We start from the raw sequence: 56,653 nt of genomic DNA, 5'->3' as shown, positions 1-56,653 counted from the left end.
TGGCTGACGCGCTCGGCCTGTTCGGTATCCAGCAGATAGCGCCGTTGCAGATTGCGAATGGTACGGCTGCGAATATCCTGTTCAACCGGCAGATGCAGCATGCCATAGACCAGCCCTTCGCGTAGCGCGCCACCGGCCAGCATCATGCTTTCAATACCCAGCTCCTGGAAAATCGCCAGCAGGATCGACAGCCCACTTGGAAACACCAGTGCGCGTTCCAGCGTCAAGCCTTCGATTTCCAGCTCTTCCAGCTTGCCACACTGAATGGCGCGTTGTTTCAACTGGCGCAGCTTGGGCAGGGTGATACGTTCATCCATGCCTTGCGCCACCATGATTTCCTGCAACGCCTGTACGGTGCCGGAAGCGCCGACGCAGATTTGCCAGCCGTGCTGACGCAGGTGCGGCGCTATCGGACGCACCATTTCGCGCGCGGCCTGTTCGGCGCGTTCGAAATTATCCAGCCCCAGATTGCGATCGCTGAAGAAACGCTCCAGCCAGGTGACGCAGCCCATAGACAGGCTGTATAGCTGGGCGGCCTGAGCGCCGGTGCCGGTGACCAACTCGGTACTGCCACCGCCGATATCGACCACCAAACGCTGGTCCGGCCCGCCGGTGGTATGGGCAACGCCATGATAAATCAGGCGCGCTTCTTCCTCACCGCTGATCACCTGGATCGGGCAACCGAGAATGTGCTCGGCGGTCTGCAGGAATTCATCGGCATTTGACGCCAGACGCAGCGTGGCCGTAGCGACCACACGGATCTGGGCGCGAGGGATGTCCTGCAAGCGTTCGGAGAACAGCTTCAGACATTGCCAACCGCGCTGCATGGCGTCATGCGACAGGTGATTGTTCTGATCCAGCCCGGCCGCCAGACGCACTTTACGCTTGATGCGCGCCAGGGTCTGAATGCTGCCGGCCACTTCCCGTACCACCAGCATGTGGAAGCTGTTGGAGCCGAGGTCGATAGCGGCATAGAGCGTGCTGGAACTGAGCATGGTTATCAGCCTGGACGTTTACGGTTATTGCGTGGCGCGCTGCCACCGCGGCGTGGTGCGGAATTACGGCGTGGGCCGTTGCCGCCGCGTGGACGCGCAAGGCGTTTCGGCGCAGGCAAGTCAGTCAGCAACGCGTCGCTGTTGTACTTGCTCACCGGAATGCTGTGGCCGGTATAGGTTTCGATCGCCGGCAGGTTGAGCGCGTACTCTTCGCAGGCCAGGCTGATGGAATGGCCGCTTTCGCCGGCACGGCCGGTACGACCGATGCGGTGAACATAGTCTTCGCAGTCGTCAGGCAGATCGTAGTTGAATACGTGCGTAACCAACGGGATGTGCAGGCCGCGGGCGGCGACGTCGGTGGCGACCAGAATATCGAGGTTGCCCTTGGTGAAGTCTTCCAGGATACGCAGGCGTTTTTTCTGCGCCACATCGCCGGTCAGCAGGCCTACGCGGTGCCCGTCGGCCGCCAAATGGCCCCAGACGTCTTCACAGCGATGCTTGGTGTTGGCGAAGATGATGCAGCGGTCCGGCCACTCTTCTTCGATCAGCGTCTGCAGCAGGCGCATCTTTTCTTCGTTGGACGGGTAGAAAAGCTCTTCTTTAATGCGGTGGCCGGTTTTCTGTTCCGGTTCCACTTCTACATATTCAGCGTTGTTCATCTGCTCGAAAGCCAGTTCGCGTACGCGATAGGACAGGGTGGCAGAGAACAGCATGTTCAGGCGTTGATCGACCGCAGGCATGCGGCGGAACAGCCAGCGAATGTCTTTGATAAAGCCCAGATCGTACATGCGATCGGCTTCATCCAGCACTACGACCTGGATCGCGCCCAGATCGATGTAGTTCTGTTTGGCGTAATCGATTAAACGACCGGTAGTACCCACCAGGATATCCACGCCGCTTTCCAGCACTTTCAGCTGTTTGTCGTAGCCGTCGCCGCCGTAAGCCAGGCCAAGTTTCAGGCCGGTGGATTGGGACAGGGCTTCCGCATCGGAGTGGATCTGCACCGCCAGTTCACGCGTTGGCGCCATGATCAAGGCACGCGGCTGGTTGGTCTGGCGATCCTGTTTCGCCGGGTTAGAAAGCAAATAGTGAAAAGTAGACGCTAAAAATGCCAACGTCTTTCCGGTACCGGTTTGCGCCTGACCTGCAACGTCACGCCCGGAGAGCGTGAGCGGCAATGCTAACGCCTGGATAGGCGTGCAATGGTGAAACCCTTTTTTTTCAAGGGCTTCAAGGACTAACGGGTGCAGGGCGAAGTCGGAAAACTTCTGTTCGGTCAAGTGTGTTTTGCTCATAGTGTGGTAGAATATCAGCTAACTATTGCTTTACGAAAGCACATCCGTTGAAATAAACGCGGTGAAATAAAATCACCTTGGGTTGGTTAATGCTACACCAACAAGGTAGACATACATCCTGTGGAGTAGAACATGAGCGATAAAATTATTCACCTGACTGACAGCAGCTTCGACACCGACGTGCTACAAGCTGAAGGGCCAATCCTGGTCGATTTCTGGGCTGAATGGTGTGGGCCGTGCAAGATGATTGCTCCGATTCTGGATGAAATTGCCGTTGAGTTCGAAGGCAAGTTGACCATCACCAAGCTGAATATCGACCAAAACCCGGCAACCGCACCGAAGTACGGTATCCGCGGTATCCCGACGCTGTTGTTGTTCAAAAACGGTGAAGTGGCAGCGACCAAGGTGGGCGCACTGTCCAAAGGTCAGCTCAAAGATTTCCTTAACGCGAATCTGTAATCGGGCGTAACGTCCTATATCCTATGGGTTTAAAGCAACAGCCAATAACGCTGTCGCTTCAGAGACAATGGGGATATTCAGGCGTCTGGCGGGGATTTAAATTCACCGCTAGACGCCTGCCAATAAGCGTGTTAAGTTTAGCCACACTGCATATAGAACTTGCCCGAAGTTTTAAATCTAAAGAGTTTGAATCTAAAGCTATACTCTGTGCTGAACCGCTGGTGTTGAAAGTAAAATGAACTCAACCCGTGTTTTAGCAATCAAACGGTTTTGCAAAATCAATTTTAAGGTACCTTCGATCTTAAGCCGTCAATGCGCGCGTCTCCTGTAAGCCATTTCTTACCTTGACAGCTAGCGCCCGGTGGTCGAACGTCCAGTAAACAGGCACGTATCACGCTGCCATACCATTCACGATAGAAGTTCGAGACACACCCCGAGTTTAAGAACCCACCACTATGAATCTTACCGAATTAAAGAATACGCCGGTTTCTGAGCTGATTACTCTCGGCGAAAATATGGGGCTGGAAAACCTTGCCCGTATGCGCAAGCAGGACATTATCTTCTCCATCCTTAAGCAGCATGCGAAAAGTGGAGAAGATATCTTCGGCGATGGCGTGTTGGAGATATTGCAGGATGGATTTGGTTTCCTCCGCTCTGGAGACAGTTCCTACCTTGCAGGCCCCGACGACATCTACGTATCCCCTAGCCAAATCCGCCGTTTCAACCTCCGTACAGGTGACTCCGTTTCCGGTAAGATTCGTCCGCCAAAAGAAGGCGAGCGCTATTTTGCCCTGTTGAAAGTTAACGAAGTCAACTACGACAAACCGGAAAACGCCCGCAGCAAGATCCTGTTCGAGAACTTAACCCCACTGCATGCCAACTCCCGTCTGCGGATGGAACGCGGCAACGGTTCAACCGAAGACCTGACAGCCCGCGTGCTGGACCTGGCTTCTCCGATTGGCCGTGGTCAGCGTGGTCTGATTGTTGCTCCACCGAAAGCCGGTAAAACCATGCTGCTGCAGAACATTGCGCAGAGCATCGCTTACAACCATCCAGACTGTGTGCTGATGGTGCTGCTGATCGACGAGCGTCCGGAAGAAGTGACCGAGATGCAGCGTCTGGTGAAGGGTGAAGTCATCGCCTCTACCTTTGACGAGCCGGCTTCCCGTCACGTCCAGGTTGCGGAAATGGTGATCGAAAAGGCCAAGCGCCTGGTTGAGCACAAGAAAGACGTTATCATCCTTCTTGACTCCATCACCCGTTTGGCGCGTGCCTACAACACCGTGGTCCCGGCTTCCGGTAAAGTGCTGACCGGTGGTGTGGATGCCAACGCCCTGCATCGTCCTAAGCGTTTCTTCGGTGCGGCACGTAACGTTGAGGAGGGCGGTAGCCTGACCATCATCGCTACCGCGCTGGTAGATACCGGTTCCAAAATGGACGAGGTTATCTACGAAGAGTTCAAAGGTACCGGCAACATGGAATTGCATCTGGCGCGTAAAATCGCTGAGAAGCGCGTATTCCCTGCGATCGACTACAACCGCTCCGGTACCCGTAAAGAAGAGTTACTCACCACGTCTGAAGAACTGCAAAAAATGTGGATCCTGCGTAAAATCATTCACCCGATGGGCGAGATTGATGCGATGGAGTTCCTCATTAACAAGTTGGCCATGACCAAGACCAACGATGAATTCTTCGATATGATGAAGCGCTCATAATGACGATGCGCTCATAATTGAGTAAAAAATTCAGAGAACGCCACGCCTAGTCGTGGCGTTTTTTGCATTTGGCGGATACGATAAGTAACAGAAATGGAAATGTAAGTTTTTTGTGACTTACTGAGAATTCATCTTATTTGCGGTCGGCGTTTTGCCGTTCGCGCTTTGTTGCTGTCGAAACGGCGGGCACACACATTGGCGTAAGAATGAATGGCTGTTGTCATAGGAAATGACTGAAAGGTAGCGGGATCCCATGGCGCAACCTGTCGCCCGTGTTAAGCTGCCTTATCTTCTACAGAGATCTGTTAACTGTGAACTTACTCACTATGAGTACTGAAATTCTATTTGTTTTCCTGTTTTCTTTGGCGTTTCTCTTTGTTGCCCGTAAAGCAGCAAAACGTATTGGCCTGGTTGATAAACCTAATTACCGTAAACGTCATCAGGGGTTAATTCCTCTTGTCGGCGGTATTTCCGTTTATGCCGGGCTGTGCTTTGCCTTCCTTATCTCTGACCAAACGATTGCGCACGGTAAACTTTACCTCACCTGTGCGGGTATATTGGTGTTCGTTGGTGCTCTCGACGATCGTTTCGATATCAGCGTGAAAATTCGCGCGTTGGTTCAGGCATTGGTTGGCATTGCGATGATGGCCTTCGCCGGGCTCTATCTGCGCAGTTTCGGCCATGTGCTGGGCGACTGGGAAATGCAGTTGGGGCCCTTCGGCTATTTGGTCACGCTGTTTGCCGTTTGGGCGGCGATTAATGCCTTTAACATGGTGGACGGCATTGACGGTCTGCTGGGTGGGCTTTCGTGCGTTTCTTTCGGCGCGCTGGGTGTTTTGCTGTACCTGAGCGGCCATGCCGATTTGGCGTTCTGGTGCTTCGCGATGATTGCCACCATCGTTCCCTATATCCTGCTTAACCTCGGCATTCTTGGCCGCCGGTATAAGGTCTTTATGGGGGATGCAGGCAGTACGCTGATCGGCTTCACCGCCATCTGGTTGTTGCTGCAAAGTTCGCAGGGTAAAGTCCACTCCATCAATCCGGTTACCGCCCTGTGGATTATCGCTATTCCGCTGATGGACATGATTGCGATCATGTACCGTCGCTTACGCAAGGGGATGAGCCCCTTCTCCCCCGATCGTCAACACATCCACCATTTGATTATGCGCGCAGGTTTTACGCCGCGGCAGGCTTTCGTACTGATTACCCTGGCGGCAGCGCTGCTGGCGGCAATTGGCGTGCTTGGCGAACGTCTTACTTTTGTTCCTGAATGGGTGATGTTGGCATTATTCTTGCTTGCCTTCTTCTTGTACGGTTATTGCATCAAACGCGCCTGGCGTGTTGCACGTTACATTAAGCGTATCAAGCGCCGTTTACGGCGTTCGACCGACAATAAGCAAGTATCTTAACCAGAGGCTTTTGGGCAGTGATGAATCCAGAAACAACGTCTGACAAGAATATCCCGGCAGTGGATAACGAACTCGATATCCGTGGCCTGTGTCGTACCCTGTGGCGCGGCAAGCAATGGATTATCGGCACTGCGGCATTGTTCGCGGTGGTTGCGCTGGTCGTCTCCTACCTGGTGAAGCAGGAATGGAGCGCCGCGGCGATTACCGACCGGCCAACGGTGAATGCGCTGGGCGGCTATTATTCCCAGCAACAATTCCTGCGTAATCTGGATGTGCGCACTCTGCCGGCGGTCTCGGCTGAGCAGCCGGGCATTGCTGACGAAGCCTATAATGAATTCATTATGCAGCTGGCGGCGTACGATACGCGTCGCGATTTCTGGCTGCAGAGCGATTATTACAAACAGCGTCAGGAAGGTGATGCGCGCGCCGATGCGGCATTGCTCGATGAACTGATTAACAACGTTCAGTTCACGCCGCGTGATGACAAAAAAGTGCCCAATGACGGCGTGAAGCTGACGGCGGAAACTGCGGCGGACGCCAATCACCTGTTGCGCCAGTACGTGGCATTCGCCAGCCATCGCGCAGCCCAGCACCTGAATGAAGAAATCCAGGGCGCATGGGCTGCCCGCACGACTTCGATGAAGGCGCAGGTGAAGCGTCAGGAGGCGGTGGCGGACGCGGTTTACAAGCGCGAGCTGAACACTATTGAGCAGGCGCTGAAAATTGCCGATACGCAGGGCATCAGCCGGACTCAAACCGATACGCCGGCCGAACAATTGCCGGATTCCGATCTGTTCCTGCTGGGGAAACCTATGCTGCAGGCGCGTCTGGAAGGGCTGCAGGCTTCAGGGCCGACTTACGATCTGGATTACGATCAAAATCGTGCGATGCTGTCGACATTGAATGTTGGCCCGACGCTGGATGAGAAATTTCAGACTTACCGCTATTTGCGGACCCCGGAAGAACCGGTAAAACGTGACAGCCCGCGGCGGGTATTCTGGTTGATCATGTGGGGCGCGATGGGCGCTTTGGTTGGCGCAGGTATTGCCCTGGTGCGCCGCCCGCGTAATTAAAAATAATATAATAATTCGCTTATGGGCGTGCGAACGCCCAATTCGCAGGTATGCCTGCGGTTAACCGACCAAAAGAGATTCGCTGTGAAAGTGTTGACTGTTTTCGGCACCAGACCTGAAGCCATCAAAATGGCACCGCTGGTACATGCCCTGGCTCAGGATGAAGCCTTTGAATCAAGAGTCTGCGTAACGGCACAGCATCGTGAGATGTTGGATCAAGTATTGCGGTTATTTGAAATCGTGCCGGATTACGATCTGAATATCATGAAGCCCGGCCAGGGACTGAGTGAGATTACCTGCCGTATTTTGGAAGGCCTGAAAGGCGTTCTGGAAGATTTCAAACCGGATGTCGTGCTGGTCCACGGTGACACAACCACCACACTGGCGACCAGCCTGGCGGCTTTTTATCAGCGTATCCCGGTCGGACACGTGGAGGCGGGTTTGCGCACCGGCGATCTGTACTCGCCGTGGCCGGAAGAGGCCAACCGCAAGCTGACCGGCCATCTGGCGATGTATCATTTTGCACCGACGGAAAATTCACGCCAGAATCTGCTGCGCGAACTGTTACCGGACGATCATATTTTCGTTACCGGCAACACGGTTATCGACGCGCTGTTCTGGGTGCGCGATCGGGTAATGGGCGATGCCGCATTGCATGACAGCCTGGCGCAGCGCTACCCGTTCCTGGATGCCAGCAAGAAATTGATCCTGGTGACCGGCCACCGCCGCGAAAGCTTCGGCGGCGGGTTTGAGCGGATTTGCAGCGCGCTGGCGGAAATTGCCCGCACCCATCCTGACGTACAGGTGGTGTACCCGGTGCATCTCAATCCGAACGTCAGCGAGCCGGTCAACCGCATTCTGAAAGGGATCGATAACATCATCCTGATCGATCCGCAGGATTACTTGCCCTTTGTGTATTTGATGGCTAACGCTTATATGATCCTGACCGACTCCGGCGGTATCCAGGAAGAGGCGCCGTCGTTGGGCAAACCTGTGCTGGTCATGCGTGACACTACCGAACGGCCGGAAGCGGTGGATGCGGGCACGGTCCGCCTGGTCGGTACCAACGTGGCTAAAATTGTCGATGCGGTTACCCGGCTGTTGACGGACGAAAAGGAATATCACGCCATGAGTCGGGCGCATAACCCTTACGGTGACGGGCATGCCTGCCAGCGTATTCTCGCAGCTTTGAAGAATCATCAGGTGACACTATGAGTTTTAACACTATTTCGGTTATCGGCCTGGGGTACATCGGTCTGCCAACGGCGGCGGCGTTTGCCTCTCGCAAGAAAAAAGTGGTGGGCGTAGATGTTAACCAGCATGCGGTAGATACCATTAACCGCGGTGCGATTCATATCGTTGAGCCCGATCTGGATAAAGTGGTTAAAGAGGCCGTCGATGGCGGTTACCTGCAAGCGGTGACCAAACCTTTGGCCGCGGATGCTTTTCTGATTGCGGTACCGACGCCGTTTAAAGGCGATCATGAGCCAGACCTGGCTTATGTCGAGGCCGCCGCCAAATCACTGGCGCCGGTACTGAAAAAGGGTGACCTGGTTATCCTGGAATCCACCTCGCCGGTGGGGGCGACCGAACAGATGGCGCAGTGGCTGGCCGAGGCGCGCAGCGATCTCAGCTTCCCGCAGCAGGCGGGTGAAGCCGCCGATGTCAATATCGCTTATTGCCCGGAGCGTGTGCTGCCGGGGCAGGTGATGGTTGAGCTGATTCAAAACGATCGCGTTATTGGCGGCATGACGCCAAAATGCTCCGCTCGCGCCAGCGAGCTGTACAAGATTTTCCTTGAAGGCGAATGCGTGGTGACCAATTCACGCACCGCCGAGATGTGCAAACTGACCGAAAACAGCTTCCGCGACGTGAATATCGCCTTTGCGAATGAGCTGTCGCTGATTTGCGCCGAACAGGGCATCAACGTCTGGGAACTCATCCGCCTGGCGAATCGCCATCCGCGGGTGAATATCCTGCAGCCGGGTCCTGGCGTCGGTGGCCACTGCATTGCGGTCGATCCGTGGTTTATCGTGTCGCAAAATCCGCAGCAGGCGCGCCTGATCCATACCGCGCGTCTGGTGAATGACGGGAAACCGCTGTGGGTGGTTGATCGTGTGAAAGCCGCCGTTGCCGACTGCCTGGCGGCCAGCGACAAGCGCGCTTCAGAAGTGAAAATTGCCTGTTTCGGTTTGGCTTTCAAGCCGAATATCGACGATTTGCGCGAAAGCCCGGCGGTGGAAGTGGCGCATCTGATTGCAGACTGGCACGTAGGCGAAACGCTGGTGGTGGAGCCCAATGTTGATCATCTGCCGAAATCCCTGGCCGGCCATGTGACGTTGAAAGCGTTGGCCGATGCCTTGCAGCAGGCGGATGTGATCGTAATGCTGGTCGACCATAAGCAATTCAAAGCGATCAGGCCGGAAGAAATTACGCAATCCTGGGTAGTGGATACCAAAGGGGTATGGCGTTGAAACGTATTTTAGTCACTGGGGGGGCCGGCTTTATTGGCTCCGCAGTCGTGAGGCATATCATCGACGCTACGCAAGACAGCGTCATGGTGGTAGATAAACTCACCTACGCGGGCAATCTTGAGTCGCTTGCGGTGATTGCCGACAACGAACGTTATTCGTTTGAACAGGTGGATATCTGCGATCGCGCGGCGTTGGATCGGGTGCTTGCCCAGTATCAGCCGGATGTGATCATGCACCTGGCGGCGGAAAGCCATGTTGACCGTTCGATCGACGGCCCGGCGGCATTTATTGAAACCAACGTGGTGGGGACCTACACCCTGCTGGAGGCGGCTCGGCATTATTGGCATCCGCTGGATGCGGAGAGAAAGCAGAATTTCCGTTTCCACCACATTTCCACCGACGAAGTGTATGGCGACCTGCACGGTACGGACGATCTGTTCACTGAAACCACGCCTTACTCACCAAGCAGCCCATATTCGGCTTCTAAAGCCTCCAGCGATCATCTGGTGCGCGCCTGGTTGCGTACCTACGGCCTGCCGACCATCGTCACCAACTGTTCCAATAACTACGGTCCGTATCACTTCCCGGAGAAGCTGATCCCGCTGGTGATCCTCAATGCCGTTGCCGGCAAGCCATTGCCGGTGTACGGCGACGGTGCGCAGGTGCGCGACTGGCTGTATGTTGAAGACCACGCGCGCGCGTTGTACCAGGTTGTTACCGAAGGCGTGGTAGGCGAAACCTACAATATCGGCGGCCACAACGAGCGCAAGAATATCGAGGTGGTACACACCATCTGCGATTTGCTGGAAGAACTGGCACCGAACAAGCCGCAGGGCATTGAGAAATACCGCGACCTGATTACTTACGTCAAGGATCGCCCTGGCCATGATATGCGTTATGCGATAGATGCCGGAAAGATTGACCGGGAACTGGGTTGGCGGCCGCAGGAGACCTTTGAAAGCGGCATCCGCAAAACGGTTTCCTGGTATCTGAACAACGAAACCTGGTGGCGGCGCGTTCAGGACGGTTCCTATGCGGGTGAACGTTTAGGTTTATCCGACTAAATTTAGCGAGGCCGCTGCCGTTTGGCGGCTCTGTGGAGTCTGGAGTGAGTATGAAAGGTATTATTCTGGCGGGCGGCTCCGGCACACGCCTGCACCCGATTACCCGTGGCGTATCTAAGCAACTGCTGCCTATATATGACAAGCCGATGATTTACTACCCGCTGTCGGTGCTGATGCTGGCGGGTATCCGCGACATTCTGATCATCTCCACCCCGGAAGACTTACCCTCATTCAGACGTTTGCTGGGCTCCGGAGAAGAGTTCGGCATTACCCTCAGTTATGCCGAACAACCTAGCCCAGATGGCTTGGCACAGGCATTTTTAATTGGTGAAGAATTCCTGGCCGGCGAGCCGAGCTGCCTGGTGCTGGGTGATAATATCTACTTTGGCCAAGGTTTTAGCCCGAAACTGAAAACTGTCGCCGCCCGTACGCAAGGCGCTACCGTGTTCGGTTATCAGGTGATGGATCCCGAGCGCTTCGGTGTGGTGGAATTTGACGATAATTTCCGCGCACTGTCGATCGAGGAAAAACCGCAGCAACCTAAATCCAATTGGGCGGTGACCGGCCTGTATTTCTACGATAATCAGGTGGTGGAGTTTGCCAAACAGGTCAAACCTTCCGAGCGTGGCGAGTTGGAAATCACCAGCATTAACCAGATGTACCTGGAGCGTGGTGAGCTGACCGTCGAGCTGCTGGGCCGTGGTTTCGCCTGGCTGGATACCGGCACCCACGACAGCCTGCTGGAAGCCAGCAGCTTTGTGCAGACGGTGGAAAAACGTCAGGGCTTTAAAATTGCCTGCCTGGAAGAGATAGCATGGCGCAATGGCTGGCTGGACGATGATGGCGTGAAACGCGCCGCGCAATCCTTGCTCAAAACCGGTTACGGTAAGTACCTGCTGGATTTATTGCATGCACGTCCGCGCCAGTATTGAGCCCTTAGCCTGGGAAACCGAGTTTTTTGCCCTTAACAGCGCAAAGCTTAATTTTGCCACGGCAGCCCCCATACTCGCTGAAACCGATTTGAACGCCTACACGTTGGTGCAGGCCAAAATTCCTGCCCATCAAACGGCCTGGGCGGATGGATTGGCCAGGTTGGGGTTTCAACTGGTTGAAGGTGAAGTCGATCTGGTACTGAACATCGGCACGGAATGTGCTTCATCTCAGACCGTGCCGCCAGGGGCTATTCGCCCGGCAGTGCCGGGCGATATCCCGGCGCTGCGTGACGCGGCGGCCAAGGTGTTCACTGCCAGCCGTTTTCGCGCGCCCTGGTATGGCGTTCATGACAGTGGCCGTTTCTATGCCATGTGGATAGAAAAAGCGGTATTGGGGACTTTTGACCACCAGTGCCTGCTGGCGCTGGACGAGGCCGGGCAGCCTGAAGGGTTTGTCAGCCTGCGTGATATCGGTGGCCAGGAGGCGCGAATCGGCCTTTTAGCGGCGTTCCCCGGTGCATCCGGCAAAGGGATTGGCTCCCGATTGATGGCGGCGGCAATGGCAGAGTGCCGGTCGCTGCAGCGCCTGCGGGTCGCCACCCAGATAGGTAATATCGCCGCGTTACGGCTCTATCAACGACAGGGTGCCGCTATCGAAAGCACCTCGTATTGGTTATACAGAGGAAAACATGATCCCATTTAACGCACCACCGGTTGTTGGCACCGAACTTGAGTATATGCAGGCTGCAATGAGCAGTGGCAAACTGTGTGGCGATGGAGGTTTTACCCGTCGTTGCCAGCAGTGGATGGAGCAGCGTTTTGGCTGTCCGAAGGTGCTGTTGACGCCTTCCTGCACCGCCTCGCTGGAGATGGCGGCGATCCTGCTGGATATTCAGCCGGGCGATGAAGTGATCATGCCGAGCTTCACCTTTGTTTCAACCGCCAACGCCTTCGTGCTGCGCGGCGCTAAAGTGGTATTTGTCGATCTGCGCCCGGACACCATGAACATCGATGAGAGCAAAATCGAAGCGGCGATCACCGATAAGACCCGTGTCATTGTGCCGGTTCATTACGCCGGCGTGGCCTGCGAGATGGACACCATCATGGCGCTGGCGAAAAAATACAATTTGTACGTGGTGGAAGATGCCGCTCAGGGCGTGATGTCGACCTATAAAGGTAAAGCGCTCGGCACCATCGGCCATATTGGCTGTTTCAGCTTCCACGAAACCAAAAACTACACCGCAGGCGGTGAGGGTGGCGCCACGCTGATTAACGATCCGGCGCTGATCGACCGGGCGGAAGTCATTCGCGAGAAAGGCACCAACCGTAGCCAGTTCTTCCGTGGGCAGGTCGACAAGTACACCTGGCGCGATATCGGCTCCAGCTATCTGATGTCAGATCTGCAGGCCGCTTACCTGTGGGGTCAGCTCGAGGTTGCCGATCGCATCAACCAGCGCCGCCTGGCGCTATGGCAGAACTATTATGACAGCTTCCTGCCGCTGGCCGAGGCCGGCCGCATCGTATTGCCGACCATTCCGGCGGACTGCGTGCAGAACGCGCACATGTTCTATATCAAACTGCGTGATATTGAAGACCGCACGGCGTTTATCGATTATCTGAAAGAAGCCGAAATCATGGCGGTGTTCCATTACATTCCGTTGCATGACTGCCCGGCGGGCGATCGTTTCGGCCGCTTTGCCGGTGAAGACCGCTTCACCAGCCAGGAAAGCGCGCGTCTGGTGCGCCTGCCGCTGTTCTATAATATGTCTGACGTTAATCAGCGTACGGTGATCAATACCATTCTTAGTTTCTTCGCCTGATATGTCGTTGGCAAAAGCATCGATTTGGACCGCCGGCTCCACGCTGATCAAAATTGGCGTGGGGTTATTGGTGGTGAAACTGCTGGCGGTGGCGTTTGGCCCCAGCGGCGTTGGGCAGGCGGGTAACTTCCGCCAGCTGATCACCGTGCTGGGCGTGTTGTCCGGTGCCGGGATTTTTAACGGCATCACGAAATACGTTGCCGAATACCATCAGGATCCGCAGCGGTTGCGCCTGGCTGTCGGCACGGCGTCGACTATCGTGCTGGGTTTCTCCACGCTGTTGGCGCTGGTGTTTTTATTCGCAGCCGTTCCCATCAGCATCGCGCTGTTCGGTCACGCAGAGTATGTGAACGTGGTGCGTGCGGTGGCCTTTATTCAGATGGGCATCGCCTACGCCAACCTGTTCATGGCGGTGCTGAAAGGCTACCGCGATGCGATGGGCAACGCGTTGGCGGTGATTGGCGGCAGCCTGATTGGCGTGGTGGCCTACTACCTGTGCTTTACGCTGGGCGGTTATGAAGGCGCTCTGGCGGGATTGGCGCTGGTGCCGGCATTGGCGGTCTTGCCCGCCGGCTTCATGTTGTGGCGGCGCAAAACCTTGCCGCTGAGCCATCTGGCGCTGGCCTGGGACAAGGCGCTGGCCAGTCATCTCGGCAAGTTCACCATCATGGCGCTGATCACCTCAGTGACGCTGCCGGTGGCCTATGTGATGATGCGTAACCTGCTGGCCAGCCATTACAGTTGGGACGAGGTGGGGATTTGGCAGGGTGTCAGCAGCATTTCCGACGCTTATCTGCAGTTTATCACCGCTTCGTTTACCGTCTACCTGCTGCCAACGCTGTCGCGGCTGAAGGAAAAAAGCGCCATCTCGCAGGAGATCGTACGTTCGCTGAAGTTTGTGCTGCCCGCCGTGGCGGCGGCAAGTTTCACCGTCTGGCTGCTGCGCGACTTCGCCATCTGGTTGCTGTTCACGGACAAGTTCGTCGCCATGCGCGATCTGTTCGCCTGGCAACTGGTGGGCGATGTACTGAAGGTGGGCGCCTATGTCTTTGGCTATCTGGTTATCGCCAAGGCGTCGCTGCGTTTTTACATTCTGACGGAAGTCAGCCAATTTCTGCTGCTGACGCTGTTTTCGCACTGGTTGATACCGCTGCACGGCGCATTGGGTGCGGCGCAGGCTTACATGGCAACCTACATTGTGTATTTCGCGCTCTGTAGCTGCGTATTTCTTCTTTATCGTAGACGAGTATGACCATACTGATTCACGTATTGGGTTCTGATATCCCGCATCACAATCAGACGGTGCTGCGTTTCTTCAACGACGTGTTGGCGAAGCGCCTGCCGTCCGAACAGACGCGCCATTTTATGGTGGCAGCCAGAGACGTAGCGGCGCTGGGCGATTTCCCCGAGTTGAGCATCGAGGCTTTCCCGGATAAAAAAAGCCTGGCGGCGGCGGTGATTGCCCGCGCTCAGGCCGATCGTAATCAGCGTTTCTTCCTGCATGGCCAGTTTAATCCTACGCTGTGGTTGGCGTTGCTGAGCGGTAAAATCAAAGCTCGCCAGGTGAGCTGGCATATCTGGGGCGCGGATCTGTACGAGGACGCCACCAGTTGGAAATTCCGCCTGTTCTATGTACTGCGCCGCATCGCGCAAGGGCGGGTGGGGCGTGTATTTGCGACCCGCGGCGACGTGATCCATTACCAGCAGCGCCATGCGCGCGTGCCGGCCTCCCTGCTGTATTTTCCAACGCGAATGGACCCGGCACTGACCGGCATCAGCGTTGAGAAGAACCTGGCCGGACCCATGACCATTCTGGTAGGGAATTCCGGCGATCGCACCAACCGTCATGTTGAAGCGCTGAAAGCGATCCACCAGCAGTTCGGCGCGGACGTGCGCGTGATCCTGCCGATGGGTTATCCGGCCAACAACGACGCCTATATCGACCAGGTGCGTAGCGCCGGGCTGCAATTGTTCGGCGACAAGAACCTGCAGCTGCTGACGCAACAGGTGGCGTTCGACGATTACCTGAACATTTTGCGCGAATGCGATCTCGGTTATTTTATTTTTAACCGTCAGCAGGGTATCGGCACCCTGTGTTTGCTGATTCAGTTCGGTGTGCCGTTCGTGCTCAGCCGGCAGAACCCCTTCTGGCAGGATTTGGCGGAGCAGCATCTGCCGGTGCTGTTCTACGGCGATTCACTGGATGAAGCGGTGGTGCGCGAGGCGCAGCGCCAACTGGCGTCGGTAGATAAACAGGCGATCGCCTTCTTTAATCCAAACTACGTCGATGGTTGGCAACAGGCATTGGCGCTGGCTGCGGGGGAAGGCTCATGACATTGGCGCAATTTGGCGGATTGTTTGTCGTCTATCTGGTCAGCGTGCTGTTTATTCTTACGCTGACTTATCAGGAGTTTCGGCGTATCCGCTTTAACTTCAACGTTTTCTTTTCCCTGTTGTACTTGCTGACGTTTTACTTCGGCTTTCCGCTGACGTGTCTGCTCGTGTTTCAGTTCGACGTCGAGGTGGTGCCGGTCGAGTTCTTGCTGTACGCCATTCTCTCCGCTACCGCGTTTTACGCGATTTATTACGTCAGCTATAAAACCCGGCTGCGTAAGCCCAGCGTACGGCCGCGTAAGCCAGTTTTTACCATGAACCGGGTGGAAACCAATCTGACCTGGATATTGCTGGCGCTGGTGGCGATCGGTACCGTGGGCATTTTCTTCATGCAAAACGGTTTCCTGCTGTTCAAGCTCAACTCTTATAGCCAGATTTTCTCCAGCGATGTGTCTGGCGTAGCGCTCAAGCGGTTCTTCTATTTCTTTATTCCGGCAATGCTGGTGGTGTATTTCCTGAAACAGGATCTGCGCGCCTGGTTCTTCTTCCTTGCGGCTACGGTGGCCTTCGGCATCCTGACCTACGTGATTGTCGGCGGCACCCGCGCCAATATTATCATCGCTTTCTCGCTGTTTCTGTTTATCGGCATTGTCCGCGGCTGGATCTCGCTGTGGATGCTGGTGGCCGCCGGCGTGTTCGGCATCGTCGGCATGTTTTGGCTGGCGTTAAAACGTTATAGCCTCGACGTCAGCGGCTCTGAAGCGTTCTACACCTTCCTTTACCTGACGCGAGATACCTTCTCGCCATGGGAAAACCTGGCGCTGTTGCTGCAAAACTACGACAAAATCGACTTCCAGGGATTGGCGCCGATAGTGCGTGATTTCTACGTGTTCATTCCGGCTTGGCTGTGGCCGGGCCGTCCGGATACGGTGCTGAATACCGCTAACTACTTCACCTGGGAAGTGCTGGATAACCATTCCGGCCTGGCGATCTCACCGACGCTGATCGGGTCGCTGGTGGTGATGGGCGGTGCGTTGTTCATCCCTGTCGGTGCCGTGCTGGTTGGCATGATCATCAAATGGTTCGACTGGCTGTACGAAATGGGCAAAAGCGAGCCTAACCGCTACAAGGCGGCCATATTGCAGAGTTTCTGCTTTGGCGCGGTGTTCAACATTATCGTATTGGCGAGGGAAGGCGTGGATTCGTTTGTCTCGCGGGTGGTGTTCTTCTGCCTTATTTTTGGCGCCTGTTTGTTGATGGCGAAATTGCTGTACTGGCTGTTTGACACTGCCGGTTTGATTAAGGCTCGGGTGCTGCGTTCACGCAGGCTGGCATCGCCGGTATCCTCCCCACGCGCCGACGGTCTTCTGTAAGGATAAGAATAACGATGGAAGCAACGATTAGGGTTCCCAAATACGAGCTGCGCGGTTTCAGCCTTTGGGGATTTCGCGATATGGCGCAATGCATGGATTTTCTGTTTGACGGCGGCCAGGTAAAGCAGGGCACGCTGGTGGCGATGAACGCAGAAAAGATACTGAAGGCGGAGGAAGATGCGGCGTTGCATGCGTTGCTGGACGAAGCGGAATACAAATATGCCGACGGTATCAGCATGGTGCGATCAATCCGCCGCAAATATCCGGGTGCCGAGGTGTCGCGCGTAGCGGGAGCCGATCTGTGGGAAGCGCTGATGCAGCGTGCCGGTCGTGAGGGGACGCCGGTGTTCCTGATTGGCGGCAAACCTTCGGTATTGGCGGAAACCGAGCAGAAGCTGCGCAGCCAGTGGAATGTGAACCTGGTCGGCAGCCAGGATGGTTACTTCAAGCCTGAACAGCGCGATGCGCTGTTTGAACGCATCCGCATCAGCGGCGCCGCTATAGTGACGGTTGCCATGGGATCGCCGAAACAGGAAATCCTGATGCGCGACTGCCGAAAGGCGCATCCGCAGGCATTGTATATGGGCGTAGGCGGGACCTACGACGTGTTCACCGGTCATGTGAAACGCGCGCCAAGGGTCTGGCAGAATCTGGGTCTGGAGTGGCTCTACCGGCTGCTCAGTCAACCCAGCCGGATTGGCCGTCAGTTGAAACTGCTGAAGTTTGTGAGTTACTACTACCGCGGTAAGATGTGATAACTGCGTCGGGGTGTTTAGTGCTGCCCTGACGTATTCGCTTGTTCAAATAACCTGCTTTATGGCGTATTAGCCAGCACCTCTATAACCTCAGACCCTAAGCCCACCCTCATTTATTCCATAAAGTTTTAAGTTGCGGTTTGCTTATAGCAGCAAAATGCGAAACGATACCGTCCGGAAATTATCCCCAGTTGCCGGCGCCCGGTGCGGTAGTGCTGAACGACGTTTTTCTCGCCGTAAGATCGCCCCGATCACATATTGATGTCAGCCAAAGCGGCGGGGGATGTTTTACTCTATTTTCATCAAAAAACAATAACGACCGGCAGCGGCCGGCATGCAAACACAATCAAAAAAACATCATTGAGGATTTATGGCACACATTGAAAAACCGCAAGGACTGCACCGGGGGCTCGAAGCCCGGCATATTGAGCTGATTGCTCTGGGCGGCACCATTGGCGTCGGTCTGTTTATGGGGTCGGCCAGCACGTTGAAATGGGCGGGGCCGTCGGTCTTGTTGGCCTATATCATCGCCGGGCTGTTCGTGTTCTTTATTATGCGCTCGATGGGCGAAATGCTGTTTCTGGAGCCGGTAGCGGGCTCTTTTGCCGTTTATGCGCATAAATATATGGGGCCGTATTTCGGTTACCTCACCGCCTGGGGCTATTGGTTTATGTGGATTGCCGTTGGCATTTCCGAAATCACTGCCATTGGGGTCTATGTCCAGTTCTGGTTCCCGGAAATCCCGCAGTGGGTGCCGGCGCTGATCGCCGTGGCGATGGTGGCGCTGGCCAACCTGGCGGCGGTGCGCCTGTATGGCGAGCTGGAGTTCTGGTTTGCCATGATTAAGGTGACCACCATCATTGTGATGATTCTGGTGGGATTGGGAGTGATCTTCTTTGGCTTTGGCAACGGCGGTGAGCCGATCGGCTTTGCCAATCTTACGCAGCACGGTGGTTTCTTTGCCGGCGGCTGGAAGGGCTTCCTGTTTGCGCTGTGTATTGTCGTGGCGTCCTATCAGGGGGTTGAACTGGTCGGCATTACCGCCGGCGAAGCCAAGAACCCGCAGGTTACGCTGAAACGCGCGATTAACAATATCCTGTGGCGCATTCTGATCTTCTATGTCGGCGCCATCTTTGTCATCGTCACTATCTTCCCATGGAACGGTATCGGCACTACCGGCAGCCCGTTCGTGCTGACCTTCGCCAAGATCGGCATCGTCGCCGCCGCCGGTATCATTAACTTCGTGGTGCTGACTGCGGCGCTGTCCGGCTGCAACAGCGGCATGTACAGCGGTGGCCGCATGCTGTACGCCCTGGCCAAGAACCGCCAACTGCCCGCTTCGTTGACCAAGCTGTCCGTCAGCGGCGTGCCGGTGAACTGCATTGCCGTGACCATCGTCTGCCTGCTGGTCGGCTCCGGGTTGAACTATCTCATTCCGAATCCGCAGCAGGTGTTTGTTTACGTCTACAGCGCCAGCGTGCTGCCTGGCATGGTGCCGTGGTTTGTGGTGCTGATCAGCCAGCTGTATTTCCGTCGCGCTCATAAAGAAGCGATCAAAACCCACAGTTTCAAGTCAGTGATGTTCCCGTATGTGAACTATCTGACCATCGCTTTTCTGGTCTGCGTGCTGATTGGCATGGGAATTAACCCGGATACGCGAATTTCTTTGTTGGTCGGGGCGATTTTCTTAGCGGGTGTTAGCCTGTGTTACTTTGCTTTCGGTATGCACAAGAAACATCATCCGGCTGAAAAGCGGGCAGAAATGCAGCAATAACCGGTAAAAAGGGGCTGCGGATAGCGCTTTCCTGCGCGGGAGTGAGCAAAGCGTAATCAAACGCAACATTTCTGCGAAAAAGCACTAGACAGGATTGGGTTAAATCCGTAGTATCCCCTCCCGCAACGGCGCTATGCGCCCGTAGCTCAGCTGGATAGAGCGCTGCCCTCCGGAGGCAGAGGTCTCAGGTTCGAATCCTGTCGGGCGCACCATTAAGTTTGTGTGCAAGAGCTGCGGTGGTAGTATTACCGCGTGAAGTTAAGAAGTAATGGTGGCTATAGCTCAGTTGGTAGAGCCCTGGATTGTGATTCCAGTTGTCGTGGGTTCGAGTCCCATTAGCCACCCCACTTCCTAAGAGAAGTGAAGAATTGTAAGCTGTTTTGTGACTGTGCGAAGGTGGCGGAATTGGTAGACGCGCTAGCTTCAGGTGTTAGTGTTCTTACGGACGTGAGGGTTCAAGTCCCTCTCTTCGCACCACACAAAATGTCTGATAAATTTTAATATTTACATAGACATAAGCAATAAAATTCAGTAGTATGTGCAACAAGAAATCGGCGAGTAGCGCAGCTTGGTAGCGCAACTGGTTTGGGACCAGTGGGTCGGAGGTTCGAATCCTCTCTCGCCGACCACATTCAAAGAAACCGACGAAAGTCGGTTTTTTTACGTCCGTAGTTTATGAGGATGAGTACCTCCGAAGGAGGTTTGAGCCGAGCGTAGCGAGACCACGTTGCTTTAGCAACGGCCCGCAGGGCAAGCATCGCAGATGCGCGTAATCCTCTCTCGCCGACCAATTTCAGAAAAGCCCGTTCAGTAATGAGCGGGCTTTTCGCTTTCTGTAATCCGCACTTTTTATTTTCTTTAGCCTTGTCCTTCCTGTCTGCGGGTTTTGGCTCATCGTTGGGTTTCAGCGACATGGGCATCATGTATTGTCGTCAGGTTGAGACATATAACATGATGATTTTGTTTGATAAAAATTACTTTGGCTTAAGTCGTCGTTCTAAGGCGACATAGTTTACTGCGGGAGGCCAAGAGAATGGCGCAGGAGTGCGAACCGCGTTATCGGTGTGAAAATAATTAAATGTTTTGTAATTCAATGGAATAGTTGTTTTTATGCAAAGTCCGGCGAGCATCTGCCAGAAGTTGGCACGCCACGTGCAATATCTATTCCGTAGATGCTCATTCCACCTCTTATGTTCGCCTTAGGCTTCATAAACCCTGGGAATGATGCAGAGCCGATTTAGGGTGCCTATTGTCCACCAGAACGATGACAGCGTTGCTTGCAACTGCTGACATCACACTCCGGGCATAACGTTGAGTGAGGCACCGCCCCTGTTGTCCTAGACCTGATTGCTTTTTATACACTTGCCACTGCGGCAAGTGTTTTTTTTTGCCTAATACCCATCATATTTGAAGCCACAGCCGCGTTGACTGCGCGCTCTCACCCCAGTCACTTGGTTGACCAAGCTCTTGGGGATTCGTGAGCTTGCCGCCTTGCTGTGACTCCAACTATCTTGGGTATAAGCAACGTTGGATAAAAAAGGCGCGACCAGAGGGCGCGCCTTGAGGACAATACATTGCCGGCGTTACTCGCCGTTATGCTTCAACGTCAGCATCAGCCCTTCACGTCGCATTTGAGCGGCTTCGTCCGAACGGTGCAGCTTATCCAGCACATCAGCCAGCCAAGCGTAGTCGTAGGCATCCGGACGCTGTTTCAGCGCTTCCCGGAATGCGTCGGCGGCCTGTTGCCATTCACCGTGTTTCATCAACAACTGACCTAGCGTACTGTTCAGCAAGGGTGTAGCGCCATGCTGTTTGACCTGCTGACGCAGCGCTTTTTCCAACTGTTCCGGATTGCCGGACTTCAGGCGCGGGATCAGCAGCACCAAACGTTCGTCATACTGGCGCTTCAGGCTGTCGAGCACGATTTCCTGCGCCATTTCGTGGTCATTGCATTCGATCAGGTGTTCCACCATCGCGATTTGCAGCGGGACTTCATGGCGGGTTTTACGGCTCTGATCTTTCCACCAGCGCTTCAGGCCATCGCTGCCCTCGTCCGCCATCGCCTGATTCATCAGGCCGATGTAAGCCTGCTGTTGCAGCGCTTGCAGCTCAACTTCGGTGTGCAAATTGATTTTGCCCATCGACGGCAGAATTTCCAGCAGTGAGGCAAAAGCGCCGGTGCGCAGATAAGCCTGCTCTGCCAGACGCAAGACCTCCGGATGACGCGGTGCCTGGTTCAGCAGACGATCGACGCCGTGACGTGCCGCATGGTTTTCCCCCTGCGCCAGTTGAATGCGTACGCGCGTGATATCCACCGGTAACTGATCGGTATCGGCGGCCTCGGCGGCGCGCTCCAGATACTGATTGGTGCGGAAATCATCACCGCGTTGCTGTGCGGCTTCGGCAGCCAGCAGATAGTTCACTACCGGCTGTTCGGCATGGTCGGCATTGCGCGTCAGCAGTTTTTCAACCTGCTTGTAATCCCCTTCAGCCAGTTTGATCAGCGCGGCTTTGGTTTGTTTACGCGCCCGGCTGCGTTTGCGGCCAAGGAACCAGCCGCGGGTACGGGCTCCGGTACGGAAGATGCGGCGCAGGATCCATTCGATCGCCAGCAGCACGACAAAGAGCAGGACTGCCATGATCACCAGGCCGGTGACGCTGGTTTCGACATTGTAGTTATCGGTCTGGATCAGCACATAGCCCTGATGGCCGGCCAGCATCGGCCCGACCACCACGCTTGCGATCAGTACCAGGAACAGAAATAGCACGCGTAACATGGCTTATCCCTCCTGGTGAGCGGCAGGGGACTGGGTCAGCAGATTGCGCACCCGGGTCTGCATCAGTTTTTCCAGCAATGGCTGGCTTTTCAAGTGATCCGGCACGTCCATGGCGATCGACTGCTGGCTCAGGTTATCCAATTCTTCCAGAAAAGCTTTGGTGGCGGGGTCGGTGGTGTCGAAGTAGGCGCGTACCCAGGTGGAGATGGTTTCCAGCGACTGTTTGTACGTTTCATTCTGATGGCGCGGGATAGCTTGCGCAGCCACCAGCAGGCGCGAACGGATATTCTCGCGCAGATAGATGTCCTGATTCGGCGCCAGCAGCGGTTCGGCGCTGGCATCGCGGCGGCGGACGGTAATAAAGTCGGCCATAAAGTTGTGCCAGCTTTTGGCCAGGTTCTGCCGCCATTCGCCAATCGAACTGGAAAGCTCGCTGCTGTCCTGATCCATTGGCGCTTCGTCGCTGTTGTTATCCGCCAGACGCAGGTTGTCGACCTGGTTAGACAGCTGATTGGTCTTGAGAATGATGCCGTCGAAATCGACCTGGGTCAGGGTGGACAGCGTACTGATATCTTCGGTGATGGCGCGACGAACCTCCAGCAGGCTGGGGTCGTTCATGTCCGCCAGGCTGGCATCGGCGCTTTTCAACAGCGTCGCCGCACTGGTCACGTCCTGATCGCTCCACAGCTTGCGCCCGGCCATTTTCACCAGGAAATCGGCCTGCGCCAGTAGCCAGGTTTTGGCATCGCTGCCGGAGATGGTCGCGACCTTTTCCTGCAGCTCGTTAAGTTGCCGTGCCAGAGTGGCTTGCTCGCGGTCGGCGGCGTCCAGCGTCTTGCCCTGTTGTTGCAACAGACCTTCCAGCGCGCTTCTTTCCTGCTGCTGGCTCTGTTTCAGCCCGTCAAGCTGTTGCTGCAGTGCTTGGTTGGCGGCGATGAGCCGTTGTGCCTGCTGATGTGTGTGGTAATAGCCGCCCGCGCCCAGTGCGATAACCAGCACTATAGCGATCGCGCCGAGCACAGGACCGCTATTTTTCCCTTTGCGGCGGTCAGCGTCTGGCTGCTGGGAGGTCTCAACCGCTGGGGTGGGTTCTTCAACCGGGGCGGATGGGGTATTTTGTTCCGTCATAGTGGTACATCCCATAGTCAGGTTTATTGTAGCGCGCGGATCAGCGCGTCATTATCGGCGTTATCAGCTACCCGAATCATGCTCCAGCCCAATTCCTGGGCGAGGGTAGCCAGGCGTTCACTCACTACGACCAGGCGGCAACGTAATAGCCACGAAGAACGATAGTAGTCAGGAACTAAAGTATAGAGCTGTTGTAACATTTCACCGCTGGTGACGACCAGCGTATCAACACCGGCGCGCTGCCAGTGGGCGCTTTGCTCACTGCCATCATAGTGCACCGGGCTGCGTTGATAACATTCATAATAGCTGACGTTGGCGCCACGCTCGCTCAACCGGTCGCCGAGCAACTCGCGCCCGCCGTTGCCGCGCAGGATAAGCGCCTGCTTGCCGTCCAGCTTCTGCAACGCCGGCAGCAGCAGCAGCGTTTCGCTGATCTGCTGCTCGCGCGGGTACTCTACCGGCAGGCTGCTGATGCGGTGCATCGCCAGCCCGGTTGCGCGGCCAATTGCATAATAGGTCAGGCGCGCCGGCCATGTCAGCCCGGCACGGCCAATGACCGAATTGGCGTAGTTCACCGAATGCTGCGACACGACAAACACCAGATCGCCATCATTGAGTTGCTGCAACGCCTGCGGCAGTTTGGGCAGATCGCGGCCAGGGGCGAAATCGATCAACGGGGCATGATAGGCAACCCGGCCGAGTGCGCGCAGGCGGCTCACCAGTTGTTCTCCAAAAGGAGAAGGGCGGGTTACCAGAATCGTCATGCCGGGGGATTTCCCTGATAAACGTCATGCAGGATTTCACGTGCGCCACGTGCCAGCAGTTCTTCCGCCAGCTCAACGCCCATTTGTTCGGCCAGGGCCGCCGGGCCGCGACGTTCGCCGCGCACCATCTGGCTGCCGTCCGGTGAGCCGACCAAGGCTCTCAGCCACAGGCTGTCGCCTTCCAGTTCGGCATAGCTGCCGATCGGTACCTGACAGCCGCCTTCCAGCCGCGTATTCATCGCCCGTTCAGCGCGCACGCGGATATCGGTTGCGGCGTGATTGAGCGGTGCGAGCAGCGCACGGGTGGCGTCATCGTCGAGGCGGCATTCGATGCCCACCGCGCCCTGACCGACGGCCGGCAGGCACTCTTCGGGGCTCAATGGGCTGCGGATACGTTGCTCCAGCCCCAGGCGTTTCAACCCGGCGACTGCCAGAATAATGGCGTCGTAATCACCGTTATCCAGCTTGGCCAGGCGGGTACCGACGTTGCCGCGCAAATCGCGCACGATCAAATCAGGCCGGCGTTCGCGCAACTGGCTCTGACGGCGCAGGCTTGAGGTGCCAACCACGCTGCCCTGCGGCAACTGATCGAACGAGGCGAAACGATTGGAAACAAAGGCGTCGCGCGGATCGTCACGCTCGCAAATGGTCACCAGGCCCAGGCCGGCGGGGAAATCTATCGGGACGTCTTTCATCGAATGGACGGCGATATCGGCGCGGCCTTCCAGCAACGCCAACTCAAGTTCTTTAACAAACAGGCCTTTACCGCCGACTTTCGCCAGCGGCGTATCCAGAATAATGTCGCCCTTTGTGACCATTGGCACCAGTTCAACCTGCAGGCCGGGGTGGCTGGCCATCAGGCGCTGTTGCACATAATGTGCTTGCCAGAGTGCTAGCGGGCTTTGTCGGGTGGCAATTCGAATAATTTTGTCTAACATGCTTGTTACCGTTTTTATAATTCGCCGTTCATCCTACCACTGAGTGCGAAAACTGTCAGTGCAAGAAGCCACAGGCGAAGAAAGGACAACGGAATCAACGGGACGTGTGATGTATTTTGGGGCAGTTGACACTGCGGGTAAATCGTTTAGAGAAGCGCTACAATAATAGTGGAGCGTTACCTCCTTTACGGTCAATCAGCAAGGTGTTAAATTGATCACGTTTCCAACAATAAGTTGCCAAATATTCTTCCAACACTAACGGCGCTTATGGAATACGGGTTTTTTCTAAACACCGGGATAATCAGGCGAGACGTCTTGTACCTCTACATCGAGACACTGAAGCAGAGACTGGATGCGATCAACCAATTACGAGTCGATCGCGCCCTAGCGGCCATGAAGCCCGCGTTTCAACGGGTATACAGTCTGCTGCCTACCTTACTGCACCACCATCACCCACTGATGCCGGGCTATCTGAACGGTAACGTTCCCCACGGCGTTTGCCTCTACACGCCTGATGAAACCCAGCAAGATTACCTCAACGATTTAGAAGACAAATGGGGCAGCCCGTTTGACAAGCTGGCCAGCGGTGAGCTGCCGATTACCGGCGTTTACTCCATGGGCAGCACGTCGTCTATCGGCCAAAGCTGCAGCTCGGATCTCGACATCTGGGTGTGCCATCAGTCCTGGCTGGATAACGAAGAGCGTAGCCGTCTGCAGGAAAAATGCAGCCTGCTGGAAAAATGGTCGGCGTCGATGGGCGTAGAAGTCAGCTTCTTCCTGATCGATGAAAACCGCTTCCGCCATAACGAAAGCGGCAGCCTGGGTGGCGAAAACTGCGGATCCACCCAACATATCCTGCTGCTGGACGAGTTTTACCGCACCGCGGTGCGCCTGGCCGGCAAACGTATTTTGTGGAACATGGTGCCGGGCGAAGAAGAAGCGCATTACGATGAGTATGTGCTGTCGCTGTATTCGCAAGGCGCGTTGACGCCGAACGAATGGCTGGATCTCGGCGGCCTGAGCACGCTGTCGGCGGAAGAATATTTTGGCGCCAGCCTGTGGCAGTTGTACAAGAGCATCGATTCGCCTTACAAGGCCGTGCTGAAGACCTTGCTGCTGGAAGCCTATTCCTGGGAATACCCGAATACCCAACTGCTGGCGATGGACATTAAACACCGTCTGCATGAAGGCGAGATCGTCTGCTTCGGGCTCGACTCCTACTGCATGATGCTCGAACGCGTTACGCATTATCTGAACCAAATCAACGACACCACCCGCCTTGATCTCGTCCGCCGCTGTTTCTATCTGAAAGTCTGCGAAAAACTGTCGCGCGCTAACGCCTGCGTCGGCTGGCGCCGCGAAATCCTTAGCCAGTTGGTCAGCGAATGGGGCTGGGACGAAGAGCGCCTGGCTATCCTGGATAACCGCGCCAACTGGAAGATCGAACGGGTGCGTGAAGCGCACAACGAGCTGCTGGATGCGATGATGCAGAGTTACCGCAACCTGATCCGCTTCGCGCGCCGTAACAACCTCAGCGTCAGCGCCAGCCCGCAGGATATCGGTGTGCTCACCCGCAAGTTGTATGCGGCGTTTGAAGCCCTGCCCGGCAAGGTAACGCTGGTGAATCCGCAGATCTCACCGGACCTGTCGGAAAACGACTTAACCTTTATTCATGTGCCGATTGGCCGCGCCAACCGCACTGGTTGGTATCTGTACAATCAGGCGCCGGCGATGGATGCCATCGTCAGCCACCAACCGCTGGAATATAACCGCTACCTGAACAAGCTGGTGGCCTGGGCCTATTTCAACGGCCTGCTGACGCCGCAGACCCGCCTGCACATCAAGAGCGGCAACTTGTGCGACACGGCCAAACTGCAGGAACTGGTAGCCGACGTATCGCACCACTTCCCGCTGCGCCTGGCGGCACCGACACCGAAAGCGTTGTACAGCCCGTGCGAAATTCGCCATCTGGCGATTATCGTCAATCTGGAAAACGATCCAACGGCCGCCTTCCGCAACCAGGTGGTGCATTTCGATTTCCGCAAACTCGACGTGTTCAGCTTCGGCCAGCAGCAGCAATGCCTGGTGGGCAGTATCGATCTGCTGTACCGCAACTCATGGAACGAAGTGCGTACCCTGCATTTCAGCGGCGAGCAATCGGTGCTGGAAGCGCTGAAGACCATTCTCGGTAAAATGCATCAGGACGCCGCGCCACCGGAATCGGTAGAAGTGTTCTGCTACAGCCAGCACCTGCGCGGTCTTATCCGTACCCGCATACAGCAACTGGTGTCGGAATGCATAGAGCTGCGTTTGTCCAGCACACGCCTGGAACCGGGCCGTTTCAAAGCGGTGCGCGTCGCCGGCCAGACCTGGGGCCTGTTCTTTGAGCGCCTGAGCGTATCGGTGCAAAAGCTGGAGAACGCGGTGGAATTCTACGGCGCCATTTCCAACAACAAATTGCACGGCCTGTCGATCAAAGTGGAAACCGATCAGGTGCACTTGCCGCCGGTAGTGGATGGTTTCGCCAGTGAGGGGATCATTCAGTTCTTCTTCGAAGACACGTCGGACGATAAAGGCTTTAACATCTATATTCTGGATGAGTCTAACCGGGTGGAGGTTTACCACCATTGTGAAGGCAGTAAAGAGGAGTTGGTGCGTGACGTGAGCCGTTTCTATTCTTCTTCACACGATCGCTTCACTTACGGTTCCAGCTTTATCAACTTCAACCTGCCGCAGTTCTACCAGATAGTTCAGCTGGATGGTCGTACCCAGGTGATCCCGTTCCGCAGCAATGTCCTGTCGAGCCTGTGCGTTACCTTGGCCGATGGTGCCGCTCAGCCGCTGAAACAGCAATTCCAGTTGCATTGATTCCGTAGGGCAGGCCCCACGGAATCAGCGGCTTATCAGGCAAAATGCACATCTTCGCCGGCCTGTGCGCTGGCCGCTTCGCTGAGCAACGGGTAGAATCCGCGATCGCTGCGATCGCAGAACCAGGCGCCGTCCCGGTAGTTAAAGTGATAGCCGCCGGTTTTGGTTGCCAGCCACACCTGATGCAACGGCTCCTGACGGTTGATCACAATTTTGGTGCCATTTTCGAAACTTAACGTCATTACGCCGCCGTTAGTTTCGTAATCGATGTCCGCATCGCCGTCAAAATCGTCCAGTGTCTCTTCAATATTAAGCATCAGTTGGTCAGCCAACTGGTGAAACTCACTGTCGTTCATAATCAATTCCTATTGCTTTTCATGATCCACCTGCGATTATAGAGATCTTGGACGCATGAATTACAGGCATTAATGCAAATGAAAAAACAACTACGCTATGCGCTGATGGCAGTTCTGCTTGCCGGGCTCTCTGGCTGCGGTCTGAAAGGCCCGCTGTATTTCCCTTCGGATGAACCGGGTACTAAGAAACCCGCCTCTCAGGTTCAAACGGGCGATCAGGTACAGAAAAATCAGCAGGAAACCTCTGTCTCTCAGTAAAAACCGTCGATGAGCGACCAGTAACACCTGATTTGCGGTGGCGGGGCGTCACCGCAAACCCAAGACGGATAGCGCGTCCAGATAGCGGAGTATGATATGCAGTTCTCCAAAATGCACGGTCTGGGCAACGACTTTATGGTGGTCGATGCCGTTACACAGAATGTCTATTTTTCACCTGAACTGATCCGCCGATTGGCCGATCGGCACTTGGGCGTTGGCTTTGACCAGATGCTGGTGGTAGAACCGCCTTACGATCCGGAACTTGATTTCCACTATCGCATTTTCAACGCCGACGGCAGTGAAGTGGCGCAGTGCGGTAACGGCGCCCGCTGTTTCGCCCGCTTTGTGCGGCTGAAAGGGTTGACCAACAAACGCGACATCCGCGTCAGCACCCAAACCGGACGCATGGTGCTCAGCGTCACCGACGACGATCTGGTGTGCGTGAATATGGGCGAACCGAATTTTGATCCTCAGGCTGTGCCGTTTCGTGCCACCAAAGAGGAAAGGACATACATCATGCGTGCGGCGGAACATACGGTGCTGTGCGGCGTGGTGTCGATGGGCAATCCGCATTGTGTTTTACAGGTGGATGATGTAAAAACCGCCAAGGTAGAGCTGCTTGGGCCGGTGCTGGAAGGGCACGAGCGCTTCCCGGAACGGGCCAATATCGGTTTTATGCAAATCGTCAGTCGTGAACATATCAAGCTGCGGGTCTATGAGCGCGGCGCCGGTGAAACGCAGGCCTGCGGCAGCGGCGCTTGTGCGGCAGTGGCAGTGGGGATTCAACAAGAATTGCTGTCAGAAGAGGTGCATGTAGAACTGCCGGGCGGCAGCCTGCATATTCGCTGGAAAGGGCCGGGCAATCCGCTGTTTATGACCGGTCCGGCAACCCATGTATATGACGGATTTATTCATCTATGAAGAGTGTTGAGGACCAGGCTGTCACGGGCATTGAGCTTGATGACGACGCCGTAATGCAGTTTTTGCTGCAAAACCCGGATTTCTTTATTCGCAACGCGCGTTTGGTTGAACAGATGCGCGTCCCCCATCCCGTTCGCGGAACCGTGTCGCTGGTCGAGTGGCATCTGGCCCGCCAGCGCAACCATATTGGCCGGCTCGAAGAAGAGATCACTCTATTGATGGAGCAGGCCAGCGCCAATGAAACGCTGTTTGCCAGCTTGCTGCATCTGCAGGCCAATCTGGCTACCGCCAGCAGTCTGCAAGACATGCTCAACCGCCTGCAACGCTGGGCGCGTGGTTTCGGTTTGGCCGGCGCCAACATCCGCCTGTTTTCCGAAAGCTGGAAAATCGGCGCGCCTTCCGACTTCACCCATCTCGCCCTGACGCGTTCGTCGTTTGAACCGCTGCGCATTCAGCGCCTGGGTGACCAACAGCATTACCTCGGTAGCCTGAATGGCCCCGAACTGTTGCTGCTGTTGCCGCAGGCCAAGCTGGTTGGCTCGGTCGCGTTGTCGATGTTGGGCGAAGACGGCGAACTGGGCATGGTGATTTTCAGTAGCCGCGATACGCAACACTATCAGCAGGGCATGGGTACCGTGATGCTCAATCAGCTGGCGCGCATGCTGCCTGAACTGCTGGAACGCTGGATAGAACGAGCATGACCCCGGTAGCGGCCAGCCTGCAACAGCCGGTGGACGCTTTCCTGCGCTATCTGAAGGTTGAGCGTCAGCTCAGCCCGCTCACTCAGCTCAGCTATTCTCGCCAACTGCAGGCGCTGATGGCGCTGGCGCAGGAGATGGGCGTGACCGAATGGCCGGCGCTGGACGCCGCCAAAGTCCGCATGCTGGCGGCACGCAGTAAACGTGCGGGCCTGCAGTCTTCCAGCCTTGCGCTGCGCTTGTCGGCGTTGCGCAGTTTTCTCGACTGGCAGGTTAGCCAGGGTGCGTTGATCGCCAATCCCGCCAAAGGTATCCGAACGCCACGCAGCGGTCGTCATCTGCCGAAAAATATCGATGTCGATGAAATGAATCAGCTGTTGAATATCGATCTTAACGATCCGCTGGCGGTGCGCGATCGCGCCATGCTGGAGGTGATGTACGGCGCCGGGTTGCGTCTGTCGGAGCTGGTGGGGCTGGATTGCCGCCATGTCGATCTGGCCGCCGGTGATATCTGGGTGCTGGGCAAGGGCAGCAAAGAACGCAAACTGCCGATTGGCCGCACCGCCGTTACCTGGCTGGAGCACTGGTTGGCGATGCGTGACCTGTTCGGCCCGGCAGACGACGCGATGTTCCTGTCCAATCAGGGAAAACGCATCTCGACCCGCAACGTGCAAAAGCGTTTTGCCGAGTGGGGCGTCAAGCAGGGCGTCAACAGCCATATTCATCCGCACAAGCTGCGTCACTCGTTTGCGACCCATATGCTGGAGTCGAGCGGCGATCTGCGTGCTGTGCAGGAACTGCTCGGCCACGCCAATCTCACCACCACCCAAATCTATACCCACCTCGACTTTCAACATCTGGCGAACGTGTACGATGCTGCGCATCCGCGCGCCAAACGGGGGAAATCCTGATGCATTTTTATCGTCCGCTGCGCCCGCTGGCGGCGCTGACCTTCGATCTGGACGACACGCTGTACGACAACCGCCCAGTGATCAGGCAGACCGAGCTGCAGTCGGTTGCCTTTCTGCAGAATTATCATCCGGGGTTGAATCACTTTCAGTCGGCGGATTTTCACCGCCTGCGCCAGGAGCTGCGCGAGCAGGATCCGGAGATTTATCATGACGTCACCCAGTGGCGCTGGCGCGCCATTCATCTGGCGCTGAGCCGTCAGGGGTTGCGGGATGCCGAGGCTGCCCTCGGCGCCGACGCGGCAATGCAGAACTTTGCGCTGTGGCGCAGCCGCATCGAGGTGCCGGAGGCGACTCACGCCACGTTGAAAGCGCTGGGGGAGCGTTTCCCGCTGGTGGCGATCACCAATGGCAATGCCGATCCGGCGCTGTGCGGGTTGGACGGTTACTTCCAGTTTGTGCTGCGTTCCGGGCCCGATGGTCGCGCCAAACCCTATCAGGACATGTACCGGTTGGCCGCGGAACGGTTAGGGGTCCCCGCCGAACGCATTCTGCACGTTGGGGATGATTTGACCACCGATGTCGCCGGGGCGCTGCGCTCAGGCCTGCAGGCCTGCTGGATCAACGACCGCCAACGCAACCTGATGCAGGTCGCGGACAGCCGCCTGCTGCCACATATTGAGATTTCGCAGTTGGCATCGCTGACAGCATTGTTATAATCCCTGCCAGAACTCTGTATAAATTCCCAGTGGAAAACGCGTCTCAGGCGCGTTTTCCCTTACCAATTAATGGTGCCTATGGACGTTTCCGATCTGCTCGACAGCCTGAATGAAAAACAACGCGAAGCCGTGGCGGCGCCACGCTGCAACCTGTTGGTATTGGCCGGCGCGGGCAGCGGTAAAACCCGGGTGCTGGTGCATCGCATCGCCTGGTTGCTGTCGGTAGAGAACTGTTCGCCGTATTCGATTATGGCGGTGACGTTCACCAACAAAGCGGCGGCGGAAATGCGCCATCGTATCGAACACCTGATTGGCACCAGCCAGGGCGGCATGTGGATAGGTACTTTCCACGGCCTGGCTCACCGGCTGTTGCGCGCTCACCATATGGACGCCAACCTGCCGCAGGATTTCCAAATCCTCGACAGCGACGACCAGTTTCGCCTGCTGAAGCGCATCGTTAAGGCGCTGAATATCGACGAAAAACAATGGCCGCCGCGTCAGGCGATGTGGTACATCAACGGCAAAAAAGACGAGGGCCTGCGCCCGCAGCACGTTGAAACCTATAACAACCCGGTGGAAGCGACCTGGTTGCGTATCTATCAGGCCTATCAGGAAGCTTGCGACCGCGCCGGGCTGGTGGATTTTGCCGAGCTGCTGCTGCGCGCCCATGAGCTGTGGCTGAACAAGCCGCATATCCTCAATCACTACCGCGAGCGTTTCACCAACGTATTGGTGGACGAGTTCCAGGATACCAACAGCATCCAGTACGCCTGGATCCGCCTGCTGTCCGGCAATAACAGCAACGTGATGATCGTCGGCGACGACGACCAGTCGATCTACGGCTGGCGCGGCGCTCAGGTGGAAAACATCCAGCGTTTCCTGAAGGATTTCCCCGGCGCGCAAACCGTGCGCCTGGAACAGAACTACCGTTCGACCAGCAATATTCTGAAGGCCGCCAATACCCTGATCGCCAACAACGGCGGGCGCATGGGTAAAAACCTGTGGACCGAGGGGGCCGAGGGCGAACCCATCTCCATCTATTGCGCGTTCAACGAGCTCGACGAGTCGCGCTTTGTCGTTGGCCGCATCAAAACCTGGCAGGAAAACGGCGGTGCGCTGAATGACTGCGCGATACTCTACCGCAGCAACGCCCAGTCGCGCGTGCTGGAAGAGGCACTGTTGCAAACCGCCATGCCGTACCGCATTTATGGCGGGCAGCGCTTCTTCGAACGTCAGGAAATCAAGGATGCGCTGGCCTATTTGCGGCTGATCGCCAACCGTAACGACGACGCGGCGTTTGAGCGAGTGGTGAATACCCCGACGCGCGGCATTGGCGACCGAACGCTGGACGAAGTGCGCCGCACGGCGCGCGATCGCCAACTGACGCTGTGGCAGGCTACCCGTGCGCTGTTGCAGGACAAAGTGCTGGCCGGGCGTGCGGCGTCCGCGCTGCAACGTTTTACCGAATTGGTGGATTCCCTGGCGCACGAAACCGCAGATATGCCGCTGCATGTGCAGACCGACCGGGTGATCCGCGACTCGGGGCTGTTCATCATGTATGAGCAGGAAAAGGGCGAAAAAGGTCAGGCGCGTATCGAAAACCTTGAGGAACTGGTGACGGCAACGCGGCAGTACAGCTATCAGGATGAAGATCAGGATCTGATGCCGCTGCAGGCGTTTTTGTCACATGCCGCGCTGGAAGCGGGCGAGGGGCAGGCCGATGCCTATCAGGATGCGGTGCAACTGATGACCCTGCACTCCGCCAAGGGGCTGGAGTTTCCGCTGGTGTTTATCGTCGGTATGGAAGAGGGGATGTTCCCGAGCCAGATGTCGCTGGACGAAGGCGGCCGACTGGAAGAAGAGCGCCGGCTGGCCTACGTTGGCCTGACGCGCGCCATGCAGAAATTGACGCTGACCTATGCCGAAACGCGCCGTTTGTACGGCAAAGAGGTTTATCACCGGCCTTCGCGTTTTATCGGCGAACTGCCGGAAGACTGTGTGGAAGAAGTGCGGCTGCGCGCCAGCGTATCGCGGCCGGTGAATCATCGCCGGATGGGCACGCCGATCAGCGAAAACGACACCGGCTACAAGCTTGGCCAGCGGGTGCGCCATCCCAAGTTTGGCGAGGGTACCATCGTCAATCTGGAAGGCAGCGGCGAACACAGCCGGTTGCAAATTGCGTTTCCGGGCGAAGGCATCAAGTGGCTGGTGGCGGCTTACGCCCGGCTGGAGACGGTATAAGCCAGGCGAGTTGCAGGGGAAATTCCCCTGCAATCAGCCAAATCAGTGAGCGTAACTGTCGCCGATTTGTGCGGTCGCATACCAACGCATCACCGCTTCGGTGCCCTCACCGCCTTCCGCCGGCGCCCATGACATGCAGTCTTCTTCCGCCAGCGGCTGATACGGCCCTTGTTTCACTTCAAACACCACGCCGCCTGCATCGACCGACAGCACCGCATGCCAGGTAAACGCCGGCATCTCCAGCACTTTGGTTTCTTCGCCGAGCAGCGTGCGCTGGGTGACGACGCCGTCATCGTTGAACTGCAGCACGACAAAACGGCCGCGCAGCGGCGTCAGCAGCTCCCAGGTTTGCGGATGGCGGTGCGGACGGATATAGGTGCCCGGCTCCATGGCAATCGCCAAGCGCTGTACCGGATCGCTTAACTCTTCGTGTAATGTACGGTGCGCGCGCAGGCGCGCCACTTTGGCAGCCTGTTCGCTCATCGCGGTCAGGTCGTGGGCGGTAATCTGTTTCATCGGCTAAATCCGCAGGTTTATAGTGGCCTAATCTTAGCAACTTTCCCGGATGCGGTGAGAGATCGCCGCAGACTTTTTCTGCACGCTTTACTTCGGGTTAAGCGCGCTTTTGGTCATTTGTCATGGTGATGAGTTGTTGCGCAATTATCCTGTCTAACGTGTTGACAGGCTTTTTCTTCTCGGCGTAACATGCGCGCACGATTATCAATGAGGACATACGCCTTGGACACACCCAGTAGATACTGGCTCACTGACCTGGACAACAACAGGTACAACTTCTAAGGCTATCCCATTGAGCTGATGGCCTTCGTGGTTGTCGGCGACCCCGCAAAGCGTCGCTACGAGTCAGATCCTTCATGGTCTGAAACAAGCTGGTGATGCAACACCCCTCTGTTTCTGTGCTTCCACGCGTTGTCTGCACCTGTCACCGATAGGGAGTTTTGGCACATGCTAAGCGCGTTTAAATTAGATAACAGTCGCCTGTCCCGTCTGGAGTTGGATGACTCGGATGATCTCACCTCGTCACTGTGGGTTGACCTGGTTGAGCCGGAAGAGGGCGAGCGTGAGCGCGTGCAAAACGAGCTGGGCCAAAGCCTGGCGACACGCCCGGAGCTGGACGACATCGAAGCCTCCGCGCGTTTCTTCGAAGACGAAGATGGCCTGCATATTCACTCCTTCTTCTATTTTGAAGATGCGGAAGATCACGCCGGCAACTCGACCGTGGCCTTCACCATTCGCGACGGCCGGTTGTATACCCTGCGTGAACGCGAACTGCCGGCGTTTCGCTTGTACCGCATGCGAGCCCGCAATCTGACGATGGTCGACGGCAATGCCTATGAGCTGTTGCTGGATCTGTTCGAAACCAAGATTGAGCAGTTGGCGGATGAGATCGAAAATATCTATAGCGATCTGGAAAAGCTCAGCCGGGTGATCATGGAAGGCCATCAGGGCGACGAATACGATGAAGCGCTGTCAACCTTGGCGGAGCTGGAAGATATCGGCTGGAAAGTGCGCCTGTGTCTGATGGATACCCAACGCGCGCTTAACTTCCTGGTGCGCAAGGCGCGCCTGCCGACCGGCCAGTTGGAACAGGCGCGTGAAGTGCTGCGCGACATCGAATCCCTGTTGCCGCATAACGAATCGCTGTTCCAGAAGGTGAACTTCCTGATGCAAGCGGCGATGGGCTTTATCAATATCGAGCAGAACCGCATCATCAAGATTTTCTCGGTGGTCTCGGTGGTGTTCCTGCCGCCGACGCTGGTGGCTTCCAGCTACGGGATGAACTTTGAGTTCATGCCGGAGCTGAAGTGGTCGTTCGGTTATCCGGGCGCCATCAGCCTGATGATCCTCGCGGGGCTCGCCCCTTACCTGTATTTCAAGCGCAAGAACTGGCTGTAAGCCGGCGGGCGACCCGGTCGCCCGTTATTTCTGCGTTACCTCAACGCTTAGCCTGCTAAATAGGGGTACAATGACGCCTCGTCTCATCTGCCCGTAAGGCGTGAGTTTTGATGGAGAAGTTGCCCCGCTGGTCTCAATGGCTGCTCCTGCTGCTGGCTTCGCTGGCGCTGGGGTTTGGCCTGCAAACATTTCATATTCCCGCGGCGCTGTTGCTGGGGCCGATGATCGTCGGCGTAGCGATGGGGCTGTTGGGTGCCACGGTGCGCATTCCCACGCGCCTGTTTATTGTCGCCCAAGCCGTGCTGGGCTGCATGATTGCGCAAAGTCTTTCCCCCGCTATCCTCACGCCGTTACTCGACGACTGGCCACTGGTGCTGCTGGTACTCTTTGCCACGCTGGCGGCCAGCGGCGTTTCCGGCTGGTGTCTGGTGCGTTTCAGCGGGCTGCCGGGGCCGACCGGTGCCTGGGGTTCATCGCCCGGCGGCGCTTCGGCGATGGTGGCGATGGCCGGGGATTTCGGTGCAGATGTCCGGTTAGTGGCATTCATGCAGTACCTGCGGGTGTTGTTTGTCGCCACGGCGGCGGCCATGGTGGCGCGGATTGGGCTGGGGGATGAGGCAGGCCATGGCAGCGCCGCGCTGGAATGGTTCCCTCCGCTGGATTGGCGTTTTCTCGCGACGCTGGGTATCGCCGTTGCCGGCGCCTGGCTGGGCCCCCGGCTGCGAATCCCTTCCGGTGCGCTGCTTTTACCGATGATTATCGGCGCCGCGCTGCACTCCAGCGGCGCGATGGCATTGCAGGTGCCGGAATGGTTGCTGGCGCTGGCTTATACCCTGATTGGCTGGAGCGTAGGGCTACGTTTTACCCGGCCGATATTTTTGCTGGCGTTGCGTACCTTGCCGCAGATGGTGGCGTCGATAGCGGCACTAATGCTGTTTTGCGGGCTGCTGGCGTGGATGCTGACGCGCTTCCTGCCGGTGGATCTGATGACCGCCTATCTGGCGACCAGCCCGGGCGGGCTGGACACCGTGGCGATCATTGCGGCGGGCAGCCGGGTGGATATGTCCTTTGTGATGGCGATGCAGACGCTGCGGTTGTTCACCATTCTGCTGACCGGCCCGGCGATGGCCCGCTTCATTTCCAATCGGGCCTCGCCTGCGTCAACGTAATTTGCGTTGAGTGTAAAGCGCGTCGAGGATAAACAGCAGCAGCGCCGCCCAGATAAAGCCGAAGGTCACCAGTTTATCCTGGCCGATGGTCTCTCCGTAAAAAGTGACGGCCAACAGGAACATCAGCGTCGGGCCGAGGTACTGGAAAAAGCCGAGTGTCGACAGGCGCAGGCGGGTCGCCGCGGCGGTAAAGAACAGCAGCGGTATGGTGGTGACGACGCCGGCGGCGACCAGCAGCAGGTTCAGCGACCACGGGTTGGCGCTCAGATGGCTGGTCGGGCTGTCGGCGAACAGGAACAGGTACGCCGCCGCTACCGGCAATAACCACAGGGTTTCAATCAGCATGCCGGTCTGCGCGTCGATGGCGATCTTCTTGCGCAGCAGGCCGTAGAAGGCAAAACTGAACGCCAGCCCCAGGCCGATAATCGGCAGCGACCCGAATTGCCATAGCTGAATCAACACGCCGGCAAACGCCAACACCACCGCCAACCACTGCATGCGGCGGAAACGCTCGCCCAGGAACAGCATCCCCAACAGCACGTTAACCAGCGGATTAATGAAATAGCCCAGGCTGGCTTCCAGCATGTGGTGGTTATTCACCGCCCAGATAAACAACAGCCAGTTGCCGCCGATCAATACTGCGGTCACCGCCAGCAGCAGCAGCCGTTTGCGGTTGCGGCAGGTGGCGCGAACCTGCGGCCAGTTGCGGCCCAGCGTGATCAGCGCCAGCATAAAGAAGAAGGACCAAATGACCCGATGAGTGAGGATCTCATCGGCGGGCACCTGTTGAATCAGTTTGAAATAGGCCGGGGCGATGCCCCAAATAAAATAGGCGGCCAGAGCAAAGAAGATGCCCTGCCGCGTTTGCTGTGCGTCCATGACGATACTCGGATGGGTAAAACGGAGATGCGGTGAGTGTACTTAAGACGCTCACCGCACACAATCACCCGACCAGGTAGGTGGCGGTGGCGCTGGCGATATGCAGGCCATCGTGGTTATGCAGTTCGACGCGGGCGACAGCCACTTTGTTGCCGCTGCGCAAGACGCTGGCGGAGGCGACGAAATGCTCGCCGCGGCCGGGGCGCAGGTAGTCAACGCGCAGATCTATGGTTCCCATGCGCGACAGGCGCGAGGCCACTTCCTCTTCGATCAGCGGGTCCAGACGCATCAGCACACTGCCGGCGCAGGCCAAGCCGGCGGCAACGTCCAGCACTGAAGCGATCACGCCGCCGTGCAGGATCTTCTGGGCGGCGTTGCCCACCAGTTTGGGCTGATTGGTGAAGCTCAGTTCAACGTAGTCATCTTCAAAACGGCGCAGTTCAAGGCCCAGTTCGCGGTTAAACGGCATGTGGTAAACAAAGATTTCGCCGATTTTCTGGCGTGCAGCATCGAGTGTCAGTGGTGTAGTGGACATAAATACCCGTTCTTTATTCAATAGAGTGAGGAGGTTATTAACTGGTCAGTCCAGGTTAATCGTTTGTTGATTTTATGCCTATATTTTGTTGCTTGCCAGACTAATCCAATAAATGCACACCGCACTGCTGCAAAACCGCCTTTGTGTGTAAAATGGCCTGTTTTTATTTCAGAGTTTGTCATTTTTGTTGGAGTGGGGAACGTTATGCGCATTTTGTCAGGGATCGTTTTGGCCATGTTGGCGGCACCATTGCTGGTGCAGGCGGAAGAGGCCAAAGAGCAGCAAATTCATGATAAACCCGCGGTGCGCGGCAGCATTATCGCCAACATGCTGCAGGATCACGACAACCCGTTTACGCTATACCCGTACGACACCAACTATGTGTTGTACACCGATACCAGCAATATCAATAAAGAAGCCATCAAGACCTACAACTGGGCCGAGAAGGCGCGCAAGGATGAAGTGAAATACCAGCTCAGCCTGGCCTTCCCGCTGTGGCGTGGCATTCTGGGCGACAACTCGGTGCTCGGTGCCTCTTATACTCAGCGTTCCTGGTGGCAGCTTTCCAACCACGGGGAATCGTCGCCGTTTCGCGAAACCAACTACGAGCCGCAGGTATTCCTCGGCTGGGCGACGGATTACCGCTTTGCCGGCTGGACGCTGCGCGACGTTGAAGTGGGCCTCAACCACCAGTCCAATGGGCGTTCGGATCCAACCTCCCGCAGCTGGAACCGCGGTTACGCGCGTTTTATGGCGCAGAACGGCAACTGGCAGGTGGATCTGAAACCCTGGTTCCGCTTCTCGGAAAGCGACAGCAGCGATGACAACCCGGATATCACCAAATACATGGGGTATTACCGTCTGAAAGTCGGTTATGCCTGGGGCGACAGCGTGTTCAGCGTCGACAGCCATTACAACTGGAACAGCGGCTACGGCGGTGCGGAACTGGGTTGGAGCTATCCGATCTCCAAGCACGTGCGTTTCTACACTCAGGTGTTCAGCGGCTACGGCGAATCGCTGATTGATTACAACTTCCGGCAGACACGGGTTGGCGTTGGTGTCATGCTTAACGATATTATGTAATACGGCCGTCATGATGGCGGCGCAATGCAGCAAAAAGTGGGGAAGTGTGTGTCAACCGCAGCAGTGATAAACAAAGAGTTGCTGGCAGAGCAGGTATTGCGCGATACCTTTGGCTACCAGCAATTCCGACCGGGTCAACAAACGATTATCAACGCGGCGATCGGCGGGCTGGATTGTCTGGTGGTCATGCCGACCGGCGGCGGTAAATCGTTGTGCTATCAAATCCCGGCGCTGGTGATGGATGGCCTGACGTTAGTGGTTTCCCCGCTGATCTCGCTGATGAAAGATCAGGTCGATCAACTGCTGGCCTACGGCGTTTCCGCCGCCTGCTATAACTCGACGCAGACGCGCGAGCAGCAGCTGGAGGTCATGGCGGGTTGCCGCAGCGGGCAGATCAAAATGCTGTACATCGCCCCCGAGCGGCTGATGATGGACAGCTTCCTCGATCTGCTCGATCACTGTCCGCCGGCGCTATTGGCGGTGGACGAGGCGCACTGTATTTCGCAGTGGGGCCATGATTTCCGTCCTGAATACCGCGCGTTGGGTCAGTTGAAGCAGCGCTTCCCGACGATGCCGGTGATTGCCCTGACCGCTACCGCCGACGAGTCTACCCGTGGCGACATCGTGCGCCTGTTGGCGCTGCACGATCCGCTGGTGCAGATCAGCAGCTTCGACCGCCCAAACATTCGCTATACGCTGGTGGAGAAGTTCAAACCGCTCGATCAGCTGTGGCGCTTCGTGCAGGACCAACGCGGCAAGAGCGGTATCATTTACTGCAACAGCCGCGCCAAGGTGGAAGACACTACCGCGCGTTTGCAGAGCCGCGGGCTGAGCGTGGGCGCCTATCATGCCGGGCTGGACAACGATCGCCGCGCGCAGGTGCAGGAAGCGTTCCAGCGTGACGATTTGCAGGTGGTGGTAGCCACCGTCGCCTTCGGCATGGGCATCAACAAACCCAACGTGCGTTTCGTGGTGCACTTTGATATCCCGCGCAATATCGAGTCCTACTATCAGGAAACCGGCCGCGCCGGGCGTGATGGCTTGCCGGCCGAAGCGATCTTGTTGTATGACCCGGCCGACATGGCCTGGCTGCGCCGTTGCCTGGAAGAGAAACCGGCCGGGCAGCAGTTGGATATCGAGCGCCACAAGCTGAACGCCATGGGGGCTTTCGCCGAAGCGCAAACCTGCCGTCGTTTGGTGTTGCTCAACTACTTTGGCGAGGGCAAGCAGCAAAATTGCGGTAACTGCGATATCTGCCTCGATCCCCCCAAGCGCTATGACGGGCTGGAAGACGCGCGCAAGGCGCTGTCCTGCGTGTATCGCGTCGGCCAGCGGTTCGGCCTGGGCTATATTGTCGAAGTGCTGCGCGGTTCCAATAACCAGCGCATCCGCGAATACGGGCACGACAAGTTGCCGGTGTACGGCATAGGTCGTGAGCAAACGACCGAGCACTGGACCAGCGTGCTGCGTCAACTGATCCACCTGGGGTTTATTACCCAGAACATCGCCATGCACTCGGCGCTGCAATTGACCGAGGCCGCGCGCCCGGTACTGCGTGGTGAACTGGAGCTGCAACTGGCTGTGCCGCGCATCCAAAGCCTGAAGTCGCGTGGCAGCGCCAATCAGAAATCCTACGGCGGCAATTACGATCGCAAGCTGTTTGCCAAACTGCGCAAGCTGCGTAAATCGATTGCCGACGAAGAAAATATCCCGCCTTACGTGGTGTTTAACGATGCCACGTTGTTGGAAATGGCGGAGCAAATGCCGATCAAGGCCGGCGACCTGCTTAGTGTTAACGGCGTTGGCCAGCGTAAACTGGAGCGTTTCGGTGCCCCGTTTATGGCGATGATCCGCGATCACCTCGATAATGACGAAGAATAAGGGGCAATAAATCATGTTGATGCTGTTTCTGACCGTGGCGCTGGTGCACTTGATCGCGCTGATGAGCCCGGGGCCGGACTTCTTTTTTGTTTCGCAAACCGCCGCCAGCCGTTCGCGCCGCGAGGCGATGATGGGCGTAGTGGGCATTTCACTGGGTATCGTGGTGTGGGCGGGGGTTGCGCTGATGGGGCTGCACCTGATCTTGCAGAAAATGGCCTGGCTGCACCAGATCATCATGGTCGGCGGTGGGATTTACTTATGCTGGATGGGCTGGCAACTGCTGCGTTCCGCACGCTCCCAGAACGCCCAATCGGTGCCGGCGGACGAAGTGAAAGTGGCGTTGCCAAAGGCCGGACGCAGCTTTATCCGCGGTTTCCTGACCAACCTTTCAAATCCGAAAGCGGTTATCTATTTCGGCAGCGTGTTCTCGCTGTTTGTCGGTGACGACGTGGGCGCCGGCGCGCGCTGGGGGTTGTTCCTGCTGATTATCGCCGAGACCTTTGTCTGGTTCAGCCTGGTGGCGGTCGTGTTTGCGTTGCCGGCAATGCGCCGCGGCTATCAGCGTTTGGCGAAATGGATCGACGGGCTGGCAGGCGTATTGTTCACCGGTTTCGGGTTGCACCTGATCTTTACCCGTTAATCGCAGGAAGATATCGCGTGGGCCGAACAGTGATGTTCGGCCCTTTTGCATTAGGCCTTTCTGGCCGTAGCCAATAATCCGGCCACCAGAATAAACAGCGAACCGAAGATGCGGTTCAGCAACTGCATCTGGCGCGGCGTCTTCAGCCAGCCGGCAATGCGGGTCGCCAGTGTGGCGTAGCCAATCATCACCACAATATCCACCGCCACGGTGGTCACGCCGAGTATCAGATACTGCTCGGTTTGCGGCTGGTTAGGTAAAATAAACTGCGGGAACAGCGCGGCCAGAAACACGATGCTCTTCGGGTTGGTCAGATTCACCAGGACGGCACGGCGGAACAAACGGCGGCGCGGCATGGTACCCGCCAGCGTATGCAGATCCAACGAACCGGCGGCGCGCCACTGTTGGATACCGAGCCACACCAGATAAGCGGCGCCGAGCCATTTCAGCAATTCAAATGCCATCAGCGACTGTGAGACCAACGCACCCAGGCCAATGCCCACTAGCACGATATGCAGACTCAACCCGACCTGCAGGCCGGCGATCGATGCCGCCGCGCCGCGATACCCGTGGCTGATACCGGTGCTCATGGTGTTGATTGCGCCTGAGCCTGGTGAGAGGCTGAGGATAAGGGTTGTCAGCAGATAGGTTAACCACCAGTCCAAGGTCATCGTAAAGCTCCCTGAAAGTACCAACTTGTGCCAAAATGGGCTCGGTTCTTGTAAGAATTGAATCACAATACGCTAGTATTATTTCTTGTGCCAGAGGCCACATTTTTGCCGCTGGCGGCTCAGGGAAAAGCTCTCAATGACGTCTTTCACTCAAGGCACCGATGACTGGTTAATGCGTGAAACGCAGTTCGCTGCTTTCGCTACCGGCCCGCTGCTGGATTTTTGGCGGCGGCGGGAGGAGGGCGAGTTCAGTGGCGTGGGCGGCGTGCCGATCCGCTTCGTGCGTTTTAGCTCATCGCGCCATCAGCGGGTGGTGGTGATAAGCCCCGGGCGCATCGAAAGTTACGTTAAATATCCAGAAGTTGCCTACGATCTATTCCATTGCGGCTTTGATGTGATGATTCTCGATCATCGCGGGCAAGGCCGTTCTGGCCGTTTGCTGGCTGATACGCACCGCGGTCATGTGGTAAACTTTGCCGATTATATTGACGATTTCGCTCAGTTTTATCAGCAGCAAGTGGTGCCGCACTGTTACCGGCAGCACTTTGCGCTGTCGCATTCGATGGGCGGTGCGATACTGGCTCAATTTCTGGCGCGTCAGCCGCAGGCGTTTGATGCCGCTGCGTTTTGCGCGCCGATGTTCGGCATTCATCTGCCGATGCCGGGCTGGATGGCGGACCGCATCCTTAACTGGGTGGAGAAACACCCGGCGGTACGCGATTACTATGCGATAGGCACCGGCCAGTGGCGGCCGCTGCCCTATGTGGTCAACGTATTGACCCACAGCCGTGAACGCTATCGCCGCTGTTTGCGTTATTACGCCGATTATCCCGAGTTGCAGGTGGGGGGCCCTACCTATCACTGGGTAAGAGAAAGCATTCAGGCCGGGCGGCAGATTGTCGCGCAGGCGGCTAAAATCACCACACCGCTGTTATTATTGCAGGCCGGTGAGGAACGGGTGGTCGACAACCGTTCCCAGCAGGCTTTTTGTCAGGCACTGTCAGACGCGGGGCACCCTTGCGAAGGGGGGAAACCGCGGGTTATCCAAGGCGCACGCCATGAGATCCTGTTCGAGCGGGACGCGATGCGCGCCGAAGCATTGAACGCAATCCTGCGTTTCTTTGCTCAACACTTAGGTGGCGCCCCTGCCGCCGACCACTCCATCAGAGGTTAGAACATATCCTTATGTATCACGTCGTCGCTTCCGATTTAGATGGCACGCTGCTATCACCTGACCATACCCTGTCGCCTTATGCCAAAGAGACGTTGAAACTGCTGACCCAGCGCGACGTGCACTTTGTGTTTGCCACTGGCCGGCATCACATCGACGTTTCGCAGATCCGCGATAACCTCGATATCAGCGCCTTTATGATCACCTCCAACGGCGCCCGCGTGCATAACACCGCCGGCGAGCTGATTTTCAGCCACAACCTGGCAGAAGACATTGCCCGCGATCTCTACGGCATGCTGCATGACGATGCGGACATCACCACCAATGTCTACCGCAACGACGACTGGTTCATCAACCGGGAAAGCCCGGAGCAGGAAGAGTTCTTCCGGGAATCGATCTTCCAGTATCAGCTGTTTGAGCCGGGCCTGCTGGAAACCGACGGCGTGTGCAAGGTGTACTTCACCTGTGACGACCATGAAAAGCTGTTGCCGCTGGAAGATGCCATCAATGCGCGCTGGGGCGATCGGGTTAACGTCAGTTTCTCGTTCCCGACCTGTCTGGAAGTGATGGCGGGCGGCGTATCCAAAGGTCATGCGCTGGAAGAAGTGGCCAAAATCATCGGCTATTCGCTGAAAGAGTGCATCGCCTTCGGTGACGGCATGAATGACCTGGAAATGCTGGCGATGGCCGGCAAGGGCTGCATTATGCGCGATGCGCACCAGCGCCTGAAAGACAAGCTGCCGGAGCTGGAAGTGATTGGTTCCAATGCCGACGACGCAGTGCCGCATTACCTGCGCAAGATGTACCTCTGAAATAACAAGGGCGCCTTGCGGCGCCCTTGTCAGGGTTACTTGTGCTGGCCCTGCTTTTGCAGGAACTGCACGCCCTTGTCGGGGAAGTCGGTGAACACGCCGTCAACGCCAGCCTGGTTGTAAATCACGTCATACAGCTGATTCACGTCGGTCACGTAGTTTGGCAGTGCATCGGCGCGGATGGTGAACGGATGCACCGCCAGCTTGTTGGCATGGGCTTCTTTCACCATATCGGTCAGCACCACGTGGCCCGGTTTGGATTTCTCCGCTTCCACCAGCATGTGGTAGTCCGGGCCGATACCGTCGGCGTACTGGGCAATCTGCTTCATCGCGCCCGGCTTGAACATCCAGTCATAGTCGTATTCCACCCATTTGCCGTCGGCTTTCTGCTCATAGGTTTCCTGCCACTTGTTGTAGGCGATCAGTTGGATCAGTTTCAGATCCATGCCCATCTTCGGTTCCAGCTCGGTTTTAATCCGTTTCAGTTCGTTGGCGTCGAAGCATTGCAGATAAACGTTGTCACCCTTGCCGGTATAACCATACTGCTTCAACACCGCCAGCACTTTGCTGGAGATATCCTTGCCTTCCTGCTTGTGGAACCACGGCGCCTTGATTTCCGGGTAAATACCGATGTTTTTGCCGGTCGAATGGTTCAGCCCCTGCACAAACTCGATCTCTTCCTGGAAGGTATGAACGCGGAAGTCCGATTTGCCCATCGGGAAGCGGCCAGGGTAGCCCTGCACCTTTTTACCGTTTTCGATCTCAAAGCCTTCCGTGAACTTCAGCGATTTGATTTCCGCCAGGGTAAAGTCGATGGCGTAATAACGGCCGTCTTTGCGTGCCCGGCTCGGGAAGCGTTCGGCCACGTCGGTGACGCGATCGAGGTAATGGTCATGCAGCACCACCAACTCGTTGTCCTTGGTCATCACCAGATCCTGCTCGAGGAAGTCCGCACCCTGCGCGTAGGCCATCGCCTTCGCCGGCAGCGTGTGTTCCGGCAGATAGCCGCTGGCGCCACGGTGGGCAATTACCACCTTGTCCGCCGCCTGTACGGCGCTGACCATTGAGGTGGCCAGGATGATCCCTGTCAGCAGGGCTTTGACGTGAGTCCGCATTCTGTAATTCTCCATATTGTAGGTGCAGGGTAATAAAGTAGTAAAAAGGCCGCAGCGCGGCCTTGGAGGTTGATGACAAAGTTGTCTTTAAACCCGAGATACCCGGGCCTAGCGCACCGAGGGGCGCTCCGACGGCCAAGGCCGTTACGACCCCTTCGGCACGCTCTCCCTAATAACGGGCTTTGTCAGCCGTCTGAAAGGCCGCAGCGCGGCCTTTAAATAATGCGAAATTTGTATGACGCTTAGCCGCGTTTGTTGGCTGCGATTTCTGCGTGGTGCTTTTTCTCGCTCAGCATGGTCAGCAACAGCAGCACTACCGCGCCGATACTGCCGCCAATCATCACCATAAAGCCGCCGTCCCAACCGAAGTAGTCCACGGTGTAACCGACGATGGCGCTGGCTGCAACGGAGCCGCCCAGGTAACCGAACAGACCGGTGAAGCCTGCTGCGGTGCCGGCCGCTTTCTTCGGCGCCAGTTCCAGCGCGTGCAGGCCGATCAGCATCACCGGGCCGTAAATCAGGAAGCCGATGGTGATCATGCAGGCCATGTCGATGCCAGGATTGCCGACCGGGTTGAGCCAGTAGACGACGGTCGCGATGGTCACCAGCGTCATAAAGAACACGCCGGTGGCGCCGCGATTGCCTTTGAACACTTTGTCCGACATCCAGCCGCACAGCAGGGTGCCCGGAATACCGGCGTATTCGTACAGGAAGTAGGCCCAGGAAGACTTATCCAGCGCGAAATGCTTCACTTCTTTCAGGTAGGTCGGTGACCAGTCCAGAATGCCGTAACGCAGCAGGTAAACGAACACGTTGGCCACGGCGATGTACCACAGCAATTTGTTCGGCAGAATGTACTGCATGAAGATCTGCTTGGCGGTCAGCTCTTCTTCCGCTTTCTCGCTGTAGTCGTCCGGGTAATCGTTTTTGTATTCTTCGATCGGCGGCAGCCCGCAGGATTGCGGCGTATCGCGCATCAGCGCAAAGGCGATCAGGGCCACCAGAATGGCGCCGAAGGCCGGCATATACAGCGCCGCGTGCCAGTCGTTGAACCAGGCCATCCCCAGCAGGAACAACAGCGGCGGCAGGCCGCCACCCACGTTATGGGCGCAGTTCCAGACCGAAACGATACCGCCGCGTTCTTTCTGCGACCACCAGTGCACCATGGTGCGGCCACAAGGCGGCCAGCCCATGCCCTGGAACCAACCGCACAAGAACAGCAGCACGAACATGACCGCGATGCTCGATGTCGCCCACGGCACGAAGCCCATGAACAGCATCACCGCAGCGGCCAGTATCAGGCCGGCAGGCAGGAATACGCGTGGGTTGGAACGGTCGGAAACCGAGCCCATGATGAACTTGGAGAAACCGTAGGCGATGGAAATACCCGACAGCGCGAAACCGAGGTCGCCGCGGCTGAAGCCCTGATCGATCAGGTAAGGCATCGCCAGAGTGAAGTTCTTGCGCACCAGATAGTAGGCGGCGTAACCGAAGAAAATCCCCATAAAAATTTGCCAGCGCAATTTACGGTAGAGCGGGTCGACTTTGTCGACCGGCACACGGGAAATGTGTGCTGCCGGCTTAAAAATACTCAACATGAGCGCCTCCGATGGCTTTTAGTTATCACATCAATATGATCGTCTACGTTCATTTGATGATTGAGCGGATAGAGAATGTGGTGTTTTTTTGTTCCATAACGAGCGTCATCCTAGTCAAAACAGCCTGGTGTCGCTGTGATGAATGGCGCAAATGTTACACTTTTATGAAACTACGGCGGATTTTGAGCGATTCGTTAACGTTATGAAATAGAAAAACGGCTAAAAATCGTGATTTCGATCACATTCATGGTTTTTTATGGACATTTTGTTTTCGTTTCGAGTTCGTTATTGTTCCTTATCAAACAAAGACCCCAGTAACTGTGGCCCAATAGGGTAATTACCACGGATCCTGAGGAAGCGTAATGAGCAGCCATTCACCGGACAGTGAAACGGATGTGATAATCATTGGTGGCGGTGCGACCGGAGCGGGCATTGCCCGTGACTGCGCGCGGCGTGGCCTGCGTTGCATACTGCTGGAGCGCCATGATATCGCCACCGGCGCCACCGGCCGTAACCACGGCTTGCTGCACAGCGGAGCGCGTTATGCGGTGACCGACGGCGAGTCGGCGCGTGAGTGTATAGAAGAGAACCGCATCCTCAAGCGCATCGCGCATCATTGCATCGAGCGTACCGATGGGTTGTTCATTACCCTGCCGCAGGATTCGCTGGCCTACCAACAACAGTTTATCGCTGCCTGCCACAGTGCCGGCATCAACGCCGAAGCCATTGATCCGCAATTGGCGTTGCGCTTGGAGCCGGCGGCCAACCCGGCGCTGATCGGCGCCGTGCGGGTGCCGGATGGCACCGTCGACCCGTTCCGTCTGACCGCCGCCAATATGCTCGATGCCCGCGAGCACGGCGCGCAAATCCTGACCTATCACCAGGTGGTCGGTTTGTTGCGCGTGGGCGATCGCGTGACCGGCGTGCGCGTTTTCGACCATCAAGCTGCGCGCCGCTACGATATCCACGCCGAGGTGGTGGTCAACGCTGCCGGCATCTGGGGCCAGCAGATTGCGGTATACGCCGATCTGCGCATCCGTATGTTCCCGGCCAAGGGCGCATTGCTGATCCTCGGCCACCGCATCAACAACATGGTCATCAACCGTTGCCGCAAACCGGCAGACGCCGACATTCTGGTGCCGGGCGACACCATCTCGCTGATTGGCACCACCTCCACCCACATCGACTACGACCAGATCGACAACATGGTGGTGACGCCGCAGGAAGTGGACATTCTGATCCGCGAAGGTGCGCTGCTGGCGCCGGAACTGGCGCAAACCCGCATTTTGCGTGCCTATGCCGGGGTGCGGCCGCTGGTGGCCAGTGACGACGATCCCAGCGGCCGTAACGTCAGCCGGGGCATCGTGCTGCTCGATCACGCCAGCCGCGATGGGCTGGAGGGATTTATCACCATCACCGGCGGCAAGTTGATGACCTATCGCCTGATGGCGCAGTGGGCGACCGATAAAGTGTGTGAAAAGCTTGGGCTGGATAGCCCATGCACTACCGCGGTGGAACCGCTGCCCGGCTCCCGGCAAACGGCGGAGGAAACGGTGCGCAGCGTGGTGGCGTTGCCGGCCAGTATTCGCGGCTCGGCAGTGTATCGCCATGGCGATCGCGCCAGCCTGGTGCCGGCCGGTAATCGGCTGGACAACAGCCTGGTCTGCGAATGCGAGGCGGTTACCGCCGGCGAGGTGCGCTATGCGGTGAACTCTCTCACCGTCAATAATCTGGTGGATCTCCGCCGCCGCACCCGTGTTGGCATGGGCACCTGCCAGGGTGAACTGTGCGCCTGTCGTGCCGCCGGGCTGCTGACGCGCTTTAACGTCGTCACCCCGCAGCAGTCGATCGATCAGTTGTCGCATTTCCTCAACGAACGCTGGAAGGGCGTACGCCCGATCGCCTGGGGTGATGCGCTGCGCGAGAGCGAGTTCACCAGTTGGGTTTATCAGGGATTGTGCGGACTGGATGCTCGGGAGAAACAGGAGGCGGATGATGCGATTTGACGTGGTGGTGATTGGCGGCGGCTTGGCGGGCATGGCCTGCGCCATCGGGTTGGCGGAACAGGGCAAGCGCTGCGCCGTGGTCAGCTCAGGCCAGAGCGCGCTTTATTTCTCCTCCGGCTCGCTTGATTTGCTGGCGCAATTACCTGACGGCACGCCGGTCGACGCGCCGCTGGCTGCATTGCCGGAACTGGCGCGACAGGCGCCGCGGCACCCTTATTCCTTGATTGGCGCAGAACGGGTGGCACCGTTATCTGATCAGGCGGCCCAGCTGTTGCAGCGCTGCGGCCTGAACCTGCAAGGCAGCAATGAAAGGAATCATCTGCGCATTACGCCGCTCGGCACGCGGCGGGCCACCTGGCTCAGCCCACAGGCCATTCCGGTGACGCCGTTGGCCGGTGAATTGCCGTGGGAAAGCGTTGCGGTGATTGGCATCGAGGGCTTTTTGGATTTTCAGCCGCAGCTGGCCGCCGATTCACTCATGCAGGCACTGGGAGTACGCACCGAGGTCAATTGGTTGCATTTACCTGCACTGGACCGGTTGCGCAACAATCCCAGCGAGTTTCGGGCGGTGAATATCGCCAGAGTGCTGGATTTGCCGGAAAATCGGATGCCGATGGCGGACGAGCTGCGCCGGCTGGCCGGCGATGCCGAGGCGATTTTCCTGCCGGCCTGTCTGGGGTTGGAAGAGGATGCCCCTTTGGTGGCGTTACAGGCGGCGGTGGGCAAGCCGGTACGTCTGTTGCCGACGTTACCGCCTTCGGTGTTGGGCATGCGCTTGCACCAGGCATTGCGCCGGCGCTTGCAACAGTTGGGCGGTGTTTTTATGCCGGGGGACAGCGTGCTGCGGGCGGATATCGACGCCGGGCGTGTTACCGGCCTTTATACCCGCAACCACGGCGATATTCCGTTGCAGGCGCAGCAGGTGGTGCTGGCCAGCGGCAGCTTCTTTAGCAATGGATTGGCGGCGGATTTCGACGGCGTGCGCGAGCCGGTGTTTGGGCTGGACGTAGACAGCCAGGCGGATCGCGCCGACTGGAGCCGCAGCGATCTGTTTGCTCCGCAACCCTATTTGCAGTTCGGCGTACGCACCGATGGCCGGCTGCGTGCGTTAAGACACGGGGAGGCGTTGACCAACCTGTATGCCATCGGTGCGGTAACCGGCGGGTACGATCCGCTACGGCAGGGCTGCGGCGCCGGCGTTTCGCTGATCGGGGCGCTGCACGTCGCGCAACAGATTGCCGCAGAGGAGGAGCGACCATGAGCTTGCAGAAAGACAACAGCTTTGAAAACTGCATCAAATGCACCGTCTGCACCACCTATTGTCCGGTCGCCAAAGTCAACCCGCTCTATCCGGGGCCAAAACAGGCGGGGCCGGATGGTGAACGTCTGCGGTTGAAGGATCCGGCGCTGTACGATGAAGCGCTGAAGTATTGCACCAACTGCAAGCGCTGTGAGGTCGCCTGCCCGTCCGACGTCAAAATCGGCGATATCATTCAGCGCGCCCGCGCCGATTACGCCCAGAACAAACCGACGCTGCGCGACGCTATCCTCAGCCATACCGACATCATGGGGTCGCTGTCGACACCCTTTGCGCCCATAGTCAATGCCGCCACCGGTCTGAAACCGGTGCGTGCGCTGCTGGACAAAGCGCTGAAAATTGACCACCGCCGCGAGTTGCCAAAATACTCGTTCGGCACCTTCCGCCGCTGGTATCGCCGTCAGGCGCAGGCCCAGCAGCGCTATGCCGAACAGGTGGCGTTTTTTCACGGCTGCTTCGTCAATTACAACCATCCGCAGTTGGGCAAGGATCTGATCAAGGTCTTTAACGCGATGGATATCGGCGTGCAACTGCTGAAGCGCGAGAAATGTTGCGGCGTGCCTTTGATCGCCAACGGCTTTATCGCCCAGGCTAAAAAGCAGGCCGAAGTGAATGCCGAATCGCTGCATGAGGCGGTGCTGGAACGCGGAATTCCTGTGGTGGCGACCTCGTCGAGCTGTACCTTTACCTTACGTGATGAATATCCGCATCTGTTGGAGGTGGACACCTCGGCGGTGCGCGAGCGGGTAGAACTGGCGACGCGCTATTTGTATCGACTGATCAACCAGGGCCGCACTCTGCCGCTGAAGCGCACGCCGTTGCGGGTGGCCTATCATACGCCGTGCCATATGGAGAAAATGGGCTGGACCGCCTATACGCTGGAGCTGTTGCGGCAAATTCCGGGGGTGGAGCTGCTGGTGCTGGATTCGCAGTGTTGCGGCATTGCCGGCACTTACGGGTTTAAATCGGAGAACTATGCGACTTCGCAGGGGATTGGCGCTTCGCTGTTTCGCCAGATCGAGGAAAGCGGTGCGGATCTGGTGGTGACCGACTGCGAAACCTGCAAGTGGCAAATCGAGATGTCGACCAGTAAAAGCTGCGAACATCCGATCACCCTGCTGGCGCAGGCGTTGGCATAATCGGTGATGGGGTGGCGAAACGGGGCCGGCATGCCGACCCCCCTAAGGTTACTGCTTCAGTTTCAAGGTGCTGATGATGCCTTCGGCTTCACTTTGCGCCTGCTGCTGGTTATCTGCCGGCAGCGTGACCTGAATGGTCAGCATATTGTTATCCAGTGTGCCGATCAGGATCGAAGAGTAGGCTTTCTCGCCGCCGCTGGTGATGATGCTGTCCAGTTGACGCAGAGGGACGCCGTTAACGTCGATGGCTTTGTTGGTAATCACCTGCAGATTGGCGTCACGCGAGCGCTGGGTGTCTTCCAGACGCTTGGCCAGGGTTTCCAGGTTATCGGCGGTCTTGTCGCCGAGGATCACGATCAGTGCGCGCTGGCCGGTGCTGTCGGCGTAAACGTGCATGTTGTTCGCCTGGTTGCCCAGCTTACCGCTTTGGTCCGCCATGCCGACCGGCAGAGTGAACGCCAGTTTTCCGTCCAGTAAACTCACCTGTTGCCCGGCCGGTGCGCTGGCCGCAGCACCGCCCGCCGGCGCCTTGGTGTCTTTGGTGTCGCCGTCACAGGCCGCCAGGCCAAGCACTAACAGGCTGATACCCATCAATTTTGCTACTTTACGCATTGGGCTTCCTTCTTCCTTTCAGGTAGGTTTTTACTGCCGTATCGCAACCTATTCCACGTTGAAATGCAAGGCAGATGTTGTCACAAGGTTTTTTCAAGTAATAGCCGATAATCAGCCACTTCGCCTTTCTTTTCCAGTTGAACAATCTGATAGTGATGGCCGATGAGCATCGTCAACATCGCGCGGAATTGATTGCGTGTTTTCACCGTCAACCGCCGATACCCCTGCGCTCTCGCCCAGCGCTCCTGCTCGGCCAACAGTGCCCGCGCCACGCCGTGGCGGCGAAACGCCGGCAGCACGCCGCCCAGCCAGCTGTAAAATACTTTTTCTTGCGTCTGATAACCCAGTTTGAAACCGGCGGATTGGCCGTCAACCTCGGCGATCAGCAGGTGGCAGGCGGACGACCCGACGCGTTGCTGTAAATCGGCCAGGCTATGCAGGCCACCGAATTCGGGGATTTGCCGGTACAGGGCGTGGATTTCGTTGAAGGTAGCGTGGCGGGTGATTACTGTCATTGGCGGCCTCCGTAGGGTGCAGGCCGCCAATGATAACACGGCTCAGTTCGCTTGCAGGCTGCCGTCATTGCGGCGGACGGCAATGCGCTTAAGCAGCATATTCAGGAGTACGCCGTACATCGGCAGGAAGAACAGCAGGCAGATCAGAACCTTGAAGCTGTAATCCACCAGTGCGATCTCCACCCAGTTATTGGCCATAAAGGCATCGCTGCTCTTATAAAACGCAATAAAGAAGAACGACAGGGTATCGCTGATATTGCCGAGGAACATGGCCGCAGCAGGAGCAACCCACCAGGCGCTGCGTTGGCGCAGCCGGTTGAAAACGTGTACGTCGAGGATCTGACCGAGCACGTAAGCCATAAAGCTGGCGATGGCGATACGTGCCACAAACAGGTTAAAGCTGCCCAACGCGGCAAAGCCCTGCCATTCGCCCTGATAGGTCACGGTAGAAATCACGTACGAGATGAACAGCGCCGGGACCATTACCGAAAGAATGATACGCCGTGCCAGCGGGGCACCGAAAATACGCACCGTCAGATCGGTTGCCAGGAAGATGAACGGAAAGGTAAAGGCCCCCCAGGTGGTATGGAAGCCGAAAACGGTAATCGGCAACTGCACCAGGTAGTTACTGGAGGTAATGATGACAATATGGAACAGCGATAGCCAGACCAACGCGGTGAGGCGCTGCTGAGCGGTAAACGAATACATGTTGTAGCCTTTTTAGTCGTGGGGTGAGGGAACCCAGAGTTTCTTGTCGCAACAGCAAAATGCGCTGCGCGGCGGCATGATACGTGTTTGCGCAACCAATGCAATGGCTAAATTTAACGCAAACGTTAACGTATCTTGCGCAGAAAAACTACCGGCGTAAACTAGGCGCCAATGAGATGCGGCGGGCGTTCGCCGATCGCTTTTGATCGAGAAAAATTGCATGACTGACTTATTTGCCCAGGCAGACCAGACGCTTGATGCGCTGGGGCTGCGCTGTCCGGAACCGGTGATGATGGTGCGCAAGACCGTACGCCATATGGATGACGGTCAAACCCTGCTGATTATTGCCGATGATCCGGCCACCACCCGCGACATTCCGGGCTTCTGCCGCTTTATGGAGCACACGCTGGTGGCGCAGGAAACCGACAAGGCGCCGTACCGCTACCTGTTACGCAAGGGCGTATAGTTTTTGACCGTTTTGTGCGGTAAGCTGCTTGAAACGGGCTACAGGAAAAAGGGGTAAGCAATGGTTATCTTACGCTCGCCTGTTGTCTCAGAATATGAGACACAAGAGCAGACGGAAATCTACGATCGCTGGTTTCGGGAAAAGGTTCGGGAAGCCATGGATGATCCCCTGCCTGGCATTTCCCATGACGAGGTAATGGCCGAGATGGATGCTCTTATCGCTGTAGCGGAAGCAAGGAAGAAAACCAAGCAGGTATAAATGCTCGTCATCGAATGGAGTCGATCTGCTCGCCAGGACTTGGCGGATATACTGCTTTTCATTGCCAATGACAATCCTCGGGCAGCCAAAAAAATGAAGGTGTTAATTTCAGAAGCAATTCTTCCTGCCGCTGAACATCCTCATATTTTTCGCCGTGGCAGAGTTGATGGCACGCACGAAATCATTGTTCATCCCAATTATCTTCTGATCTACCAAGTGGTTGCCGATCGTATCCGGGTGATGCGAGTCCTGCATGCACGCCGACGCTATCCCTGAAGGCACTGTCGCTGATGTAAAGTAGCGCCGGATCCCAGGGATGGGCTCCGGCGCAGAGCATCACTGACGTTTCTTCAGCAAGCGCAGTGCGTTGGCGGTGACCAGCGCGGTAGCGCCCGAGTCCGCCAGCACCGCCAGCCACAACCCGGTCATCCCCAGCAGTGTGGTGATCAGGAATATTCCTTTCAACCCCAGCGCAATGGTGATGTTCTGCCGGATATTGGCATGGGTAGCGCGCGAGATGCGGATCATTTCTGCCACACCGAGCAACCGGTTATGGGTCAGCGCCGCGTCGGCGGTTTCCAGCGCCACGTCGGTGCCGCTACCCATGGCGATACCGATGCTTGAGGCTTTCATCGCCGGCGCATCGTTGATACCGTCGCCGATCATTGCCGTCGGGCGCAGTTCACTCAGTTCGATAACCGCTTTCACTTTATCTTCCGGCAGCAGCCCGGCTCGGTAATCGATCCCCAGTTCCGCGGCAATCGCCGCCGCCGCACGCGGGTTATCGCCGGTCAACATCACTCCGTGGATCCCCAGCGCGTTCAATTCGGCAATGGCCTGTTTAGCGTCGCTGCGCAGCGTATCACGCAGTGCCAGCAGGCCGATCGCTACGCCGTTTTCCAACACCACCACCGCCGTTTTGCCGGCGTTTTCCAGTTTTTCTACCTGGCTTTGCAACAAGGCGTCGAGCTGGCCTGCCGCCAGTTTACCCGGCGCGCTGATCAACAGAGTTTTGCCGTCAACCACGCCTTCCACCCCAACTCCCGCCAGAGCGCGACGCGCCTGAGCCGGCGGCAGAGGCGCACCATACTGCTCGGCCCGTTTGATAATCGCCTGCGCCAGCGGATGATGGGAGCCGGTTTCTACCGCGGCGGCCAGGGTCAGCAACTGCTGTTCGCTGATGCCGTTGATCGGCAGTACATCCGTGACCTTGGGCTTGCCTTCCGTCAGCGTGCCGGTTTTATCGAAGGCGATGGTTTGCACCTGGCCCAGCTGTTCCAGCGCCGCGCCGCCTTTAATCAGGGCGCCGCGCCGAGTGGCCGCCGCCAGCCCGGAGGTAATTGCCGCCGGAGTGGATATGACCAGCGCACAAGGACAACCGATCAGCAGCAGGGTCAGGCCGCGGTAAATCCAGATATCCCAGGGCTGTGACAGCAGCAGCGGCGGCACCAGGATCACCGCAACGGCCAGCAGCATAATCGCTGGCGTGTAGTAACTGCTGAACCGGTCAAGGAAACGTTCGATAGGCGCACGGCGTTCTTCGGCCTCTTCGATCAATTGCAGAATGCGGTCGATGGCGTTTTTGCCCGGCTCGGAAATCACCTTCATCTGCGCGGCCTGATCGACCGACAGGCTGCCCGCCGCGACTTTCTGGCCCTGCTGACGTTCGACCGGCACCGATTCGCCGGTCAGGGCGCTTTCGTCGAAACTGGCGAACGGGTTGAGCAGTTCGGCATCGGCCGGAAGGCGGCCGCCGGGGGCAATTTCAATCACATCGCCGGGGCGCAGGCTGGAGACCGGCACGCGTTTACGTGCCGAACCTTGCAGCAGCAGCGCATCTTCCGGCACCAGCTCCATCAGTGCCGTCACGCCACGGCGGGCGCGATTGGCGGCGTAGGATTCCAGCAGCTCGCCAACCATAAACAGCAGCAGCACCATGGCCGCCTCGGCGGTGGCACCGATAAACAGCGCGCCCATTGCCGCCACGCTCATCAGCGTTTCAATGGCAAACGGCGTACCGGAGCGGATCAGCCGCAGCGCCTTGGCCGCGACCGGCGCCAGACCGACCAGCGTGGTGGCGATAAACGCAATGCGGCCCAGTTCGGGATTGACCAT

52 protein-coding genes, 4 tRNA genes and 1 other RNA gene (2 of these 57 cut by a window edge) are annotated in these 56,653 nt (G+C 57.1%); 40 read left to right on the top strand and 17 right to left on the bottom strand.

Going from position 1 to position 56,653, the window contains the following annotated elements:
- Both ppx and rhlB read right to left on the bottom strand, forming a co-directional pair.
- Positions 1–995, bottom strand: partial view of an exopolyphosphatase gene (gene ppx, locus ACUTSW_RS19260; RefSeq protein ID WP_062869206.1) — the 5' portion only. Its footprint begins 502 nt before the window's first position; 995 of the gene's 1,497 nt are visible here — the first part of the coding sequence; it begins with the start codon at positions 993–995; its stop codon lies beyond the left edge, outside the window.
- Positions 996–1,000: 5 nt separating this feature from the next.
- Positions 1,001–2,290 (bottom strand): ATP-dependent RNA helicase RhlB, encoded by a 1,290-nt coding sequence (gene rhlB / locus ACUTSW_RS19255; protein ID WP_062869207.1) that lies wholly within the window; start codon positions 2,288–2,290, stop codon positions 1,001–1,003.
- Positions 2,291–2,422: 132 nt separating this feature from the next.
- On the opposite strand from rhlB, the gene trxA reads away from it, so the two are divergent.
- The 20 genes from trxA (at position 2,423) to ACUTSW_RS19155 (ending at position 20,262) form a co-directional block, all read left to right on the top strand.
- A complete protein-coding gene (trxA, locus tag ACUTSW_RS19250) occupies positions 2,423–2,749 on the top strand; it encodes a thioredoxin TrxA (RefSeq protein WP_062869208.1) in 327 nt (108 codons plus the stop codon).
- 455 nt (positions 2,750–3,204) lie between these two features.
- A complete protein-coding gene (gene rho / locus ACUTSW_RS19245) occupies positions 3,205–4,464 on the top strand; it encodes a transcription termination factor Rho (RefSeq protein WP_004950874.1) in 1,260 nt (419 codons plus the stop codon).
- A 311-nt stretch (positions 4,465–4,775) separates the two neighbouring features.
- Positions 4,776–5,873 carry a UDP-N-acetylglucosamine--undecaprenyl-phosphate N-acetylglucosaminephosphotransferase gene (gene wecA / locus ACUTSW_RS19240; RefSeq protein ID WP_086012850.1) on the top strand — a complete coding sequence of 366 codons (1,098 nt, stop codon included), beginning with the start codon at positions 4,776–4,778 and terminating at the stop codon, positions 5,871–5,873.
- A gap of 20 nt (positions 5,874–5,893) precedes the next feature.
- A complete protein-coding gene (wzzE, locus tag ACUTSW_RS19235; protein ID WP_004950878.1) occupies positions 5,894–6,946 on the top strand; it encodes an ECA polysaccharide chain length modulation protein in 1,053 nt (350 codons plus the stop codon).
- Positions 6,947–7,030: 84 nt separating this feature from the next.
- Positions 7,031–8,161, top strand: coding sequence for a non-hydrolyzing UDP-N-acetylglucosamine 2-epimerase (gene wecB, locus ACUTSW_RS19230; RefSeq protein WP_006323003.1), 1,131 nt, complete (start codon positions 7,031–7,033; stop codon positions 8,159–8,161).
- On the top strand, positions 8,158–9,420 hold the full coding sequence (gene wecC, locus ACUTSW_RS19225) for a UDP-N-acetyl-D-mannosamine dehydrogenase (protein WP_445585101.1): 1,263 nt from the start codon (positions 8,158–8,160) through the stop codon (positions 9,418–9,420). The genes wecB and wecC overlap by 4 nt, the downstream gene beginning before the upstream one ends.
- The gene (rffG, locus tag ACUTSW_RS19220) at positions 9,411–10,484 is read left to right on the top strand and encodes a dTDP-glucose 4,6-dehydratase (protein ID WP_201087281.1); all 1,074 of its coding nucleotides are present in this window, start codon (positions 9,411–9,413) and stop codon (positions 10,482–10,484) included. The genes wecC and rffG overlap by 10 nt, the downstream gene beginning before the upstream one ends.
- A gap of 50 nt (positions 10,485–10,534) precedes the next feature.
- Complete coding sequence (gene rfbA / locus ACUTSW_RS19215) at positions 10,535–11,416, top strand: glucose-1-phosphate thymidylyltransferase RfbA (RefSeq protein WP_006323006.1); 882 nt, start codon at positions 10,535–10,537, stop codon at positions 11,414–11,416.
- Positions 11,394–12,119 carry a dTDP-4-amino-4,6-dideoxy-D-galactose acyltransferase gene (rffC, locus tag ACUTSW_RS19210; RefSeq protein ID WP_445585100.1) on the top strand — a complete coding sequence of 242 codons (726 nt, stop codon included), beginning with the start codon at positions 11,394–11,396 and terminating at the stop codon, positions 12,117–12,119. Before rfbA ends, rffC begins: the two co-directional genes overlap by 23 nt.
- Complete coding sequence (rffA, locus tag ACUTSW_RS19205) at positions 12,106–13,236, top strand: dTDP-4-amino-4,6-dideoxygalactose transaminase (RefSeq protein ID WP_062869211.1); 1,131 nt, start codon at positions 12,106–12,108, stop codon at positions 13,234–13,236. Before rffC ends, rffA begins: the two co-directional genes overlap by 14 nt.
- A gap of 1 nt (position 13,237) precedes the next feature.
- Positions 13,238–14,488 (top strand): lipid III flippase WzxE, encoded by a 1,251-nt coding sequence (gene wzxE / locus ACUTSW_RS19200; RefSeq protein WP_445585099.1) that lies wholly within the window; start codon positions 13,238–13,240, stop codon positions 14,486–14,488.
- Positions 14,485–15,570 (top strand): TDP-N-acetylfucosamine:lipid II N-acetylfucosaminyltransferase, encoded by a 1,086-nt coding sequence (locus tag ACUTSW_RS19195; RefSeq protein ID WP_445585098.1) that lies wholly within the window; start codon positions 14,485–14,487, stop codon positions 15,568–15,570. Before wzxE ends, ACUTSW_RS19195 begins: the two co-directional genes overlap by 4 nt.
- Positions 15,567–16,943 (top strand): ECA oligosaccharide polymerase, encoded by a 1,377-nt coding sequence (gene wzyE / locus ACUTSW_RS19190; RefSeq protein ID WP_004950893.1) that lies wholly within the window; start codon positions 15,567–15,569, stop codon positions 16,941–16,943. Before ACUTSW_RS19195 ends, wzyE begins: the two co-directional genes overlap by 4 nt.
- Positions 16,944–16,957: 14 nt before the next feature.
- Positions 16,958–17,698: a lipopolysaccharide N-acetylmannosaminouronosyltransferase gene (wecG, locus tag ACUTSW_RS19185; RefSeq protein WP_445585097.1), complete on the top strand. Its 741-nt coding sequence runs from the start codon at positions 16,958–16,960 to the stop codon at positions 17,696–17,698.
- A gap of 370 nt (positions 17,699–18,068) precedes the next feature.
- Positions 18,069–19,472 carry a bifunctional threonine/serine APC transporter ThrP gene (gene thrP, locus ACUTSW_RS19180; RefSeq protein WP_445585096.1) on the top strand — a complete coding sequence of 468 codons (1,404 nt, stop codon included), beginning with the start codon at positions 18,069–18,071 and terminating at the stop codon, positions 19,470–19,472.
- Between the two features lie 135 nt (positions 19,473–19,607).
- Positions 19,608–19,684: transfer RNA gene (locus tag ACUTSW_RS19175), tRNA-Arg, on the top strand.
- Between the two features lie 59 nt (positions 19,685–19,743).
- Positions 19,744–19,819, top strand: a tRNA-His gene (locus ACUTSW_RS19170).
- Between the two features lie 43 nt (positions 19,820–19,862).
- A tRNA-Leu gene (locus ACUTSW_RS19165) sits at positions 19,863–19,949 on the top strand.
- A gap of 75 nt (positions 19,950–20,024) precedes the next feature.
- A tRNA-Pro gene (locus ACUTSW_RS19160) sits at positions 20,025–20,101 on the top strand.
- A gap of 32 nt (positions 20,102–20,133) precedes the next feature.
- Positions 20,134–20,262, top strand: a non-coding RNA gene (locus ACUTSW_RS19155) — RtT sRNA.
- A 793-nt stretch (positions 20,263–21,055) separates the two neighbouring features.
- On the opposite strand, the gene hemY is transcribed toward ACUTSW_RS19155, so the two are convergent.
- From hemY to hemC, 4 genes are read right to left on the bottom strand one after another with little or no spacing between them, the layout of a single operon-like run.
- Complete coding sequence (gene hemY, locus ACUTSW_RS19150; RefSeq protein ID WP_445585095.1) at positions 21,056–22,249, bottom strand: protoheme IX biogenesis protein HemY; 1,194 nt, start codon at positions 22,247–22,249, stop codon at positions 21,056–21,058.
- Positions 22,250–22,252: 3 nt separating this feature from the next.
- Positions 22,253–23,377: a uroporphyrinogen-III C-methyltransferase gene (gene hemX, locus ACUTSW_RS19145; RefSeq protein ID WP_445585094.1), complete on the bottom strand. Its 1,125-nt coding sequence runs from the start codon at positions 23,375–23,377 to the stop codon at positions 22,253–22,255.
- 23 nt (positions 23,378–23,400) lie between these two features.
- A complete protein-coding gene (gene hemD / locus ACUTSW_RS19140) occupies positions 23,401–24,141 on the bottom strand; it encodes a uroporphyrinogen-III synthase (protein ID WP_004950904.1) in 741 nt (246 codons plus the stop codon).
- Positions 24,138–25,079 (bottom strand): hydroxymethylbilane synthase, encoded by a 942-nt coding sequence (hemC, locus tag ACUTSW_RS19135; RefSeq protein WP_004950907.1) that lies wholly within the window; start codon positions 25,077–25,079, stop codon positions 24,138–24,140. The genes hemD and hemC overlap by 4 nt, the downstream gene beginning before the upstream one ends.
- 315 nt (positions 25,080–25,394) lie before the next feature.
- On the opposite strand from hemC, the gene ACUTSW_RS19130 reads away from it, so the two are divergent.
- Positions 25,395–27,947, top strand: coding sequence for a class I adenylate cyclase (locus tag ACUTSW_RS19130; protein WP_445585093.1), 2,553 nt, complete (start codon positions 25,395–25,397; stop codon positions 27,945–27,947).
- A gap of 35 nt (positions 27,948–27,982) precedes the next feature.
- Here ACUTSW_RS19130 and cyaY read toward each other — a convergent pair whose 3' ends face one another.
- Positions 27,983–28,303 (bottom strand): iron donor protein CyaY, encoded by a 321-nt coding sequence (gene cyaY / locus ACUTSW_RS19125; RefSeq protein ID WP_006318320.1) that lies wholly within the window; start codon positions 28,301–28,303, stop codon positions 27,983–27,985.
- A 78-nt stretch (positions 28,304–28,381) separates the two neighbouring features.
- Between cyaY and lptM the strand changes: the two genes are divergently transcribed.
- The 6 genes from lptM to uvrD all read left to right on the top strand — a co-directional run bounded on the left by lptM (position 28,382) and on the right by uvrD (position 34,048).
- On the top strand, positions 28,382–28,561 hold the full coding sequence (gene lptM, locus ACUTSW_RS19120; RefSeq protein ID WP_283936129.1) for an LPS translocon maturation chaperone LptM: 180 nt from the start codon (positions 28,382–28,384) through the stop codon (positions 28,559–28,561).
- Between the two features lie 96 nt (positions 28,562–28,657).
- Positions 28,658–29,482, top strand: coding sequence for a diaminopimelate epimerase (dapF, locus tag ACUTSW_RS19115; RefSeq protein ID WP_004950915.1), 825 nt, complete (start codon positions 28,658–28,660; stop codon positions 29,480–29,482).
- Positions 29,479–30,183, top strand: coding sequence for a DUF484 domain-containing protein (locus tag ACUTSW_RS19110; protein WP_004950917.1), 705 nt, complete (start codon positions 29,479–29,481; stop codon positions 30,181–30,183). The genes dapF and ACUTSW_RS19110 overlap by 4 nt, the downstream gene beginning before the upstream one ends.
- On the top strand, positions 30,180–31,091 hold the full coding sequence (xerC, locus tag ACUTSW_RS19105; protein WP_062869214.1) for a tyrosine recombinase XerC: 912 nt from the start codon (positions 30,180–30,182) through the stop codon (positions 31,089–31,091). Before ACUTSW_RS19110 ends, xerC begins: the two co-directional genes overlap by 4 nt.
- Positions 31,091–31,807, top strand: coding sequence for a 5-amino-6-(5-phospho-D-ribitylamino)uracil phosphatase YigB (gene yigB, locus ACUTSW_RS19100; protein WP_020438291.1), 717 nt, complete (start codon positions 31,091–31,093; stop codon positions 31,805–31,807). The genes xerC and yigB overlap by 1 nt, the downstream gene beginning before the upstream one ends.
- 78 nt (positions 31,808–31,885) lie before the next feature.
- Positions 31,886–34,048 (top strand): DNA helicase II, encoded by a 2,163-nt coding sequence (uvrD, locus tag ACUTSW_RS19095; RefSeq protein WP_006318315.1) that lies wholly within the window; start codon positions 31,886–31,888, stop codon positions 34,046–34,048.
- A gap of 42 nt (positions 34,049–34,090) precedes the next feature.
- Here the strand turns inward: uvrD and ACUTSW_RS19090 are convergent, their stop codons facing one another.
- Positions 34,091–34,564 (bottom strand): WbuC family cupin fold metalloprotein, encoded by a 474-nt coding sequence (locus ACUTSW_RS19090; protein WP_006323026.1) that lies wholly within the window; start codon positions 34,562–34,564, stop codon positions 34,091–34,093.
- Positions 34,565–35,011: 447 nt separating this feature from the next.
- Here ACUTSW_RS19090 and corA point away from each other — a divergent pair, with 447 nt between their 5' ends.
- Both corA and ACUTSW_RS19080 read left to right on the top strand, forming a co-directional pair.
- Entirely contained in the window at positions 35,012–35,962 is a 951-nt protein-coding gene (gene corA, locus ACUTSW_RS19085; protein WP_004950926.1) for a magnesium/cobalt transporter CorA, read from the top strand.
- 110 nt (positions 35,963–36,072) lie between these two features.
- The gene (locus ACUTSW_RS19080) at positions 36,073–37,131 is read left to right on the top strand and encodes an AbrB family transcriptional regulator (RefSeq protein ID WP_020438293.1); all 1,059 of its coding nucleotides are present in this window, start codon (positions 36,073–36,075) and stop codon (positions 37,129–37,131) included.
- Here ACUTSW_RS19080 and rarD read toward each other — a convergent pair.
- Together rarD and ACUTSW_RS19070 are read right to left on the bottom strand one after the other, a co-directional pair.
- Complete coding sequence (gene rarD, locus ACUTSW_RS19075) at positions 37,123–38,010, bottom strand: EamA family transporter RarD (protein WP_063202465.1); 888 nt, start codon at positions 38,008–38,010, stop codon at positions 37,123–37,125. The two genes, ACUTSW_RS19080 and rarD, sit on opposite strands and share 9 nt — an antisense overlap.
- 64 nt (positions 38,011–38,074) lie before the next feature.
- Entirely contained in the window at positions 38,075–38,545 is a 471-nt protein-coding gene (locus tag ACUTSW_RS19070; RefSeq protein ID WP_004950929.1) for a thioesterase family protein, read from the bottom strand.
- Positions 38,546–38,749: 204 nt separating this feature from the next.
- Here ACUTSW_RS19070 and pldA point away from each other — a divergent pair, with 204 nt between their 5' ends.
- Genes pldA through rhtC form a run of 3 tightly spaced genes read left to right on the top strand, consistent with a single transcriptional unit; the run spans position 38,750 to position 42,149 of the window.
- On the top strand, positions 38,750–39,628 hold the full coding sequence (gene pldA, locus ACUTSW_RS19065; RefSeq protein WP_004950930.1) for a phospholipase A: 879 nt from the start codon (positions 38,750–38,752) through the stop codon (positions 39,626–39,628).
- A gap of 48 nt (positions 39,629–39,676) precedes the next feature.
- Positions 39,677–41,509 (top strand): ATP-dependent DNA helicase RecQ, encoded by a 1,833-nt coding sequence (gene recQ, locus ACUTSW_RS19060; RefSeq protein WP_037433859.1) that lies wholly within the window; start codon positions 39,677–39,679, stop codon positions 41,507–41,509.
- A gap of 13 nt (positions 41,510–41,522) precedes the next feature.
- Positions 41,523–42,149, top strand: coding sequence for a threonine export protein RhtC (rhtC, locus tag ACUTSW_RS19055; protein WP_004950932.1), 627 nt, complete (start codon positions 41,523–41,525; stop codon positions 42,147–42,149).
- 50 nt (positions 42,150–42,199) lie between these two features.
- On the opposite strand, the gene rhtB is transcribed toward rhtC, so the two are convergent.
- On the bottom strand, positions 42,200–42,820 hold the full coding sequence (rhtB, locus tag ACUTSW_RS19050; protein WP_004950933.1) for a homoserine/homoserine lactone efflux protein: 621 nt from the start codon (positions 42,818–42,820) through the stop codon (positions 42,200–42,202).
- A gap of 136 nt (positions 42,821–42,956) precedes the next feature.
- Between rhtB and pldB the strand changes: the two genes are divergently transcribed.
- Together pldB and yigL are read left to right on the top strand one after the other, a co-directional pair.
- The gene (gene pldB, locus ACUTSW_RS19045) at positions 42,957–43,994 is read left to right on the top strand and encodes a lysophospholipase L2 (RefSeq protein ID WP_445585092.1); all 1,038 of its coding nucleotides are present in this window, start codon (positions 42,957–42,959) and stop codon (positions 43,992–43,994) included.
- Between the two features lie 11 nt (positions 43,995–44,005).
- Positions 44,006–44,803, top strand: a complete 798-nt coding sequence (yigL, locus tag ACUTSW_RS19040; protein WP_445585091.1) for a sugar/pyridoxal phosphate phosphatase YigL — start codon at positions 44,006–44,008, stop codon at positions 44,801–44,803.
- 35 nt (positions 44,804–44,838) lie between these two features.
- Here the strand turns inward: yigL and glpQ are convergent, their stop codons facing one another.
- Entirely contained in the window at positions 44,839–45,918 is a 1,080-nt protein-coding gene (gene glpQ, locus ACUTSW_RS19035; protein ID WP_062869220.1) for a glycerophosphodiester phosphodiesterase, read from the bottom strand.
- A gap of 242 nt (positions 45,919–46,160) precedes the next feature.
- Positions 46,161–47,516, bottom strand: coding sequence for a glycerol-3-phosphate transporter (glpT, locus tag ACUTSW_RS19030; RefSeq protein ID WP_004950940.1), 1,356 nt, complete (start codon positions 47,514–47,516; stop codon positions 46,161–46,163).
- A 362-nt stretch (positions 47,517–47,878) separates the two neighbouring features.
- Between glpT and glpA the strand changes: the two genes are divergently transcribed.
- The 3 genes from glpA to glpC are packed head-to-tail and all read left to right on the top strand — an operon-like array spanning position 47,879 to position 51,979.
- Positions 47,879–49,522: an anaerobic glycerol-3-phosphate dehydrogenase subunit A gene (gene glpA / locus ACUTSW_RS19025; protein WP_445585090.1), complete on the top strand. Its 1,644-nt coding sequence runs from the start codon at positions 47,879–47,881 to the stop codon at positions 49,520–49,522.
- Positions 49,512–50,783 carry a glycerol-3-phosphate dehydrogenase subunit GlpB gene (gene glpB / locus ACUTSW_RS19020; protein WP_445585199.1) on the top strand — a complete coding sequence of 424 codons (1,272 nt, stop codon included), beginning with the start codon at positions 49,512–49,514 and terminating at the stop codon, positions 50,781–50,783. The genes glpA and glpB overlap by 11 nt, the downstream gene beginning before the upstream one ends.
- A complete protein-coding gene (gene glpC / locus ACUTSW_RS19015; RefSeq protein WP_063202454.1) occupies positions 50,780–51,979 on the top strand; it encodes an anaerobic glycerol-3-phosphate dehydrogenase subunit GlpC in 1,200 nt (399 codons plus the stop codon). The genes glpB and glpC overlap by 4 nt, the downstream gene beginning before the upstream one ends.
- Before the next feature lie 48 nt (positions 51,980–52,027).
- Here glpC and ACUTSW_RS19010 read toward each other — a convergent pair whose 3' ends face one another.
- From ACUTSW_RS19010 to ACUTSW_RS19000, 3 genes are all read right to left on the bottom strand, one after another.
- Positions 52,028–52,591 carry a DcrB family lipoprotein gene (locus ACUTSW_RS19010; protein WP_004950949.1) on the bottom strand — a complete coding sequence of 188 codons (564 nt, stop codon included), beginning with the start codon at positions 52,589–52,591 and terminating at the stop codon, positions 52,028–52,030.
- Between the two features lie 80 nt (positions 52,592–52,671).
- A complete protein-coding gene (locus tag ACUTSW_RS19005; RefSeq protein WP_445585089.1) occupies positions 52,672–53,106 on the bottom strand; it encodes a GNAT family N-acetyltransferase in 435 nt (144 codons plus the stop codon).
- Between the two features lie 42 nt (positions 53,107–53,148).
- Positions 53,149–53,814: a 7-cyano-7-deazaguanine/7-aminomethyl-7-deazaguanine transporter gene (locus ACUTSW_RS19000; protein ID WP_006323048.1), complete on the bottom strand. Its 666-nt coding sequence runs from the start codon at positions 53,812–53,814 to the stop codon at positions 53,149–53,151.
- A gap of 220 nt (positions 53,815–54,034) precedes the next feature.
- Here ACUTSW_RS19000 and tusA point away from each other — a divergent pair, with 220 nt between their 5' ends.
- Genes tusA through ACUTSW_RS18985 form a run of 3 tightly spaced genes read left to right on the top strand, consistent with a single transcriptional unit; the run spans position 54,035 to position 54,814 of the window.
- Positions 54,035–54,280, top strand: a complete 246-nt coding sequence (gene tusA / locus ACUTSW_RS18995) for a sulfurtransferase TusA (RefSeq protein WP_004950955.1) — start codon at positions 54,035–54,037, stop codon at positions 54,278–54,280.
- Between the two features lie 60 nt (positions 54,281–54,340).
- Entirely contained in the window at positions 54,341–54,538 is a 198-nt protein-coding gene (gene relB, locus ACUTSW_RS18990) for a type II toxin-antitoxin system RelB family antitoxin (RefSeq protein ID WP_062869225.1), read from the top strand.
- A complete protein-coding gene (locus ACUTSW_RS18985; protein ID WP_445585088.1) occupies positions 54,539–54,814 on the top strand; it encodes a type II toxin-antitoxin system RelE/ParE family toxin in 276 nt (91 codons plus the stop codon).
- Positions 54,815–54,874: 60 nt separating this feature from the next.
- Here the strand turns inward: ACUTSW_RS18985 and ACUTSW_RS18980 are convergent, their stop codons facing one another.
- Positions 54,875–56,653, bottom strand: the 3' portion of a protein-coding gene (locus ACUTSW_RS18980) for a zinc/cadmium/mercury/lead-transporting ATPase (RefSeq protein ID WP_445585087.1). The gene runs 537 nt beyond the window's last position; 1,779 of the gene's 2,316 nt are visible here — the last part of the coding sequence; the start codon falls outside the window, past its right edge — the gene reads right to left on this strand; the stop codon is at positions 54,875–54,877.

It is taken from the genome of Serratia sp. TSA_198.1 (assembly GCF_052686505.1).
This window is presented reverse-complemented; position numbering and strand designations above follow the sequence as displayed.

Excerpts from the sequence above, each read along its gene's own strand:
- trxA (WP_062869208.1), top strand. The coding sequence starts at position 2,423 with ATGAGCGATAAAATTATTCACCTGACTGACAGCAGCTTCGACACCGAC.
- relB (WP_062869225.1), top strand. The coding sequence starts at position 54,341 with ATGGTTATCTTACGCTCGCCTGTTGTCTCAGAATATGAGACACAAGAG.
- hemC (WP_004950907.1), bottom strand. The coding sequence starts at position 25,079 with ATGTTAGACAAAATTATTCGAATTGCCACCCGACAAAGCCCGCTAGCA.
- pldB (WP_445585092.1), top strand. The coding sequence starts at position 42,957 with ATGACGTCTTTCACTCAAGGCACCGATGACTGGTTAATGCGTGAAACG.
- rfbA (WP_006323006.1), top strand. The coding sequence starts at position 10,535 with ATGAAAGGTATTATTCTGGCGGGCGGCTCCGGCACACGCCTGCACCCG.
- glpC (WP_063202454.1), top strand. The coding sequence starts at position 50,780 with ATGAGCTTGCAGAAAGACAACAGCTTTGAAAACTGCATCAAATGCACC.
- tusA (WP_004950955.1), top strand. The coding sequence starts at position 54,035 with ATGACTGACTTATTTGCCCAGGCAGACCAGACGCTTGATGCGCTGGGG.
- rffG (WP_201087281.1), top strand. The coding sequence starts at position 9,411 with ATGGCGTTGAAACGTATTTTAGTCACTGGGGGGGCCGGCTTTATTGGC.
- wecG (WP_445585097.1), top strand. The coding sequence starts at position 16,958 with ATGGAAGCAACGATTAGGGTTCCCAAATACGAGCTGCGCGGTTTCAGC.
- rhtC (WP_004950932.1), top strand. The coding sequence starts at position 41,523 with ATGTTGATGCTGTTTCTGACCGTGGCGCTGGTGCACTTGATCGCGCTG.
- yigL (WP_445585091.1), top strand. The coding sequence starts at position 44,006 with ATGTATCACGTCGTCGCTTCCGATTTAGATGGCACGCTGCTATCACCT.
- glpQ (WP_062869220.1), bottom strand. The coding sequence starts at position 45,918 with ATGCGGACTCACGTCAAAGCCCTGCTGACAGGGATCATCCTGGCCACC.
- lptM (WP_283936129.1), top strand. The coding sequence starts at position 28,382 with ATGAAAAAACAACTACGCTATGCGCTGATGGCAGTTCTGCTTGCCGGG.
- hemX (WP_445585094.1), bottom strand. The coding sequence starts at position 23,377 with ATGACGGAACAAAATACCCCATCCGCCCCGGTTGAAGAACCCACCCCA.
- ACUTSW_RS19005 (WP_445585089.1), bottom strand. The coding sequence starts at position 53,106 with ATGACAGTAATCACCCGCCACGCTACCTTCAACGAAATCCACGCCCTG.
- pldA (WP_004950930.1), top strand. The coding sequence starts at position 38,750 with ATGCGCATTTTGTCAGGGATCGTTTTGGCCATGTTGGCGGCACCATTG.
- rho (WP_004950874.1), top strand. The coding sequence starts at position 3,205 with ATGAATCTTACCGAATTAAAGAATACGCCGGTTTCTGAGCTGATTACT.
- rarD (WP_063202465.1), bottom strand. The coding sequence starts at position 38,010 with ATGGACGCACAGCAAACGCGGCAGGGCATCTTCTTTGCTCTGGCCGCC.
- rffA (WP_062869211.1), top strand. The coding sequence starts at position 12,106 with ATGATCCCATTTAACGCACCACCGGTTGTTGGCACCGAACTTGAGTAT.
- uvrD (WP_006318315.1), top strand. The coding sequence starts at position 31,886 with ATGGACGTTTCCGATCTGCTCGACAGCCTGAATGAAAAACAACGCGAA.
- thrP (WP_445585096.1), top strand. The coding sequence starts at position 18,069 with ATGGCACACATTGAAAAACCGCAAGGACTGCACCGGGGGCTCGAAGCC.
- glpB (WP_445585199.1), top strand. The coding sequence starts at position 49,512 with ATGCGATTTGACGTGGTGGTGATTGGCGGCGGCTTGGCGGGCATGGCC.
- ACUTSW_RS19090 (WP_006323026.1), bottom strand. The coding sequence starts at position 34,564 with ATGAAACAGATTACCGCCCACGACCTGACCGCGATGAGCGAACAGGCT.
- ACUTSW_RS19110 (WP_004950917.1), top strand. The coding sequence starts at position 29,479 with ATGAAGAGTGTTGAGGACCAGGCTGTCACGGGCATTGAGCTTGATGAC.
- hemD (WP_004950904.1), bottom strand. The coding sequence starts at position 24,141 with ATGACGATTCTGGTAACCCGCCCTTCTCCTTTTGGAGAACAACTGGTG.
- corA (WP_004950926.1), top strand. The coding sequence starts at position 35,012 with ATGCTAAGCGCGTTTAAATTAGATAACAGTCGCCTGTCCCGTCTGGAG.
- wzxE (WP_445585099.1), top strand. The coding sequence starts at position 13,238 with ATGTCGTTGGCAAAAGCATCGATTTGGACCGCCGGCTCCACGCTGATC.
- rffC (WP_445585100.1), top strand. The coding sequence starts at position 11,394 with ATGCACGTCCGCGCCAGTATTGAGCCCTTAGCCTGGGAAACCGAGTTT.
- wzyE (WP_004950893.1), top strand. The coding sequence starts at position 15,567 with ATGACATTGGCGCAATTTGGCGGATTGTTTGTCGTCTATCTGGTCAGC.
- rhtB (WP_004950933.1), bottom strand. The coding sequence starts at position 42,820 with ATGACCTTGGACTGGTGGTTAACCTATCTGCTGACAACCCTTATCCTC.
- hemY (WP_445585095.1), bottom strand. The coding sequence starts at position 22,249 with ATGTTACGCGTGCTATTTCTGTTCCTGGTACTGATCGCAAGCGTGGTG.
- dapF (WP_004950915.1), top strand. The coding sequence starts at position 28,658 with ATGCAGTTCTCCAAAATGCACGGTCTGGGCAACGACTTTATGGTGGTC.
- cyaY (WP_006318320.1), bottom strand. The coding sequence starts at position 28,303 with ATGAACGACAGTGAGTTTCACCAGTTGGCTGACCAACTGATGCTTAAT.
- ACUTSW_RS19070 (WP_004950929.1), bottom strand. The coding sequence starts at position 38,545 with ATGTCCACTACACCACTGACACTCGATGCTGCACGCCAGAAAATCGGC.
- glpA (WP_445585090.1), top strand. The coding sequence starts at position 47,879 with ATGAGCAGCCATTCACCGGACAGTGAAACGGATGTGATAATCATTGGT.
- ACUTSW_RS19010 (WP_004950949.1), bottom strand. The coding sequence starts at position 52,591 with ATGCGTAAAGTAGCAAAATTGATGGGTATCAGCCTGTTAGTGCTTGGC.
- glpT (WP_004950940.1), bottom strand. The coding sequence starts at position 47,516 with ATGTTGAGTATTTTTAAGCCGGCAGCACACATTTCCCGTGTGCCGGTC.
- xerC (WP_062869214.1), top strand. The coding sequence starts at position 30,180 with ATGACCCCGGTAGCGGCCAGCCTGCAACAGCCGGTGGACGCTTTCCTG.
- ACUTSW_RS19195 (WP_445585098.1), top strand. The coding sequence starts at position 14,485 with ATGACCATACTGATTCACGTATTGGGTTCTGATATCCCGCATCACAAT.
- ACUTSW_RS18985 (WP_445585088.1), top strand. The coding sequence starts at position 54,539 with ATGCTCGTCATCGAATGGAGTCGATCTGCTCGCCAGGACTTGGCGGAT.
- ACUTSW_RS19000 (WP_006323048.1), bottom strand. The coding sequence starts at position 53,814 with ATGTATTCGTTTACCGCTCAGCAGCGCCTCACCGCGTTGGTCTGGCTA.
- yigB (WP_020438291.1), top strand. The coding sequence starts at position 31,091 with ATGCATTTTTATCGTCCGCTGCGCCCGCTGGCGGCGCTGACCTTCGAT.
- wecC (WP_445585101.1), top strand. The coding sequence starts at position 8,158 with ATGAGTTTTAACACTATTTCGGTTATCGGCCTGGGGTACATCGGTCTG.
- ACUTSW_RS19080 (WP_020438293.1), top strand. The coding sequence starts at position 36,073 with ATGGAGAAGTTGCCCCGCTGGTCTCAATGGCTGCTCCTGCTGCTGGCT.
- wzzE (WP_004950878.1), top strand. The coding sequence starts at position 5,894 with ATGAATCCAGAAACAACGTCTGACAAGAATATCCCGGCAGTGGATAAC.
- rhlB (WP_062869207.1), bottom strand. The coding sequence starts at position 2,290 with ATGAGCAAAACACACTTGACCGAACAGAAGTTTTCCGACTTCGCCCTG.